Source organism: Pseudomonas sp. Pseusp18 (genome assembly GCF_059506005.1).
Map to the genome: position 1 here is coordinate 3,089,711 of NZ_CP169240.1, position 56,977 is coordinate 3,146,687.

Below are 56,977 nucleotides of genomic sequence, written 5' to 3' on the forward strand. Positions count from 1 at the left end.
CAGTTGCGCTTCGCCGAGCACCAGATTCAGCGGATGCAAGTGCCCAGAACCCATGTCGATCAGGCCGCCGGCATAAAGGTCCGAGCCCACCACTTGCTGGCGGATCTGCTCGGGGCCGACCAGTCGGGTTTCATGGGCGTACTCCAACTCGGCGAGGCTTTGCAGCTCAGCCTTGAACGCAGCGAACTGCGCCGGGGTATTGGCCAGTTCGCAGAAGCCCCAGCGCAGGTCGCAATCGATGCCATGTTCACGGATGCGATTGCCCACCAGCTCCACGGACTCGATGCCCGCACGCTCCAGATAACGCACGCCTTCCTCGCCGACATAACGGGCGAACCCACTGACGTCATGGCCAATGCCACGGATCAACTGCCCGCCATTACGACCGCTGGCGCCCCAGCCGATTCGCCGGCCCTCCAGCAGAATCACCGAGAGCCCGCGCTGCGCCAGTTCGATCGCGGTGTTGACGCCGGTGAACCCGCCACCGATCACGCAGACATCGGCTTCAAGGTCCGAATCCAGCGTAGGGTAGGGTGCCATGCCATTGGCCGATGCCGCGTAATAGGAGCGGGCATGTTGCTTGTCATGCTGATTCATTGGTTGGACTTCACTTTGCTCCAGGAACGGGTCATCAGACGCATGATCGCCTGGGGCGGGGTGGTGGAGATGTAGAGTTTGTCGAGGACATCCTGAGGAGGATAGACCTCAGGATTATTGACCAACTCAGCATCCATGTAGGCCTTGGCCGCCGGGTTCGGATTGGCATAGCCCACCGAGGCGCTGACCTTGGCGATCACTTGCGGGTCCAGCAGGTTATTGATGAAGGCGTGGGCCTCTTTCGGGTTGCTGGCGTCGGCGGGAATTGCCAGCAGGTCGAACCACAGGTTGCTGCCTTCCTTGGGGATCGAGTAGGCGATGTTCACGCCGTTCTTCGCTTCCTTGGCGCGATTGGCCGCCTGGAACACGTCGCCGGAGTAACCGAAGGCCACGCAGATGTCGCCGTTGGCCAGGTCCGAGACGTACTTGGAGGAGTGGAAATAGGTGATATAAGGCCGGATGCTCAAGAGTTTGGCTTCGGCTTTTTTAAAGTCCTCAGGGTTTTCGCTGCGTGGGTCCATGCCCATGTAGTTGAGGACTGCCGGGAATACTTCATCAGCCGAGTCCATCATCGACACGCCACACTGGCTGAGTTTCTTCAGGTTCTCGGGTTCGAAAAACACGGCCCAGGAATCGATGTGATCAATGCCCAGCACTTGCTTGACCTTGTCGACGTTGTAGCCGATGCCGTTGGTGCCCCACAGATACGGCACGGAATGCGCGTTCTGCGGATCGTTTTTCTCCAGCAGCGTCAGTAGTTTCGGGTCGAGGTTTTTGAAGTTGGGCAGCTGCGAGCGATCCAGTTTGAGGAACGCGCCGGCCTTCACCTGGCGCGCGAGAAAGTGGTTGGACGGCACCACCACGTCATACCCGGTGCGGCCGGCGAGCAGTTTGCCTTCCAGGGTTTCGTTGGAATCGAATACGTCGTAGATCACCTTGATCCCGGTTTTTGCCTGGAAGTCGGCGAGGGTGGTCTCGCCGATGTAATCGGTCCAGTTGTAGACGCTGACGCTCGGCTGAGCCTGTGCCCCGGCGCTGAACAATACCGCCAGCGCGACCGGAACCACGGATTTCAATAGACGCATATCGACACCTCTTTGAATTATTCGTCTTTGTGGGATCGGGCTTATGTGGCGAGGGGGCTTGCCCCCGTTCGACTGCGAAGCAGTCGTAAAACCAGTCATCACTTTCTAAATTCAAGATCGTGGTGACCGTTGTTAGGGGTGCTTCGCACCCCAACGGGGGCAAGCCCCCTCGCCACACAAGCCCGCTCCCACAGAGGATTGTGATCTCATGTGGGCGTGTGTTTTTTAGACGCTGAGCAGCAGAAACTCGCGCTCCCAGGAGCTGATCACGCGCTTGAAGTTCTCGTGTTCGGCGCGCTTGACCGCGACATACCCCCGGACGAATTTGCTGCCCAGGTAGCGCTTGATGGTTTCGCACTCTTCCATGCGTGTGAGTGCATCCTCGATGGTGATCGGCAGACGCAGGTTGCGTCGTTCGTAAGCACGACCCTGCACCGCGGCGCTCGGCTCGACCTTTTCGACCATGCCCAGGTAGCCGCACAACAGGCTCGCGGCGATCGCCAGGTAAGGGTTGGCGTCGGCACCCGGCAAACGGTTTTCCACGCGCATGGCGTCGGGGCTCGAGGTCGGCACGCGCAGGCCGACGGTGCGGTTTTCTTCGCCCCATTCGACGTTGACCGGCGCCGAGGTGTCGGGCAGGAAGCGGCGGAACGAATTGACGTTGGGCGCGAACATCGGCAGCACTTTGGGAATGTACTTTTGCAGGCCGCCGATGTGGTGCCGGAAGAGCTCGCTCATCCGCCCATCGGCATCGGCGAAGATCGGCTGGCCGCTGGCGATGTCGACCACGCTTTGATGGATGTGCATGGCGCTGCCAGGTTCGTCACCAATGGGTTTGGCCATGAAAGTCGCAGTCACGTTGTGCTTGAGTGCCGCCTCGCGCAGGGTGCGTTTGAACACGGTGATCTGGTCCGCCAGGTCCAGCGCATCGCCATGACGGAAGTTGATTTCCATCTGCGCCGGGCCGTCTTCGTGGATCAGCGTGTCGAGGTCCAGGCCCTGCAGTTCGCACCAGTCGTAGACGTCTTCAAACAGTGGATCGAACTCGTTGGCGGCGTCGATGGAAAACGACTGACGACCGCTTTCCGCGCGGCCAGAACGGCCCAATGGTGCCTTGAGTGGCAAGTCCGGGTCTTCACAGCGCTGGGTCAGGTAGAACTCCATTTCCGGCGCGACAATCGGCTGCCAGCCTTTGTCGGTGTAAAGCTGCAGCACTTTCTTCAGCACGTTGCGCGGCGACAGTTCGATGGGGTTGCCGAACTTGTCGAAGGTATCGTGGATCACGATGGCGGTGGGTTCGATGGCCCACGGCACCACGTAAACCGCGTCGGCGACAGGTTTGCAGACCATGTCGATGTCGGCCGGGTCGAGCAGGTCGTAGTAGATGTCGTCGTCGACAAAGTCCCCGGTTACCGTTTGCAACAGCACACTTTCCGGCAGGCGCATGCCTCGCTCATGCAGGAACTTGTTGGTGGGTGCAATCTTGCCGCGAGCAATGCCGGTCAAGTCGCTGACCACACACTCGACCTCGGTAATCTTGTGATCTTTCAGCCACGTGAACAGCTGATCGAAAGGGACATTCATAAAGACCTCATTGTTGGTTTGAATTACGCCGGGGAAGGCGCCTTCATCCACCGGACACTTCCCCTGTGGCGCATTGACGACTATCTTGGGTGAGCCGTGGCGTTCCATCTATCCACTTTAAGCAGCACCAAAACGCACCAAACGAGTGCGTAAGGTCACCCCATGACAGCGTGCAATCCGTTACAGGTTCAAGCCTTCAACACCGCCGACGTGGCCGAGCAGATCCGCGCCACACCGGGTTGGGTGCAGCACTATCAGCAGATGTCACCGGGGCATTTCGCCGGGCGGGTGCGCTATCTGGACTTGCAAGGCGTGGAGATTTACGAAGAGCAGATGAACACCCGGGTCGAGCAGAATTTCAGCGCCCCCGAAGGCTCACTGGCGTTCTGTTTCGATCGCAACGACAACTCGCTGTACATGTTGAACGGCGAGAGCCGCAACATCTGGATCACCCCGGAGAACTACCAGGAAATCGCCGTGGTGTTCGGGCCGCAATTCGTTCAACGGCATGGCCTGGACGTGGCGCGGCTCGAAGGCTTGTTCATGTCGCCGCTCAATTGCGGGCAGAACGCGCTGTTCAGCCGCTGGTTGAGCGGCACCTTGACGCGACTGGAGCAGACGCTGGATCCGCCGAGCAAAGAGGCATTGACCCAGCAGTTGTTGGAGGACTGTTTGTTCATCCTCGATAACGCCTGTGTGTGCCTGGATCGAGCAGGCTTGCAGCGCCGGGCCGAAGAGCGAACGATCATGAAGCGCGTCGCCGAATGGGCCGCCGATACCCCGGAAGAAACCCTCAATTTGCTGGAACTGTCCCAGGTGGCCGGGGTTTCGTTGCGTCAGTTGCAGCACGCGTTCAAGGCGTACACCGGGATGACGCCCTCGCATTGGTTGCGCTTGCGCCGGCTCAACAGTGCGCGCCGTGAGTTGCTCAGCCGAACGGCCAGCGACACGACAGTCGCGCAAGTGGCGATGCACTGGTCGTTCTGGCATTTGGGGCGGTTTTCCAGCAGTTATCGAGCGCTGTTCCAGGAACTTCCCAGCCAGACGCTCGCCCGCCAACACAGTGGACCTTGTCGGAGGTCATCATGAGTCGGTTATCGTCTTTCAGTCTGTGTGTCGTAATGTCGATGGCCTGTACGCAGGTCCAGGCCGAAACGGTTGTGCCGTTGAAAGGGCAGAGTTCGCAACAAACCCAGCTGGACATCAACGATTGCCGCAACGTCGCGGCGAGTCAGAGTTCCTCAACACCACCACCCTCGGGCGGGCGCTTGCGCGGTGCTGCGGTGGGTGCTGCTGCCGGGGCGGTGGGCGCTGAGGTCCGGGGGCGTCAGCATGACGAGTTTTACGAGGGGGTCGACGACGATGTGAAACAGGAATATCGCCAGAACCGGGCCGGGCAAACCGCAGCGGCGGGCGCAGTGGTTGGTGGCGCGCGCCAGCGTCAGGAGCGCCGGGCGCAGCAAAAAACCAGCGCGGCGACCAGTTCAACCGCCTATACCAGCTGCCTGCAAGGGCGCGGTTATCAGGTAACGCCCTGAGCATCAGGCGTTCGCTGCCGCTGTTCGATCAGGTGAACCATCAGGTCGGCATAGAGCGTGAGGGCGATAAACAGCGCCATGCGCACGGCGAAGGCGGTATAGACGTCTTTGCCGGCAAGACTGTCCTGCACCGACTGGCCCAGCAGGATGATCAACGTGACCAGGCTGTTGAGCCAGAACCCCGGGGTTTGCCGAGTCGGACTCAGGGCATAGAGCTTGCGCGCCAACAGCAAGCCAAACAGCAGCATCCACAGAAAGAACATCCACAAGTGCACGAACAGACTGAGCGCGCACCAGAACACAATGGCCAACAGCCCGCCCATCAAAGTCGAGCCGAGCAGTTCGCGACTGGCGTTGCGCGTCGTTACCGTTGAACTCTGCTGGCCCAGACTGACCGCTTTCAAAATGATCGGCAGATAACTGGCCGGGTCGATCAGCGCCAACAGGAACGCCGGCATCACGATCAGGGTGGCACGCAGCGCTATCCTGGGCACTTCTTGCGCCGGCATAGCACTGGCGGCAGGTGGCGAGGGTGCATTGGCCGGGTCGGGAAACAGCCAGTGACTGATCGCGACGACGATGACGGCGAGGAGCAAGGCCTTGACCAGGGCACCGATGACCATCATCGCCAGATCGAACTCGGCAACGCCGGCCGAGGAAATCATCGTCAGGCCAATGATCAGAAAGGTCACGACCAAGGTGTTGCCGCCGCGCAGCCCGAAACCAAAGGCCAGGAACAGACTGACACCGATCAGCAGCACACCGCTGAGGGGGTAATAACGCAGGACCGGGATCAGTAACAGCCCGATGCCGGTGGTCAGCATCGCAACCACTGCCAGCATCACTCCGGCCTTGAATGGCAGGGGTTTGTTAAGCGTGGCTAACAGCAACACAGAAAGCACCGGCGCAATAAACGGAATCGGCAGTGCCAGGCCGAAGCTGATGGCCAGGCACAGCGCCGTGCCGACGGCCAGACGCGGCGCCCGTTGGTATCTGGGCGGGCGATCAATAGGCATAAGACAGCCAGCTCATCAGCCAGAAAAACAGGCGTCCCAAGGGATTCAGCGGATTGTTCTGCGCAGGAAAGGCCATGACTTCGGCCTGGCCACCGGCACGAATGGCGCGACTGTCACGCAGCACCTGCATCGCCTCGTCAGAAAATTCGATGATCACCGGGAAGCGTTGGGCCGGACGCAACCAGTCGCGACTGTTCTGCACGCTAGGCAAGGTGCCCGGCGCCGGCGTCTGCCCCACGCTGACGCCGTAGCCGACGCTGCGCACCCGCCCCTCGAAGACCTCGCCCGGCAGCGCGTCCAGCACGATCGCCACCGGAGTTCCAGGCTTGACCCGCCCAAGGTTGTTCTCGGTCATGTCCGCACTGATCCACACATCGTGAATGGCAATCAAGGTCATGACCGGCGTGCCGACCGCGGCGAATTGCCCGACGTCGGTGCGCAGGTCAGTAATCAAACCCGCCGAGCGCGCGCGGACTTGAGTGTTGGCCATGTCGAGTTCGGCTTTTGACAACGCCGTGGCAGCGCTGCGCAACAGCGCGTTGTCTTCCTCGCTGCCACCTTCCTGTTCCCGTGCTCGCTGGACTTCGGCACGGGCCGCGGCGACCTGGCTGACGGCCTGCTCACGGCTGGCCCGCGAGGCTTCCAGCAGGCGCACGGAAATGGTTCCGCGGTCTTGGCGGTACAGGCTTTCAAGGCGTTCGTTATCCTGCCGGGCCTTGAGTTCATTGGCCTGGGCCGCCCGCAACGAGGCTTGCGCGGAGGCAATGCCGGCGGTGCTGGCGCCGATCTGCCGGCGGGTAGACTCAAGATCCGCGCGTGCGCGGTCGGCGGCTATTTGATAGGGCTGCTGATCGACCTCGAACAGCACATCGCCGGCCTTGACGTCTTGGTTGTTGCGCACATTCACGCGGATCACGCGGCCGGCCACTTCAGCCGCCACCGGAATCACAAAGGCACCGACCCGAGCCTGTTGCGTATACGGCGTGAAACGGTCAGCCAACAGATACCAGGCCAGGCTCAGGACGATCAGCAGCAGCACCCATTTGATGCCTTTTTTTGCCGGATCGGCAGCCGGATCGGCAGCCGGTTCGGGCGCCTTGGAAGAGGGCGCTTCAGCGGCGGGCGGTGAGGGTTCACTCATCGGCTTTGACCTTGTCTGACGTGGAAGAGAGGGCTGGCGAAGGGGCCGGTTCATTCAGCAGGTTGCCCCAGTCGGTGCGGTGTTCCATTTGTTGGCGAGTGCCTGGGTCGACGGTTGGCAGGGCGCTGTACCAGCCACCGCCGAGGGCTTTGTACAGGGCGATCAGGTTGCTCACGGCATTGCTGCGGCTGACCAGGTAATTGTCCTGTTGTTCGAGCAATGCGCGTTGGGCATCCAGCACCCGCTGGAAGTCCGAGTAGCCTTCGCGGTATTGGCTGTTGGCCAGGCTCAGCGAGCGCTTGGCGGCGACCTGCGCTTCACTCAGGATGCGCTCGCGTTCCAGTGATTTGCTCAGGCCGCTGGCGGCATCATCGGCTTCGCGCGCAGCCTCGCGGACTTTGTCGCGATAAACCTCGATCAGCTGCTGCAACCGCGCATCCTGCACCCGCACGTTGTTGCTGATCTGACCGTGATCAAACAGGTTCCAGCGCAAACTGGGGCCGCCGATCAGGTCCAGGCTGTTGGAGGTGCCCTTCAGCGTGTCGGTCGACCAGACGATGCTGCCGAGCAAGGTCAGCGATGGATAGAAGTCGGTTTCTGCCACGCCGATCAGCGCCGATTGGGCGGCGACGTTGAGTTCGGCGGCGCGTACGTCCGGTCGACGCAACAGCAAGCTGGCGGGTACGTCTTGCAGCACGGCACGGTCTACCAGCGGAATCAATCCCTGGTTTTCGAGCAATCGGGGCAGGGCGTTGGGTGGCTGTCCGATCAGTACGGCCAATGCGTTGCGGGTGCGCAGCACTTGCCCCTCAAGCTCCGGAATGCTGCTCAAGGTGCCGAGGTACTGGGTCTTGGCTTGTTGCAAATCGAGCTCGGCGCTCTGGCCGCTGTTGAACAGTTTCTCGGTGATCTCGAAATTGCGTTTTTGCTGTTCGGCGTTTTCCCGGGCGACGCGTAAACGCGCTTCGGTGGTGCGCAATGAGAAGTAAGTGTCGGCCACTTGAGCACGCAGCAGTACCAGTACGTCTTCATAATTGGCTTGAGCCGCAAAGTAACTGGCATCTGACGACTCGATGGCCCGACTGAAACGTCCCCAGAAGTCCAGTTCCCAACCGACATCAAAGCCCACGCTGTGTTGCCAGAAATGGCTGTCTTGCGGGTTACTGCCGCCGTATTGCCGACGGTTGATGTACAAGCTCTCGGCGCTGGCCTGTTGCAGTTGCGGATAGCGTCCGCTTTGGGCAATCCCCAACCGGGCACGGGCTTCCATGACGCGAAGGCCGGCAATTTTCAGGTTGGAATTGTGCGCATCCGCTTCGGCGATCAGCCCGTCGAGGACCGGGTCGGCGAACACTTGCCACCACTGGCGCACATCGGGATAGGCGCGTCTTTGGCTGGCCTGTTCAAGCGCAGGGCTGCTCCAGAGTTTTGTCCAGGCCTCGCCCGGGGCCTGGAAATCCGGTCCCAGACGCACGCAGCCGCCAAGGCCCAGGGCGCCCAGCAGAAGTAGCCGAGCCGAACGCGTCAGCATGGCTGCACTACAAGCAGGTCACGGGAAAACCTCATCCTGGAGTCCCCAAGTATTGAATGCCCTGGCTATTGGGCTTGAGCCGGTTTGCTTAGGTTAGTACAGCCCGGACAAACACAAGGTCATGTTGGACGATCATGGGGTCGGGCAACTGCTACGCTTCTGAAAGTTATTCATTCGGGCCAAAAAGACGGGTACGAAGACCATGAGCAGCCCCCAGGACGAGATTGCCCCCAGTTCCACCGGTTGGCGCTTCAAAGCAGGCATTGCGATACTCAGTTTGACAGTGATCTCCTGGCTGACGGTGCCACTCGCCGCCGCCGCGGATGTGCCCGGCCCAAAAATCGCGGCACTGACAGGCATCCTGTTTATCAGCAACAAGATTCTGTTGATCCTCGCCATTGCGGTCATGGGCAAGTCCGGTTTTCAGCAACTCAAGCGCAACGTGTTTGGTTATGTCTCCACGCTTGCACCGGCCGCCGACCTGGAAGTAGGCCCGGCTCGCCATAGAATTGGCATGGTGATGTTTTGCCTGCCACTGATTTCATCGTTTCTCGAACCTTACGTAGATACGCTTTGGCCGGGGCTGAGACCGAACCTCTGGCAGGTCCAGGTGTTGGGCGATGCCCTGTTGGTCGGCAGCTTTTTCGTTTTGGGCGGGAATTTTTGGGACAAGGTCCGTGCCTTGTTTATCCGCACGGCGCGTGTCGTGAATACCAGTACAGTGTGAATCGTCGTCAGGAGCGTCTGCAGGATGAAGAAAGAGGGACTCGATACAAACAAACCTGATGCTCAAGCCATCGTCGCTGCGCTCAACCTCGAACCGCACACGGAAGGTGGTTTCTACCGCAGAACCTTTCAGGCGGATCACCGCGCCATGGTTGAGACCGAAGGAGGTCAGCGTTACTTGCTGACCTCCATCTATTACCTGTTGACCGAGGATGCGCCGATTGGCCATTTCCATCTGAATCAGTCCGACATTGTGCATTACTACCATCTGGGCGACCCGATTCAGTACAGCCTGATTTTTCCGGACGGTTCATTGAAAACCGTGGTGATGGGCAACGACGTGATTGCGGGTCAGTGTTTGCAGCTGCATGTGCCGGGCGGCGTCTGGAAGGCCTCGCAACTGATGGAGGGCGCGGCGGGTTACGGCTTGATCAGTGAAGCCGTTGCGCCGGGGTTTGATTACGCGGACATGGAACTGGGGACTCGGCGCAAGCTCGGCGAGATGTTTCCCGAGCATTCGGAGTTATTTGAAAAGCTGACAGCGGATTAACCAGAAATGATTCCGTGATCGATCGCGTATTTTACGAGGGCGGCGGGTTTGTCGATGTTGAGTTTGCGGCGGATGCTCAGGCGATGGGTTTCCACTGTGCGGACGCTGATGTCCAGCTCGCGAGCCATTTCCTTGTTGTTCAACCCCTGAGCCATTTTGTACAGCACCTGGCTCTCGCGTGGTGTCAGTTCGTTGTCGGTACTTTTATCGGCGATAAGCCGTTGGGCGATTTCTGCACTGTAGAACGTCCCGCCACTGACAATGGCTTCGATGGCCGCAATGATTTCCCGTGAAGGCGCGTTCTTCAGTACATAGCCGCTGGCCCCCGAGCGAACCGATTCACTGACGTATTCGTAGTTGTCGTACATGCTCAGCACCAGCACCTTGAGCGACGGGTACTGGCTGCGCAACAGCCGGGTCAGCTCGAGCCCGTTGATATCCTTCAGGCTGATGTCGACCAGCAACAGATCCGGCTGACAGCGCCCGACCATCTCAATGGCATCGGCGCCATTCTCGGCTTCGCCCACCACTTCCAGCGACGCCATGACCGCCAGCAGCGATTTGATTCCATCGCGGACCAGGGAGTGATCGTCGACCAGGGCGACGCGGATCGGGTAGGGCAGGTTCATCGCAGGCATTCACTCTAATTGTTATGGGGGGAGTCAGCGTTCTGTACCGGGTGGCTTCATCGGCAGCACTACGTCCAGCTCACTTTTCCCCGGCATCGAGATCAGTTCGAATCGACCGCCAAAATGCTCGACCCGCTCGCGGATATTACGCAGGCCAATGCCGGCCTGGCGACGTTCGACCTGGGCGACGTTGAAACCGATGCCGTCATCGATCACCGTCAACCGTACGGACTTTTCGCAGCCGTGCAGGGTAATGATGACGTGTTTTGCCTGGGCGTGGCGTTCGATGTTGGTCAGGCCTTCTTGCACAATGCGAAACAGCGAGGCGGCGGCGCCATCGGCCAGATGGCAGTCGAATTCGTTATCGTTGAAGGTTACAACAAGACCGCTGCGTTGCTCGAACTCGGCGGCGAGTTGACCGATTGCCGCCGGCAGGCCGAGGGTGTCGAGCAATGATGAGCGCAGGTCGTGGGAGAGGCTGCGAACCTCACCGATCGCTTCCCCCAGGCGCTCGGTGGCGTCTCTTAAAATGCTCAAGCCTTTGTCTTGGCCATTCTCCAGCACATGGCTGGCCAGTTCGAACTGAAACTTGATAGAGACCAGCAACTGGCTGATACCGTCGTGCAGCTCTCGGGAAACCCGCGAACGCTCTTCCTCCTGAAGGCTGACGATACGTTGGGTCAGGCGCTGCAGCTTCTTGTCGGCCAGGCGATGTTCGCTGACGTTCAGCGTCATGCCGCTGGCGAACACAAACAGCACCGCTACAAGCGCCACCGCGGCAATCGCCAGCATGGTTGTGCGGATCCCCTGAGCCACCTCGGCACGCGCTTGTTGGGTGGCGCGTTCAACGTCTTCAAGGTAGATGCCGGTGCCGAGCATCCAGCCCCAACGATCGAGCATCACTACGTAGGCGAGCTTGTCGGTCACTTGGCCGGAAGAGGGTTTGTTCCAGGCGTAACGTTGAAAACCTTCGCCGGATGCCGCGCTTTTGAGCAACGCCTGGATTACCGGCAGGCCGTGAGGGTCTTTCATGTCCCACAGGTATTGGCCCACCAGCTCCGACTGGCGTGCGTGCATCAGGCTGCGGCCTTCGCGGTCGTAGACGAAGAAGTAGCCATTGATGCCAAAACTGAGCTTGCGCAGTTCTTCCAGCACTTGTTGCTGTGCGTGTTCGTCACCACGGCCGTTGTCGTACAGCGGCGCGATCAGGCTTTGCGCCATTTCGACGTAGTTTTTCAGCTCTGCGCGCTTGCTGGCCAGAATGCTGTCTTCGATCAGTTGCGCCTGTTGATCACCCAGTTGGCGGTTCAGGGAAATCACCAGCGCGCAGATGACCGCGATCGCCAGCACCAGCGGCAGAATCCCGAGCGCGACGATTTTGTGTTTGAGCTGCATCTCTACTCCTGGCCAGACCGAGGGAGGGCGAAGGCCCGGCATCATATGCCAAAGATACGCGCCTGCGGTCGTGATGAAATGCAAAACCTAAGGGAGTGAGCTGTGGCGAGGGGGCTTGCCCCCGTTGGGCTGCGAAGCGGCCCCAAAATCTCTGATACACCAGAGATTTTGTGAGTGCTACGCACCCAAACGGGGGCAAGCCCCCTCGCCACAGCTCACAGGTGTTGCATCAGCGCCATCTACGTAGAACTACGTAGACGCCACGTACGTAGTAACGCGGATTTATTTGTCGACAGCATGGGGGGATATTGGGCCCGCTCCGCAAAGCGGACACAATTATAATAATTACCGCCGCAGTCACTGACTGTCGGCAGGAGACACGCTATGCCCCGTCTGGCTAAACACCTCGCCTGGTTTGCCGTGGCTGTCTTGGGAGCGTTTGCGCTAAGTGTCGTGGCCCTGCGCCGCGGCGAAGCGATCAACGCCCTCTGGATCGTAGTCGCAGCCGTCGCTATTTATCTCGTCGCATACCGCTATTACAGCCTGTTCATCGCCACCAAGGTGATGCAACTCGACCCCAATCGAGCCACTCCCGCCGTACTCAACAACGATGGTCTGGACTATGTGCCGACCAATAAACACGTACTCTTCGGTCACCACTTCGCGGCCATTGCCGGCGCGGGGCCGCTGGTCGGTCCGGTGTTGGCGGCGCAGATGGGCTACCTGCCCGGCACGTTGTGGCTGATTGCCGGTGTGGTGCTGGCCGGTGCGGTTCAGGACTTCATGGTCCTGTTCATGTCCACCCGCCGCAACGGCCGCTCCCTGGGCGACATGGTCCGTGAAGAAATGGGCCGCATCCCCGGGACCATCGCGCTGTTTGGCTGCTTCCTGATCATGATCATCATCCTCGCGGTGCTGGCGCTGATCGTGGTCAAGGCCCTGGCCGAAAGCCCGTGGGGCATCTTTACCGTGATGGCGACCATCCCGATCGCGATGTTCATGGGCGTCTACATGCGCTACATCCGTCCGGGCCGTATCGGTGAAATCTCGGTGATCGGCGTGGCGTTGCTGCTGGGTTCGATCTGGCTGGGCGGGCAGATTGCTGCTGACCCGGTCTGGGCCAAAGCCTTTACCTTCACTGGACTGCAGATTACCTGGATGCTGATCGGCTACGGTTTTGTCGCGGCCGTATTGCCGGTATGGCTGATCCTGGCGCCGCGTGATTACCTGTCCACGTTCCTCAAGATCGGCACCATCGTTGCGCTGGCGATCGGCATTCTGATCACCATGCCCGAGCTGAAAATGCCGGCATTGACCCAGTTCATCGACGGCACCGGGCCGGTGTGGAAGGGTGGGCTGTTCCCGTTCCTGTTCATCACCATCGCCTGTGGCGCGGTGTCCGGTTTCCACGCACTGATTGCTTCCGGCACCACGCCGAAGCTGCTTGCCAGCGAGGGCCATGCCCGTTACATCGGTTACGGCGGCATGCTGATGGAATCCTTCGTGGCGATCATGGCAATGGTGGCTGCTTCGGTGATCGAGCCGGGCGTCTATTTCGCCATGAACAGCCCGGCAGCTCTGGTCGGCGCCGATGCTGTTTCGGTTGCGCAGACAGTCAGCAGCTGGGGTTTCGCGATTACCCCGGAAGCCCTGCAAGCGGTGGCCAAGGACATCGGTGAAACCACCATCCTGGCCCGTGCCGGCGGTGCGCCAACCCTGGCGGTCGGTATCGCGCAGATCCTGCACCACGTGCTGCCGGGTGAAAACACCATGGCGTTCTGGTACCACTTCGCGATTCTGTTTGAAGCGCTGTTCATCCTGACTGCGGTCGATGCCGGTACCCGTGCCGGACGTTTCATGCTGCAGGACTTGCTCGGCTCCTTCGTGCCGGCGCTGAAACGCACCGAATCCTGGACCGCCAACCTGATCGCCACGGCCGGTTGCGTGGCGATGTGGGGTTACCTGTTGTACCAAGGCGTGATCGACCCATTGGGCGGCATCAACACCTTGTGGCCGCTGTTCGGTATCTCCAACCAGATGCTGGCTGGTATCGCGCTGATGCTGGCAACCGTTGTGCTGATCAAAATGAAACGCCAACGCTATGTGTGGGTGACCATGCTGCCAGCCGTTTGGCTGCTGATCTGCACCACCACCGCCGGCTTCATCAAGCTGTTCGACGCCAACCCGGCAATCGGTTTCCTCGCGCTGGCCAAGAAATACAGCGATGCCTTGGCCAACGGTCAAGTACTCGCGCCGGCCAAGAGCATCGAGCAGATGCAGCACGTGATCTACAACGCCTACACCAACGCAACGCTGACGGTGTTGTTCCTGCTCGTGGTGTTCAGCATCCTGTTCTTTGCGCTTAAAGTCGGCATTGCCGCCTGGGGCACCAAAGAACGTACGGATAAAGAAGCGCCATTCCATGCGCTGCCAGATGCTTGATCGAGGAGGGCAGCATGTTCAATGACCTGAGTCGCCTGGGCAAATACCTCGGTCAGGCCGCGCGCCTGATGGTCGGCATGCCCGACTACGACAACTACGTCGAGCATATGCAAACCGAACACCCGGACAAGCCGGTGATGAGCTATGAGATGTTCTTCCGCGAACGTCAGGAGGCTCGTTACGGCGGTAAGGCAGGGCCGAAGTGCTGTTGACCCGCTGATGTAATGTTGAAGTGGTTTTCGTGGGAGCGAGCCTGCTCGCGATAGCGGTCTGACAGTCAACTGCAACGTTGAATGTTATGCCGTCATCGCGAGCAGGCTCGCTTCCACATGGATTGTGCTTTAACTGACTGGCATCAGTTCGTCGATCACCCCCATGAAGGCCTCGACCAGCAGGCTGCGCCCTTGGGCTCGCGTCAGTATCAGCAGTTGCGCGCGAGCTTCGGAGTCAGCCAGCGGGCGGTAGGTCACCCCCTTTTTTACCAACGTCTGGGTGCACTGGGGAACCAGCGCAACGCCTTGCCCGGCGGCCACCAGCGCGATGATCGAGGTAATTTGCCGTCCGGATGGACCTGGGCGCAGGGGCAACCCGTTGCGTCGGTACAGTTGTTGAATGGATTCGTTGAGCCCCGAGCCGTAATCGACCGGAAATAAAATCAAGGGGTACGCGCTGAGCTGGGCGAGGTTGACCTCGGCCTGGCCGGCCAACGGGTTGTCACTGGAAAGGGCTGCCACTAAGGGTTCTTCACCCAGGGATAGTACCCGGACCTCGGCTTGCCCGTTTTGAGGCAGCAACCGGCTCATACCAATATCGATACGACCATCGGCGACCTGTGACCATAGACTGCTGGACGCACCTTCCACCAGAGTCAGTTGAACCTCTGGAAAGCGTTGGGCAAAAGCTTGAATGGCCTGGCTGAATAGGTCTGACAGGGCAATCGAGCTGGCGTAACCCAACACGAGTTGCCCGGTCGAGCCAGCGGCCAGCTTGCCGGCGATGATTTCGGTCAGGTCGGCTTGCTCCAGCATGGCGCGCGCATAAGGCAGAAAATGCCGGCCTTGGGCCGTGAGCGACACCGTGCGGCTGGTGCGGTCAAACAGACGAAAACCCAGCTCGGCTTCCAGAGCGGAAATCTGCCGGGTCAACGGCGGCTGGGCGAGGTGCAGACGCAGTGCCGCGCGACCAAAGTGCAGCTCTTCGGCGACCGTCAAAAAGTAACGTAACTTGCGTAGATCCAGCATCCTGTTCCTTGGGTATTGATCGGTCCGAATTCGGTATTGGTCTTCGGCAGCCCGCGTATTCTATAAAGGCCTCCTGTCATAAAACGAGAGGCCTCATGAATTCGCGTCTGCAGAGTGCTCGCATCGCCTTGTTTCTGTGTGGTTGCGCGGCCTTCCTCAACCTGTATTCAACCCAGAGTATCCTTCAGGAATTTGCCCTGAGTTTTCAGGTGAGCGCCCGGCAGGCGGGATGGAGCATCACGGTGACCACCCTGGCGGTCGCCATCACCGCGCCCTTTGTCAGCCGTCTTACCCGTCGCTTTGAACAACGCTCGGTGATTGTCGGCGCGGCATTGCTATTGGCGGTGCCGGCACTGCTGACAGCCCATGCCGACAGCTTTAGCGAGCTGTTGGTCTGGCGCTTTGTCGAAGGCATGTTGATTCCGGTGGTGTTCGCCACCAGCGTAGCCTACATCGGCGACCGCTGGAGCGGTGGCACTGTCACGGTGGTCACCAGCCTCTACGTGGCCGGTACCGTACTGGGTGGGTTTGCCGGGCGCTTCGTGACCGGGCTCATGACCGAATATGTGGGCTGGCGTGAGGCCTTTGAACTGCTGGCAGCAATGAGCGTGTTCGTCGGCGTGGCCATCCACTTTCTGCTGCCGGCCAATCCGGTGTTGGCTACCAAAAATTCGCCACTGCGTCTGCAAGCCCTTCGCGATCTGTGCCGCAAACCCTTGCTGGCGGCGTATGGCGTGGGCTTTTGTGTGTTGTTTTCGCAAGTCGCGACCTTCACTTACGCCGGACTGTACCTCAGCCAGACGCCTTTCAATCTCGGCGCTGCGGCCCTCGGGACGATCTATGCGGTGTTCCTGCTGGCACTGGTGGTGATCCCCATCGTCGGACGCTTGAGCAAATCGCGACCGCAATCCGAGTTGCTGGTGGCCGCGGTGTTACTGGGCGTCTGTGGCTCGCTCCTGACGCTGCTGCCCTCGCTGTGGCTGATCGTGCTGGGCCTGGCCCTGAGTTCAACCGGCGTGTTTCTGGCCCAGGCCTGCGCCAACGCCTTTATTACAGCCACGGCCCGACATAACAAAGCCGGGGCGGTGGGGCTGTACCTGACGGGTTATTACCTGGGAGGCAGTTTCGGCGCCGTCGGCCCCGCGATGATCTGGAATCGCTGGGGTTGGCAGGGGTGTGTGGCGCTGATCATCGGCGTCCAGTTGTTGTCGCTGCTGATCGCCTTGACCGGCTGGAAACCCCTTGAACCCGATACGCCGGTCGCGCACGACCGTAACGGTTCCGAACGAACCGGTGAACCTGCCTGAATCATCATCCAATAAAGGAATATAAGAGGTGACCATGAGTAACGTACTGACCCGCCAGAGCCAGTTGTTGAAGATCGTCGAACCGGTGTTGAACGACATGCCTGCCAGTGTCTTGAAGCATGCGCTGTTCGAAGCGTTCTGGAATGAAGAGGGTGCGCTTGTGGACATCGAAAATGCCTTTGAGACACTGACTTCGCGCCGCCATCCGCCAGCAGCCTTGCGTAAGTTTTTCGCCAGTTGGTCCAAGACCAACAACTCGGCCGCCAGTGTCTCTGGCCTGGCCAACCGCATCACCTTGCTGGCCCGTTCCGAGCAGGGTTCCGAGGCTGCCGAGAAGCTCTATCGGGCCTGCGGCAGTCTGCAACGGATTACCGACGAGGATCTGGGCGCACTGGGCAATACCTTGCACTCGGACCTGTTCTACAACATGGCCACGCCTTTGTGCGGTGATGATCAGTGGCTGCTGAAGGAAAACTGCCTACCTTCGGCCCAGGCCTTCAAAGACTGGACTGACGCTCGCCGTCTGCGCGATCGCGATTTGCTGCAGGGACTGCTGACCACGTTGATCCATGAGGTGTACACCCATGGCGAGGTGGAGTTCATCCATCCGCTGTACAAACAGTGGTTTGTCCGCGACATGGGCGTACCCGCGGAAAAGGCTCGTGCGACAGTCGCCTGGGTCACCGTGCATACCGGTGGCACCGAGAGCAATCATTTCGCCCATGCCGTGGCGGCTGTCGACCAATTTGTCGATGCGATGCAGATCGCGGTCGATCAGGAAACTACCCGGGAAATTTTCGCCGAATACCTGCACCGCAAATCCAGCGTGATGAAGGATTGCGCGCAACTGTTGCAGTAATGGTGGAACGATGAACGATATGAAAGACGGAGTCTCTTCCTCGGCTGATGCTTGCGTGCGGCGCCGCTCTCTGTTGGCTGGCTGCGGCGCACACGCCGTGCATGACGGCCTGACCGACGTCATCTATGTGCTGTTGCCGATATGGCAGGCGCAGTTTGCCTTGAGCTACGCCCAAATTGGCCTGATGCGTGGCGCTTACTCCGGGATGATGGCCGGTTTCCAGCTGTTGGCAAGCCGGGCCGCCAGGCGATGGGGGCGAGAGCGCTTGCTGGTGGGCGGGACCGCGCTCGCGGGGTTGGCTTACTTGCTGGCAGGGCAGGCTGGCGGCTTGACGGTGTTGTTGTTGGCGCTGGTGTTGGGCGGATTGGGCGCTAGCACCCAACACCCACTGGCGTCTTCGTTGATCACCGATACGCACGAGGAGGGCGCGGGCGTCAAACAAGCATTGTCGCAGTACAACTTCTCCGGAGACATCGGCAAAACGTTGATACCAGGGTTGGTCGGCCTGTTACTGACGGTCATCAGCTGGCGCGCGAGCGTCACGCTGATAGGCCTGCTCGGTCTGGCCGCCGCCTGTCTGCTGTGGTGGCTGATTCCGGCGCGCGCGGTAACTTCATCCGGTCAGGGCAAGGCCTCCAGGGCAATCATGGGAAATGGCTCCGCCAGCGGGCTGCGGGCGCTCATCGTGACCGGCACACTGGACAGTGCAGTACGGATGGGGTTTCTCACCTTCTTGCCGTTCCTGCTGAAAGAGAAGGGGGCCGGGACGGCAGGCATAGGTCTGGCGTTGACAATGTTGTTTGTGGGCGGTGCATTCGGCAAGTTGCTGTGCGGCTATCTGGGCGCGCGCATCGGCATGATGAAAACCGTATGGCTGACCGAGTTCACCACCGCGGTGTTGATCATCATGTCGGTGTACCTGCCGCTGTTCGGCCTGATGGCGGTGTTGCCGCTGCTGGGGCTGGCGTTGAACGGAACATCGTCGGTGCTGTATGGCGCCGTGCCGGACCTGGCTGGCCCAGGCAAACGAGAGCACGCCTTCGCCGTGTTCTACACCGGCACCATCGGTGGCGGGGCGCTGGCACCGGTATTGTTTGGCAGCCTGGGCGACATCACAGGTATTCCTGCTGCTGTGATCATGTTGGCCGCCACTCTGTTGTTGACACTGCCCTTGTCCTGGTATGTGCAACGAGGCCTGGACGCTGATGCCCACCTTTATCAGAACGCGAGTTGATCGACCGTTTGCAGGTTCGATCAAGAAGACCTGAGTTGCCGTTCTTTAATCGTTTTCGCAGGTAAAAAAATGAATAACAGCGAGACCTCTGCAATCCGGTTTTCGTTATCCCATCGCGCTCTTGATCTCAGCGCGCCAGGAACATCGAGCATGCGCAGTAAAGCGAATGCCCTGAAAGAAAGTGGTATCAAAGTGATTAACTTTGCAGCCGGCGAGTTATCGCTCGACGCCTGCCAGGAGATGAAGGCGGGTGCCATCGCAGCAATAGAAGGGGCGCGAAATCGTTATACGCCGCCCATAGGGCTGCCTCGGCTGCGTGAAAAGCTCGCAGAACATGTCAGTCAACGTTGCGGGGTTGAGTTTGCCGCCAATGAAGTGGCGGTGACAGCCGGGGCCAAGCAAGCGCTCTTCAACGCTTCAATGGTGCTGCTCAATCCTGGTGATGAGGTGATTATTCCTGTGCCTTACTGGGAAACTTTTCCGACGCAAGTTCTTCTTGCCGGCGCCATTCCCGTGTTTGTCGATACCCAGCCCGATGACTACCGATTGACCTGCAAGGCGGTCGAAAGAGCGCTCACCAGCCGCACAAAAATGATCGTGATCAACACGCCAAACAATCCGACCGGAACGGTCTATCAAAGAGAGCAGTTATTGGGGATCGCCCAACTCGCGTTTGATCATCAGCTTTGGGTGGTTTTCGACGAGTGCTATCGCAAGCTGGTACGTCATCCCCATGTGCATCACAACATTCTGTCGCTATTTCCATTGCTGAAAAGACAGACGATTCTGGTTGATTCGTTCTCCAAGAGCCAGGCCGTAACAGGCTGGAGAGTAGGTTATGCCTGCGCACCGACAGAGGTGATCGGCGCCATGCATAACCTGCAGGGGCACACGACTTCAAACCCCAGCAGTCTCGCCCAGTATGCGGCGCTGAACACATTGATCGCCGATTCTGCGCACTTTGGTGACGAGGTGAACAGGTTTCTCGACGAACAACTGCTGGTGGCATGTACCTGCCTCGGTCATGTGGACGGCATCCGGTGCGCGCCACCGGAAGGGGCGTTTTATCTGTTTATCGATGTCTCCCGAAAGTTGGGTTGCCGTTACCTCGGAACGACAATTCGCGACGTCGATCATCTCGCCGATTTGCTATTGACCGAGGCACACATCGCGGTGGTTCCCGGCTCTGGCTGCGGCGATCCCTATAGCATTCGAATTTCGTACGCCGTTGAGCGTGAAGAGTTGATCGAAGGTTTGACGCGCTTTGGGCAATTCATGTCGCAAGTCGTCACGGATTGACCCTGACGTACCGATCAAGCGTGTTAATGGTCATCGTTATTCATCTTGTCGTAGAGAAGCCCCATCAATAACAAGGAGAGCAACACCATGGAGAAGTCGAGCCAGAAGTTTATCGACTACGTCAATCAGGCACTGGTCGATGTCGAGGACGGAAATCTTGTTGAGGCGCTGCTGAGTGGTTTTCACAACAACCCTGACAAGTTGAATGCCTATTGCGAGACCTATGAGGACATGACATCCAGCAACTGGACAGTGTCTTCACTGTGTACGTTCTTTTGTGGCTGGAGGAGCCCGGACGGGGCAGCCCATGCGGTATCGAGCATTATCGTGCGGATACTTCAGGAATCCGAATCGTTGAACGACGACGCCAGGTTGAAGATGCTGGAGGCGGCGCGGCATTGCGGGGAGATCATCATCGAAGATGTAGGGCTTGGCGAAATGCATGGGCACCCACACCATTCGAAGTTGTATTACCGCATGGCATCCGCCATTTGTGGCTCTGACGACTGGCGCCTGCAGGACAAGTTTCTGGATCCTGTCACCAAAGAGTTTTCCACCTGGGTCGGGCAAAAAAGACCGCTGGCGCCGGACCTCACCGAAGCGCTGGAAATGATGGCCATGACCGAATTGTTCAACACCGGCGAATACAACTTGATGACTCCGATGTGGAAGCAGTGGCTTCGGGAGGTTCGCGGCTATCCATCGGGTGAAGCCAATCGGGTCGCTGCCTTTCTCAGCGTTCATTGCGGAAGTGTAGAAGCCCGGCATTTCAGGCATGCGGCAGAGGCTTTGAGACTCTATGCCAGCGCTACCCATCAAGAGATCAACTATCGGCGTATCGAAAGTCTGTCCCGGGAGTATGTGGCCAAGGCCTGCGAACACCTTGGAAAGATGGCGTCTGTGTTGAAAAGCGAAGTGCCTGCCTGGGATTAATGTGATTTGACCGCTTATCAGTGATTTGTAGTGACAGTTACCGTCCGGGAGCCGCTCATTCAATTATAAAAATGGAGCGTAAATTCGCATGATCGACACTGACATCCGCCCAACCAGCCTGGCAACTCTGCTCGAGAGTAAGCGTTGCCTTCGCGTACTTGAAGCTCATAGTCCGATTTCAGCCTTGCTGGCACAACGAGCCAGACTCGAACTGGCGTCCGGGCAACATGTTTCATACGACGCCATTTGGTCGAGTTCGTTGACGGACTCGACACAGCGAGGTTTACCTGACATCGAAATTCTCTCTCCCAGTAACCGTCTACACGGTATTCGCGAGATTTTTGATGTCTGCTCGTTGCCGTTGATATTCGACGGTGATACCGGCGGCAAACCGGAGCACTTTGCGATTCACATCAAAATGCTCGAGCGTGCCGGCGTCTCGGCGGTGGTCATCGAAGACAAATGCGGACTGAAGAAGAACTCGTTGTTTGGTAATGCCGTCAGCCAGGAGCAAGACTCTATCGAAGAGTTCTGCGAGAAGATCCGCGTGGGTTGCGCCAGTCGAAGCCATCGGGACCTGATGATCATTGCGCGATGTGAAAGCCTGATTCTGGATCGGGGCATGGAGGACGCCATCGAGCGTTGTTTGGCGTATGTGGAGGCGGGCGCTGATGGAATCATGATTCACAGCCGGAAAAAGGACGGTCTGGAAATCCTCGAGTTTGCCCGGCTGTTTCGCTTGTACTGCGCAAAGGTGCCGCTGATTTGCGTGCCGACCAGTTACGCTCACCTGCGATTTGACGAGCTGGAGAAAGCGGGATTCAACGCGGTGATTTATGCCAATCACATGTTGCGCAGTGCGTACCTGGCGATGAGAGAGGTTGCCAATGGAATACTGGCCAATGGTCGAACGCTGGAGATGGAGCCTCGTTGTCTCGGGATCAATGAAATACTCGATCTGGTGCCTGGCACCCGATAGTTCAGGGGCTTCACCGAGGCAACGGCTCGCTTCGGTTGATTACCGGTCTCTCCAGGACACTCGATATTATCGGACGCTCTGAAACCACGCTGCTGCATGCAACGGCTGTAGGCGGAAGAAGCGGCGGCCGTATTCTACTCCGCACTTCGGCGGTCCTCGCGGCGTTCCTGACGTTGCCGTGATCCGCCGACGACCGCTCCTGCCACCGCAGCATCCTTGGCTTTGTTCTGCCGATATGCCCACCTGATTGTGGACTCGTGGCTCGGGGTCAGGCCGTCCTCTCCAGCATTAAATTTTTGCATCACTACTTGGCACTTTCGCTGCCGGTGTCACCGCTTGGTGCATTTTCATGAGAATTAATAGTGCATCGGCATTAATCGACGCGCCGCGCTGGACGCCTTGTATTACACGGAGAATAAAAACAGTGAGTAGGAATTTCCCGCTTGTAGGGCATAAAACTCAAATCAGTTGCCAAATGCACCATTTTCGTCCGATCCAGAGTTGTGCAAGTTACAAGTGGAAAAACCGTTTCAGTAGTCTTATCGATTTTCGTCTCAAAAATGAAACGATGTGTCGCAATTCCGGCTTGTCTAAGGGTTTTTCCGGTTTTTATCGATCGTAACAATACTTGGGCACAGCCCTTGCAAAAGTACTTTCAAACCACCGCTAGTGTGGTTTTTCATCGAAAAAAATAATGGGGGAACGTTATAAATGGGGCGCCAGAAATCAAACCGCAAAGGCCAAGTCTCTGGCGTCGGGACGCGTCAAGAGATTGCCGAATTCACGAGGAATTTGTTTCCAAATGAGACAGGAAGTTAACGACGCACACTGAGGTGCTCTACAGAAACAGTACTCACTAAAACAACGTAAGGCCTGATTTTATTGAAATAGCGAAGTTATAAGAAAATGCCGTCTGTATCGCGGCAAGGAGTAGGGTATGTCCCGAGCTTTTTTTAACGAAATGTATGATGCGAGTGGTGGCTGCCGCCCACATTACCAGGAGTTCGCGCGTTGGTTGGCGGACACACCTCTGGAGTTGCTGGATCAACGTCGTCGCGAAGCCGACCTGTTGTTCCACCGAGCCGGCATCACCTTCACCTTATACGGGGACGAGCAGGGCACCGAGCGGTTGATTCCGTTCGACATCATTCCGCGCAGCATCAAGGCCAGCGAATGGCAAATGGTCGAGCGGGGCTGCATTCAGCGGGTCCAGGCATTGAACATGTTCCTGGACGACATCTACCACGGGCAACGTATTCTCAAGGAGGGCATCATCCCGGCCGAACAGGTGTTGGCCAACGAGGGTTATCAGGTCGCCATGCAGGGCCTGAATCTGCACCGGGGCATCTATGCCCACATCGCCGGGGTCGATCTGGTCCGCGACGGCGATGGCAGCTACTACGTACTGGAAGACAATCTGCGCACTCCCAGCGGCGTCAGCTACATGCTTGAAGACCGCAAGATGATGATGCGTTTGTTCCCCGAGCTCTTCGCCGCCCAGCGTGTGGCGCCCATCGATCACTACCCGAACCTGCTGCTGGACACCTTGAGGAGCTCCAGTCCGCTGGACAATCCCACGACCGTGGTGCTGACCCCGGGCCGCTTCAACAGCGCTTACTTCGAGCATGCGTTCCTGGCCCGTGAAATGGGCGTGGAACTGGTTGAAGGCGCAGATCTGTTTGTCCGCGACGATCACGTTTATATGCGCACCACCGCTGGCCCCAGACAGGTGGACGTCATTTACCGCCGTCTCGACGATGCGTATCTCGATCCACTGTCGTTCAACCCGGACTCCATGCTTGGCGTGCCCGGCCTTATCGCCGCTTACCGCTCAGGCAACGTGGTGCTGGCGAACGCCGTCGGCACCGGTGTGGCGGACGACAAGTCGATCTATCCCTACGTCGGCGACATGATCCGCTTCTACCTCGCCGAGGAACCGATCCTCAAGAACGTGCCTACCTGGCAATGCCGCAAACCGGAAGAACTGTCCCATGTGTTGGCGAATCTGCCTGAGCTGGTGGTCAAGGAAACCCAGGGCTCCGGTGGCTACGGCATGCTGGTCGGCCCGGCGGCCACGGCGGCGGAAATCGAAGACTTCCGCGCGCGCCTCAAGGCACGCCCCGAAGCTTATATCGCCCAACCAACCCTGTGCCTGTCAACGTGCCCGACCTTTGTCGAAAACGGCATCGCCCCACGCCACATTGACCTGCGCCCGTTTGTGCTGTCGGGCAGAGAAACCCGTCTGGTGCCCGGTGGCCTGACCCGCGTGGCATTGCGCGAAGGCTCGCTGGTGGTGAACTCGTCTCAGGGCGGCGGCACCAAAGACACTTGGGTAGTGGAGGACTAAGACATGCTTTCAAGAACCGCTTCGGACCTCTACTGGATGTCCCGTTACCTGGAGCGCGCCGAAAACCTGGCGCGCATGCTCGAAGTCAGTTACTCGTTGTCGTTGATGCCTCAGGCGGGGCGCACCGATGGTCGCGCCGAGCTGGCGATGTCGCTGCTGGCCGCCGGCACGCTGGACGATTACAACGAGCGTTATGGCGAACTCAACACTGAGCGCATGTTGCACTTCTTCGCGCTGGATGAAACCAACCCCGGGAGTATCTATTGCTGTTTGCAAGCCGCGCGGGCCAATGCTCATGCCGTGCGCGGACGCATCACCGCCGACATGTGGGAGAACATCAACGCCACCTGGCTGGAGATGCGCAACATCGCCAGCAATGGTCTGGCGCGTTATGGCATCAGCCATTTCTGCGAGTGGGTCAAGGAGCGCTCGCACCTGTTCCGCGGTGCGACCTCGGGCACCATCATGCGCAACGATGCCTATTGCTTCATTCGTCTGGGGACTTTCCTTGAGCGGGCGGACAACACGCTGCGCCTGCTGGATGCACGCTACGAAATGTTTGGCGAGGAGTCGGAGGAGGTGAGTGACAACTCTGCGCGCGGCTACTACCAGTGGAGTGCCTTGCTGCGGGCCTTGTCGTCCTTCGAGGCGTTCAACGAGATCTACCGCAATGCACCGGGCGCCGAGCAGGTCTCCGAGATGCTGTTGTTGCGCGGCGACGTCCCGCGTTCGCTGCACGCCTGCATCGAGGAACTGGACCATATCCTCGCCAGCCTGCCGGGCAGTAACGGGCGGGCAGCCCAGCGGTTGGCCGCCGAGTTGAATGCTCGGCTGCGCTACACCGGTATCGACGAGATTCTCGGCTTCGGTCTGCACCTTTGGCTGACTGACTTCATCTCCCAGGTTCGCCATCTCGGCCAGACCGTTCACGAGTCCTATCTGGAGGCCGTATGAAACTGTCCATACGTCACGACACCACCTACAGCTACGCCGATGAAGTCTGCACCAGCATTCAGTTCCTGCGTCTGACGCCGCAGAACAGTGAACGCCAGCGCATCCTGGAATGGCACCTGGAACTGCCGCGCCTGGTGCGCAGCCAGTTTGATCCGTACGGCAACATCCTGCATGTGTTGACGATGGACGAACCCCATGGGGCCTTGGTACTGACAGCTTATGGTCAGGTGGATATCGACTCGGACCGTGAACTGGAGCGCGACAGCCAATCGCCTTTGCCGTTTTTGCGCACCAGTAAGCTGACGATAGCGGACGATGCCCTGAATGCCTTCGCCATGCAGCACTGCGGCATACGGCGTGATCGAACGGCGTTGACCGACCTGATGCACGGCCTGGCCGACCATATGGTCTACAACCCGGGCGCAACCACCGTGGACACCACGGCCGCCGAGGCGTTTGCGGTCGGAGGCGGGGTCTGTCAGGACCATACTCACGCCTTCCTGGCCTGCGCCCGTAGCCTGGGGATTCCTGCGCGTTATGTCTCCGGTTATCTGTGCACTGAAGATGAAAACCACTTGGCCAGTCATGCCTGGGCCGAAGCCTGGCTCGACGGTGGTTGGTACAGCTTCGATGTCACCAACCGACTGACCCGGCCCGAACGCCATCTGAAACTGGCGGTAGGCCTGGACTACCTCGACGCCTGCCCGGTACGTGGCATGCGTCGTGGTGGCGGGGCCGAGTCGATGCTGGCGCGGGTACAAGTAACGTCGCTGTTTCAGGTTCAGCACCAATAAGCCTGAAACGTTCACCGTAATTGGCCATGCCGTCGGGGAGACGGTATGGCCTTTCATCCAGAATTCACGAGTAAGCGCAAATGACTTATTGCGTCGCTATGCACCTGGCCGACGGGATGGTGTTCATCTCCGATTCACGGACCAATGCCGGTATCGACCAGATTTCAACGTTTCGTAAGTTGTTTATTTTCAGCACGCCGGGCGAGCGCCTCATTGTGTTGCAAACGGCGGGCAATCTGGCCACCTCGCAATCGGTGGTGAACTTGCTCAAGCAGCGTTGCAGTGGACCTGGCCCGCATCTGTTGAATGTCCGCACACTCTATGACGCCACCGTGCTGGTGGCCGAAACCGTTCGCGAAGTCGTCGCCCGGGACCGTACCAAGTTGGCAGGCAAGACCGACTTGAGTTGCTCTTTTCTGGTGGGCGGGCAGATCGCGGAGGGGCCGATGGATGTGTACAGCATTTACCCGCAAGGCAACTTCATTCAGGCGACGGAGGACACGCCATTCCTGCAATTGGGTGAAAGCAAGTACGGCCGACCGATACTCGATCGCAACCTCACGTACCGCACATCACTCGAAGAGGGCCTGCGCTGCGGGCTGATCTCGTTCGACTCGACCATGCGCAGCAACCTGTCGGTGGGTATGCCGCTGGACCTGCTGGTGTTCAGAAAAGACAGTTTTGGCGGTGCAAAAAGTTATCGCATCACGGCCGACGACCCGTATTTCATGCGTATCCGAATGCAGTGGGCGGCCGGACTGCAGGACATGCTTGCCGCACTGCCGGAGCCGCCGGACGCTTACATGTCGGGGGGCTGCCAATAAAGCGCTGACTCTGCGTCAGCGCTGAAGTAAAGCGGCCGGGCCAGCGTTTGGGACAAAGGCAAAGGCTTCGATACGTTCGGTCCTATCGGCCCATGGTTGGTCACTCAAGATGAATTCGGTGATCCGCACACGCTGGACCTGTGGCTGGAAGTCGACGGACACCGCTATCAGAAAGGTAATACACGGACTCTGATCTTTCTGCGTCCGGGTCAGACCATGCGTCTGGGTATCGAGGGGCTGGGTGAACAGCATCAGTTCACGGTGCAAGCAGACTGATCCGGCGGAAGTAATTTATTGAAGCGGGGACGGAGCCATCGTTTCAATGATTTACTTCCGAGCGTTCAAAACGCTGTGTGCAAAGCCGTGTGAAACGGGGCCAATCCTGAAACATAATGTTGGCGATAGTAGGAATGTTCGGATGGTTGTGCGATTCATTACTCTTTGAATTTATTGTTTTTTTAGAAAAATATTACATATCCATGTTGCGATAAGTCGAAATCCGGTTTTGTTGCATGAAATTACTTGTTCATACGCAACACTTTTGGGCTAACTGACGCGAGAATTGGATAAGTAATTGAGGCTAATGTTGCTGTTCCCGAAGCCTATCGTCCGATCTGCCGCTTTCGACCCAATTTGAGTGCATGCACACTGGATACGTTCACGACCGATCCTTCACTCGGCTCTGAAGCAGCAACGGCTGCCTGCTAAACCCCGACTGCCTGCACCATTCCAGCGTGGACACACCAAACCAGCGATGGAACGCACGCGAGAATGTGCTGACATCGGCATAACCCAGCAGATGCGCCACTTGCGTCAGACTGATCGTCGGGACCTGCAGGTAATTGCGCACCAATTGCTGGCGTGTCTCATCCAGCAACTGCTGAAATGACGTGCCTTCTTGAGCCAAATGGCGTTGCAAGGTCCGCGGGTTGACTGCCATGCAGTCGGCCACTCTATCGATCGTCGCACGACCGCTAGGCAACAGATTGCGCAGCAATTGTCTGACGTAGCCGGGCATCTCGTCTGCCGACAAGCGTTCCATGCCCGACAGATGTTGAGCGATGAGTTGATGCAGGGTTTCGCTGGCGCAATCCAGCGGCTGCGTCAGCACGCAAGCGTCGAATAGCAGACCGGTGTGCGCTGCGGAGAAGGTCGGCGTGATACCCAGCGCCTGCCGATAGACCCGCTCATCTGCAAGGGGGGGATGACGGAGCATTACCGCCTCGGGTTGCCATTGATCCCCGGCCAAGGTTCGCATCAGTTGTAGACCGACACCACACGCCAGTTCTTCTGCTTGAGGCAATCCGCCAATCGCCGCCTCATCGGTCCGGTAGCCAAGCAAAGCAACGCCCTCGAAAACCTCCAGATCGATATGCGCCGCGCCGTTGTACAGCGCGAAATTGGCGCGCAGCTCGAGCAAGGCATCGCCGATGGTTCGGGCGTTGTGAATCAGGAAAAAAATATCACCGAAGACGTCGACCCCTTGATAGAGCCCAAATTCCAGGCCGAACAACGGGGTATTCGAACGCTGTTGGCACAGCTCCAGCAAGCCGCAATAGTGCTGGAAGGACAGGATATCTTCCGGGCGCTGCAGAGAAGCCACAGGCACAGAAGCCCGACGCAGCATCTGGCTCGGGTCCAGGCCTTGACGCCGGGCGAATTGATCGAATCCCGCCAGGCTGAGTGCACGAATGAACGGATTGGAAGGCATGTCATTTACCGATGAGTGTGCTGCATGCGCTGCTTCCACTTTTGCGGGCTGATGCCGTACCAGCGAGTGAAGGCGCGGGAAAATGTGCTCAGATCGGCATAACCCAGCAAGCTTGCCAGTTGCGTAAGGTTGATCGACGAATCGCAGAGGTAGCGCGCGGCCATCGCCTGGCGCGTGTCGTCCAGCAGTTCCTGAAATCGCGTGCCTTGCGCCCGAAGATAGCGTTGCAAGGTGCGCGGGCTGATCATCATGTACACCGCCATGTCGCGAAGCGTGACCGGGCCATTGGCAAGTTCATTACGCAGCCGTTTTTGCACGTAAGACGGCAACTCTTGCAGCGTCACGCGCGCAAGCTCGTCAATGTGTTGCTGGGCCAATTGCTGACACCTGGCGTCCGTCGCTCCCAAAGGTATCGCCAGCAATGCCTCATCAAACACCCAGGCATTGACGGGGCTGTCAAAGCGCGGGGGTACACCCAGCAGCGCGCGATAGGCAATGCGGTTTGTCGGAGCACAATGGCGCAACATCAGGCCTCTCGGCTTCCAGGCGTGCCCCAACAGTTCGCGGAGCAAGCAGGCGGCAATTCCCATCGCCAACTCCACCGTCTGTCGTACCGAGACCAACGTTCCATCAGTGACTTCGTACAAAAGCAGGGCACCGCCGGCCTGGCGTTCAAGACGCACTAGCGCGCCGTCGCTATGTATATGGAAATAACGTGTCAGTAGATTCAGCGCCTCGCCCACGTTGCCTGTACTGCGCATGGTGTACAGCAGGGTGCCGAGACTTTGCGTGCCCTGGCGCAAGCCAAACTGTAAGCCGAACAGAGGATTGTTCGAACGCACTGCACACAACTCGATCAAGGCATTGAACTGGGCGCCGGAAAGTTGCGCATCCAGCGGGTCTACGGCCAGATGAACCTCAGCCAGCGCCGAATCCGGATCGATGCCCTGACTGACAGAGAACTCCTTGAACCCCAGCAGAGCAGTGCCACGGACAGTGGACATTATCTCGCCCCCCCGAATGAAGCACAGCCTTTGGCCTGAGGAGTACTGGCACGATTTGCAAAATCTCTGGCGCGATTTGCAAAGCTTTCACCCTTGTTCCGAGACCAGACTCGAACCACCAATAACAAAAGACCTGCGTTCGGCCCAAGGCCGGACGATGGAGGTATTCGATGCGTCGGTTCCTGTTCGTTTTCCTGGTGCTCGCGCTGATTTCGGGTGCGCTTTATTTTCAGCCTCGGCCCGCTAACCACACTGTTGTTCATCATACCAATCACCCACCGGTTGCCAGTATCAGCGATGCCTTCACGCATTTCTGAGGATTAAAGCGTTCTTTCCTGCACAGATGAGTGCTCGCGGAACTCGCCGCCAGACAGCGCTCCATGCAGGAACATCTGCTCGAGCGTTCGTGCCGAATCAGCATTGGCGGCACGCCCGCGCTGTTCGGCATCCACCAGGCCATAGACCAACGTGATGAACAGCTCGGTAAAAATCGCTGCGGTGATGTCGATGCGAAACAACCCTTTTTGCTGGCCTCTCAGGAAGAACCCATCCAGCGCCTCCAGGTAAAACTGCCAGCGTGTGTCACCCCGTTCAAAGTCAAGGAAGTCAGGGCGGTATTGCGCCATCAGAAAGGCCAGCAGTTCGCGATGGGCGAGATGCTTCCGGATCAATCGGCGTAGCGCGTCCAGCGGTTCCAGGTGCTGTAAACCGGCGCTGCGGATAATCAGATTGAGCGTGCCCTCGGCGTATTCTTCCAGTCGCTGCCCCAGGTTTTCCCGTGTTCCGCAGTAGCGGTGCAGGGTCGCCTTGCTCACGCCTGCCAATTGCGCCAACTCTTTCATCGTTGCCCGCGGTCGGTTGACGACCGCCACGGTCAGCGTCTTGAGCAGGTGTTCATCATGGGAAATCGGGTTCATCACCAAGCCTCAAGCGATGTTCATATAAGGTTCACATATTTCTCATATGAGACATATTTGACTCATTAGGGTTTAGAAAGTAGCATTCGCACCAAATTCAATCAAGCCTTGGGTGAGTTATGGGCAATTTGCGTGCAGTAAGGATGGCGGGCTCGCTGGCAGTAGCCATTGCGCTGGCAGGATGTGGGCCGGCGAATGAACAAGCGGGTGTGGCCGAAGTGGCGCGCCCGGTAGAAGTGCTGGCGGTGAAGACTGAGCCTTTGGCGCTGACTTCGGAGCTGCCGGGCAGGGTGGAACCCATGCGGGTCGCTGAAGTGCGCGCACGGGTGCCCGGCATCGTGATGCAAAAACGTTTTGAAGAGGGCGCTGACGTCAAAGCCGGGGACCTGCTGTTCCAGATCGACCCGGCGCCGCTCAAAGCGGCTTTATCGCGCGCCGAAGGTGAACTGGCCCGCACCCAGTCCGTTGCGCTTGAGGCACAGGCACGGGTCAAGCGCTATGAACCGCTAGTGAAGATCGAGGCGGTCAGCCAACAGGATTTCGACAGTGCCATGGCTGACCTGCGCAGTGCTCAGGCGGCAACCCGTTCGGCCCAGGCCGATCTGCAAAGCGCCCGGCTGAACCTCGGTTATGCCTCGGTGACGGCGCCGATTTCTGGCCGCGTCGGCCGTGCACTGGTAACCGAAGGTGCCCTGGTCGGTCAGGGGGACGCGACGTTGATGGCGCGGATTCAACAGCTTGATCCGGTGTATGTCGATTTCACCCAGTCGGCGGCCGACGCACTGCGTCTGCGCGAATCGCTCAAGGGCGGAAAGCTCTCCGCCGACGACAACAAGGCGCTGTCAATTCGTGTCGAGGGCACACCCTACGAGCGCCAGGGTGCACTGATGTTTACCGATGTCGCGGTGGATCGTGGCACCGGCCAGGTATCGTTGCGCGGCAAGTTTGCCAATACCGACGGTGTCCTGTTGCCGGGCATGTTTGTGCGCGTGCGCACGCCACAAGGCACTGACAACCAGGCCATTCTCGTGCCGCAACGCTCGGTGCAACGCGGCAGCGATGGCGGCGCCCAGGTGATGGTGGTAGGCGCAGACGACCGGGTCGAGTCACGCAATGTGGTCACCGGTGCCATGCAGGGTTCGCGCTGGCAGATCAGTGAGGGATTGAAGGCGGGCGATCAGGTGATTGTCGGCGGACTTGCCGGCCTGCAACCGGGCGCCAAGGTCGCACCGGGCCAGTCTCACGCCCAGGCTCAGCTGCCTGAGTCGAAACAGTAAGGGCGCAGTCGCCGCGAGGATATTCCGATGTCTCAGTTTTTCATCAAGCGCCCGAACTTTGCCTGGGTGGTGGCGTTGTTCATCTCTCTGGCTGGTCTGCTGGTCATCCCGATGCTGCCGGTGGCGCAGTACCCCAATGTCGCGCCGCCGCAAATCAGGGTTACGGCTACCTATCCTGGTGCCTCGGCGAAAGTGTTGGTGGACTCGGTCACCAGCGTGATCGAAGAGTCGCTCAATGGCGCCAAGGACCTGCTCTATTTTGAGTCGACCAACAACTCCAACGGCATTGCCGAGATTGTGGTCACTTTCCAGCCAGGCACTGATCCGCAGTTGGCCCAGGTGGATGTACAAAACCGCCTGAAAAAGGCCGAAGCACGTATGCCGCAGGCGGTGCTCACCCAAGGTCTGGAGGTAGAACAGACCAGTGCCGGTTTCCTGCTGATCTATGCGCTCAACTACAAGGAAGGCACCCAGCACAGCGATACGACCGCTCTGGGTGACTATGCCGCACGCAACATCAACAACGAACTGCGCCGGGTGCCGGGCGTCGGCAAGCTGCAATTCTTCTCCTCTGAAGCAGCCATGCGCGTCTGGATCGACCCGCAGAAACTGGTGGGTTACGGGCTGTCCATCGATGACGTGAGCACAGCCATCCGCGGGCAGAACGTGCAGGTGCCGGCCGGCAGCTTCGGCAGTACTCCGACCAACAGCCAGCAGGAACTGACAGCCACGCTGGCGGTGAAAGGTACTCTGGATAATCCGGAAGAATTCGCACGCATCGTTCTGCGCGCCAACGAGGACGGCTCGACGGTCAAACTGGCGGATGTCGCCCGCGTGGAAGTCGGCCAAGAGAGTTACAACTTCAACTCGCGTCTGAATGGCAGACCGGCGGTGGCGGCGGCGATCCAGTTGTCCCCCGGCGCCAACGCGATCAAGACCGCGACGGCCGTCAAGGAACGCCTGGCCGAACTGTCCGCCTATTTCCCGGACGACGTGGAATATTCCGTCCCCTACGACACTTCGCGTTTCGTCGATGTCGCTATCGAGAAGGTGATCCATACCTTGATCGAGGCGATGGTGCTGGTATTCCTGGTGATGTTCCTGTTCCTGCAGAACATCCGCTACACGTTGATCCCGTCGATTGTGGTGCCGGTGTGTCTGCTGGGCACGCTGCTGATGATGTATCTGCTGGGCTTCTCGGTGAACATGATGACCATGTTCGGCATGGTGCTCGCGATCGGCATTCTCGTGGACGACGCCATCGTAGTGGTGGAGAACGTTGAACGGATCATGGCCGAGGAGGGGCTGTCACCGGTCGACGCCACGGTCAAAGCGATGGGACAAGTATCGGGAGCGATCATCGGCATCACCCTGGTGCTGTCGGCGGTGTTCATGCCACTGGCGTTCATGTCCGGCTCGGTGGGTGTGATCTATCAGCAGTTCTCGGTGTCGCTGGCAGTGTCGATTCTGTTCTCGGGCTTCCTGGCGCTGACGTTCACTCCGGCGCTGTGTGCCACGCTGCTCAAGCCGATTCCTCAGGGACACCATGAAAAGCGCGGTTTCTTCGGCGCCTTCAACCGTGGCTTTGCCCGGCTCACCGAGCGTTACTCGATCCTGAACAACGGGCTGGTGTCGCGTGCCGGCCGGATGATGTTGGTGTACGTGGGCATCATTGCGATGCTCGGTTACTTCTATCTGCGCTTGCCGGAGTCGTTTGTGCCCGTGGAGGACCAGGGCTACATGATCGTCGACGTCCAGTTGCCACCGGGCGCGACCCGTACCCGTACCGAAGCCACCGGTGAACAATTGGAGCGGTATCTTGCCTCCCGTGACGCGGTCCAGTCGACGTTCCTGGTGTCGGGCTTCAGTTTCTCCGGGATGGGCGATAACGCGGCGCTGGCATTCCCGGTGTTCAAGGACTGGTCGCTGCGTGGCGAAGATCAATCGGCCATGGCGGAAGTCATGGCGCTGAACGAGCAATTTGCCGTGACCAACGACGGTGCAGTGATGGCGGTGCCTCCGCCACCGATTGATGGCCTGGGCAACTCCGGCGGTTTTGCGCTGCGCCTGCAGGATCGCGCTGGCCTGGGCCGCGAAGCATTGATCGCAGCCCGCGATCAGTTGTTAGGGCAGGCCAATGGCAACCCGAAAATCCTCTACGCAATGATGGAAGGCCTGGCCGAGTCGCCGCAATTGCGGGTGGTGATCGACCGTGACAAGGCCCGCACCCTGGGTGTGAGTTTCGAGTCGATCAGCCGTGCATTGTCAGCCGCGTTCGGTTCGGAGGTGATCAACGACTTCACCAACGCTGGCCGTCAGCAGCGTGTGGTGGTGCAGGCCGAGCAGGGCGACCGGATGACCCCGGAAAGCGTGCTCAAACTGTACGTGCACAACAGCGCGGGCAATCTGGTGCCGCTCAGCGCCTTCGTCACCACCCACTGGGAGGAAGGTGCGGTGCAACTGGTGCGCTACAACGGTTATCCGTCGATCCGGATCGTCGGTGATGCCGGGCCGGGATATAGCACCGGTGAAGCCATGGCGGAAATGGAGCGAATCGCCGCGCAATTGCCGGCGGGTTTCAGCTACGAGTGGACCGGGCTGTCGTATCAGGAAAAGGTCTCCAGCGGTCAGGCGACGCAACTGTTCGCGCTCGCGATCCTGGTGGTGTTCCTGTTGCTGGTCGCACTCTATGAAAGTTGGGCAATTCCCCTGACCGTGATGCTGATCGTGCCGATCGGTGCCATCGGTGCGGTACTCGCGGTGATGGTCGCCGGCATGCCTAACGACGTGTACTTCAAGGTTGGCCTGATCACCATCATCGGTCTGGCAGCGAAGAACGCAATCCTCATCGTCGAGTTCGCCAAAGAACTTTGGGAGAAAGGTTACAGCCTGCGCGACGCTGCCATCGAGGCCGCACGCCTGCGCTTCCGGCCGATTGTCATGACCTCCATGGCTTTCATCCTCGGCGTTGTGCCGCTGGCGTTGGCGACCGGGGCCGGGGCGGCGAGTCAGCGTGCAATCGGTACCGGTGTGATCGGCGGCATGCTCAGCGCGACATTGCTGGGTGTGCTGTTCGTACCGATCTGTTTTGTCTGGGTGCTATCGATGCTGCGTAGTAAACCGGCCCCCATTGAACAACCCGCTTTGACTCAGGAGTGACTCATGCGTATTTCAGCTTTTTCTACGCTGGTGATCGCCATGCTGCTGGGTGGTTGCTCGTTGGCGCCCACTTATGAGCGGCCCGTTGCGCCGGTTGCGGATAACTGGGCGGGTGAGTCGATGAAGCAGGGCAGTCCGATCAACCAACTGGTGTGGCAGACGTTTATCGTCGATCCCGACCTGCGCCGCCTGGTGGTGATCGCTCTCGAGAACAACCGCTCACTGCGCCAGACGCTTCTGGATATCGAGCAGGCCCGGGCGCAATACCGCATCCAGCGTGCCGACCGGGTACCGGGGTTGAATGCCAACGCAGCGGGCAATCGCCAGCGCTTGCCGGCGGATTTGGCCAACGACGGCCGGGCGGGCGTTGCCAGCAACTATCAGGTCGGCCTGTCGCTGCCTGAGTACGAGTTGGATCTGTTCGGTCGGGTGAAGAGCCTCAGTGACTCCGCGTTGCAAGAGTACCTGGCCACCGAAGAAGCCGCACGCGCGGCGCAGATCGCACTGATCGCCGAGGTCAGCCAGGCTTATCTGGTTCACGATGGCGCCCAACGTCGTCTGGATCTGACGCAACAAACCCTGATCAGCCGCGAGTACTCGTTTGTCCTGATCAGCCAGCGCCGCTCGAACGGTACGGCGACCGCGCTGGATTACCAGGAAGCACTGGGATTGGTGGAGCAATCGCGCGCAGAGCAGGAAAGCAATCTGCGGCAGAAGCAACAGGCCTTTAACGCGCTGGTTCTGTTGCTCGGCACCAAAGATGCGGCGAAGTCGATTCCCGAACGGTTGCAGAAGGAGCCGATGCTGGTTCAAGACATCGCGCCTGACACCACCTCGACGCTGATCGAACGCCGACCGGACATTCTCGCCGCCGAGCATCGTCTGCAGGCGCGCAATGCTGACATTGGTGCGGCGCGCGCGGCGTTCTTCCCGCGTATCAGTCTGACGGGCAGCTTCGGCACCTCCAGCGCGCAAATGTCCGGTTTGTTCGACGGTGGATCACGTTCCTGGAGCTTTGTCCCCAACCTGTCGTTGCCGTTGTTCGATGCCGGACGCAATCGAGCGGGGTTGAGTCTGGCCGAAGCCCGCAAGGACTCTGCGGTGGCGGCGTATGAGGGCACGATTCAGACGGCGTTCCGCGAGGTCGCCGATGCACTGGCCGCTACCGACACCTTGCGCCGGGAGGAAGCCGCCCGACGCGCGCTGGCCAATACCAGCAGCGAGACGCTGAAACTGGCCAAGGCCCGTTATGAAGGCGGCATCGATAGTCACCTGCGTTACCTCGACGCCCAGCGCGCCAGCTTCGTCAACGAGACGGCATTCATTGAGGTCAGCACTCAGCGTCAGATTGCCTTGGTCGATCTGTTCCGCTCGCTGGGCGGGGGATGGTCATCGCAAGCAATGGCCAGATAAGACGCTGGCAAGCGCTCCTTGGGTTGGCGCATCCAACCTGTTTTTTTAGCCCCGTGGACCGTCAGGTCGCGGGGCTCTTTTTTTGGAGGAGTGAGGAGTAGGGATTATTGGGGACGTACTACGCAGGCAGCGCCATGCAGGAACATCTGCTCCAGCACATTGGCTGAGTTGGCACTTGCCGCGCGCCCACGGCGTTCCGCATCGACCATGCCGAAGATCATGGTCAGGAACAGTTCAGTGAAGACCGCAGCGGTGACATCGATGCGGAAGGCGCCCAATTGCTGGCCGCGCAGAAAGAATGCATCAAGGGCATCTGCATAAGACTGCCAACGATCACCTTCGCCATTTACCGCGAAGGTGTCGGGGCGATACTGAAAGAGCAGGAAGACCAGCATTTCACGATGCGCCAAGTGCTCATTGATCAGACTTCGCAGCGCTTCCACCGGCTCGCCGTGCAACAGGTCGGTCGTGGTGGTGATCTGGTTGAGCACCGTCTCTCCATGGCTTTCCATCATCTGCACCAGGTTGTCACGGGTGCCGCAAAAGCGGTGCAGGGTGGCCTTGCTCACGCCAGCGGCTTCAGCCAGTTCCTTGAGCGTCGCACGAGGGCGATCAACGATGGCCAGAGCCAACGCCTTGATGAGTCTTTCGTCTTGGGGAGTCAGGGACATCAGTAGGTCTCGGATCGAATTTCAATGCTGGAATTGTGCAGGAAAAGCTCATTACTGCAACGAAAACCACAGAACAGGAGGAGATTACTTCATTTGAGACATTATTTGCTCAGTTGTGGCTCTCAAGGTTGCCCACATCAATAATGTTTTTGAGTGTCATGATCTGCAAAAAACATGGCGTGATCTGCCAAGCTTTTGCATCTGCCAGTACCCAGAATCGAAACCCTCAATAACAAAAGACACTGCATTTGGCTCCCGCCAGATGACGGAGGTTTCCGATGCGCCCGATTCTTTTTTCCTGCCTGGCCGTGACCCTGATCTCACTCGCCATTTACTCCATTCATAGCTTCTACTCGCGGGGTTCCTATGGCGCTTTTGGCTCCGCGGTATCCAGGCACGTGGCGGTCTCCCAGCCGAATTATCCCGTCGCCAGCATGGGCGAAGTCTTCAGAAGTTTTTGATAAACCGCCGTTTCCGAGCTGAAGAACGCCGATTTCAATACCCTGGAAATGCCAGTAAGGGCTCCCCAATGTGCGACCTCATCCACTACCGTGTCGAAGACGGTCTGGCCCTGATAGGCCTGAACCGTGCACCGGTCAACGCACTCGATCAGTCATTGCGCGCAGCTCTCATCAATGCCTGCGAGCGCGCTGCTGCCGACATTACCGTGGGGGCCATTATTCTCTATGGCGCACAGGGGCTGTTCAGTGCCGGTGCCGATATCAAGGAGTTTGGCACCGAGGCCTGCTTTGCCGAACCCAGCTTGCCCGGCACCCTGACACGCCTGAGCGAAATCCATAAACCGTTGGTTGCCGCGCTCGGCACACTGGCGCTGGGAGGAGGGCTGGAGCTGGCCCTGGCCTGTGGATACCGGATTGGCGAGCCGGGCGCGCGGATGGGACTGTCGGAAATCAATCTGGGCCTGTTACCCGGCGCTGGCGGAACTCAACGCCTGCCCAGGCTGATCGGCGCCGAATCGGCACTGAACCTGATTCTGTCCGGTGAACAGATCGATGCTGAGCGCGCTCGCATGCTAGGCATCCTCGACCGCATCGCCACCAGTGCCGAGCAATTGCTGGATGAAGCGCGTGCTTATGCCCATGAGCTGATCGACTGCGGCGCCCCGGCGCGGCCGGCAGAGGCCTGGCCAAACCCCGCCGAAGACCTGCCGGATGATTTCCTCGCGCGTTACCGCGTTGAGCATGAACCCCGCTGGAAAAGCCGTCTGGCGCCACGTCTGGTGCTCTCTGCGTTGGAAGCAGCCTGCCTGTTGCCGATGGAAGAAGGGCTCGTGCGGGAACTGACGTTGTTCAAGCAGGCTGAGGCGTCACGCCAGTCCAGGGCGCTGCGCCATGTGTTCTTCGCTGAACGTGAAGCCCGGCGTATTCCGCAGATCGAGGCAGCCGTTGCACTGCGCAAGATCAACAAGATTGCGGTAATCGGTGCCGGCACCCTCGGTTGTGGTATCGCCATGAACTTCGCCGATGTCGGCATTCCCGTGGCGTTAATGGACCTAGATGGTCGTACGCTGAATCGTGGCCTCGAGCGAGTTCGCGAAAACTATCAACTTAGCGTCAAGCGCGGAAAGCTGAGCGCCGTACAAGTGCAACAGCGGATGGAGTTGTTGTTTGGCACGCTCGACTATGCAGACCTGTCTGATGCCGACCTGGTCATCGAGGCGGTGTGCGAGAAGATGGAAATCAAACAGCAGGTGTTTCTCTCTCTGGAGAAGTTCTGCAAGCCGGGTGTCATTCTCGCGACCAACACCTCATCGCTCGATATCGACGCGCTCGCGGCGACCGTTTCCCGCCCGCAAGATGTGATTGGTCTGCATTTTTTCACTCCTGCCAACGTCATGCGTCTGGTGGAAATTGTGCGTTGCCAAGCCACGGCGCCGGACGTGGTGGCCACCGCCATGGACATCGCCGGGCGTATCGGCAAGCTTCCGGTCATCTCGGGGAACGGCGCAGGTTCTATTGGCAATCGCATGCTCGAACCTTATGCCCGCGAAGCCCATCGCCTGGTGTTGGAGGGGGCGACACCGGCACAGGTCGATGCTGTGCTGACCGGTCTGGATTTGAACATGGGTGTATTCAGCATGCTGGATCTGGCCGGTATCGATGTGAGTTTCTTGATGCGCGAGGCTAATCGCGCGGCCATTGCCCATGACCAAAGCTATTGCTGCCTCGCTGAAGAACTGTATGCCTTGGGGCGATACGGTCAGAAGAGTGGGCGTGGCTTTTATCTCTACGAAGGACGTAGCCGTACGGAAGACAAAGAGATCGTCACGCTGGCCGAACAGCTTGCCAGGGAACTCAACGTTACCCGGCGTTGCATTGAAGACCTGGAGATCCATGATCGTTGCTTGTTCACGATGATCAACGAGGGGATCCGCTTGCTGGACGAAGGCATTGCCTTGCGCGCCAGCGACATTGATCTGGTGTGGATCAACGGCTACGGATTTCCCGCCCATCTCGGCGGCCCGATGCATTACGCAGAACAGTTGGGCCTGGACACGGTGCTCAATCGCATCCTCCACTATCGCCACGTGCTGGGCGAATACGGCGAGATGTGGTTCCGGCCGGCGGCGCTGCTGGAGCGTCTGGTCGCCGCCGGCAAGTGTCGCATCGAAAAAATCTGAAAAATCCTCTTTCTCCGGGGGAGCGCCAGGATAAGGGCGACCACGCATCACCCATACCCTGGCCCGAACCCGGAGGAAGGGGGCCTGTCTGCCTGTAAAACGCGCTAGCGCAAGACGTACCGTCATTCTTTTCGAGGTGTATTGATGACTCACGATTTCGCCCAGAACTTTTCCCTTGCCGACCGAACCGTGTTGATCACCGGTGCCTCCAGCGGCATCGGTGCGCACCTGGCACGGGTCGCCGCTCGTGCCGGCGCCCGGGTGGTTCTGACTGCGCGGCGCCTCGAAAGGCTTGAACAAGTGGCCAGGGACATTGAGTGGGAGAGCGGCCAGGCGCTGTCGGTCGCGCTCGACGTCACTGACCGGGCCAGCGTCGAGGCGGCCTTCGATGTTGCCCAGACGCATTTCGGCGTGGTCGATGTGGTCCTCAATAACGCCGGCATTGGCAACGGCCAGCGCCCGCTGGAGATCAGCGAAGAGCAGTGGCGCGCCATGCTTTCGACCAATCTGGACGGTGTCTGGCGGGTGGCTCAGGTCGCCGCGCAACGGCTGGCCAAGGCCGGGCGTAGCGGGAGCATCGTCAACGTTGCCTCGATCCTTGGATTGCGCGTCGGAACCGGTTACAGCCATTACTGCGCCGCAAAAGCCGGCGTGGTGCAATTGACCAAGTCACTGGCGCTGGAACTTGCGCGGTACAACATCCGGGTCAACGCCATCGCACCGGGCTACTTCAAGACCGAAATGAACGAAGACTTTTTCGACGGCGACAAGGGCAACAGCTACATTCGTGAGCTGGTGCCCATGCGCCGATTGGGCGAGCTGCACGAACTGGCAGGCCCCTTTCTACTGCTGGCGAGCGACGCCGGTACATTCATGACTGGCAGTGTGCTGGCCGTGGATGGCGGCCATCTGGTCAGCAGCATTTGATGATCCGCTCAGTGACTGGCCACCAAAAGGGCCAGCGCAGTGCAAGCCGTCTCGGTTTCGGTCCTCAGGCGTTGCAGATCGCCATGGGCGGACCACGCAATGGTCAACCCATCGACCAGATGAATCAGCAGTCGGCTCACAGCCTTCAAAAAAGCCTCTTCCAGCTCAGCCCCCATGGCTCGCTCCAGCGCCCGCTCCGTCGCCTCGATGGCCACTGAGTAGATCTTGCTCGCCATTTCGGGGTCATTGCGCATCGCCCAGAAGAACAACTCTATCTGCGCCTTGGCCGCGTCCGGATGGTCGATGAACCACGTGATCAATTGCCGTAAAACTTCCGCCGCGGTTTCAGCGGCTGTCGTCCCGGCAGGCACATGCTCCAGGGCTTGATGGGGCAGATTGAACAGCGATTCGTAGACTGCATAAAAGAGGTCGTTCTTGGTGTGGAACACGTAGTGCAACGATGCCAAGGGACAACCGGCCGCCGCCGCAATGCGCCGGGTAGTCGCATTGGCGACGCCGTGTTCGGCAATCACCTTGACCGTCGCTTCAACGAAATCCTGCCTGCGTAATTCAGCGCCCATTCTGGCCATAGATCAGCAATCTCCAATATTTCCTGGCGCCCCCGTGACGGCGGTGGGCGGTGTCGACGCTAGCGGATGCTACAGCAACGAATCGCCAAACGTCATGGATGCCTGTGCGTTCCGAAACCGTTGCACCATTATTGGTAACGAGTGTTTCGTTAATTCCCGGTTTGGTGCGTGCCAACGAAACACCTAGCTACGTTTTGCGAAAACATCGTTGGCCAAATCTTCCCGAGGTTCTCCCAATCGATTGATAAAAAACAACTATTTCCAACGCTGTGGATCTTGGCACCGGCCTTGCTTTGATCAAACGACTTGGTCATTTGATCAAGTCAGATGATTAGGTTAGCGCAGGCAACGTGTTACCGCCTTAAAAACGGACACATTGCTGATCAAGGCCCACGAGGATCCTCCAATGAACACAGTAATTGAGTGCCCCAATAATGAAGTCTTCACACGGGGCGGGATCAGACATCTGATTGCGGCCATCGCCGCATCGGCTTTCATCTGTACGGGGCAAGCGGCAGAAAAGGATCCTGCGTTGCTCGGTACCCAATTGACCCCACTGGGAGGCGAGGTCGCGGCGAGCGCCGATGGTGTCATTCCGGCCTGGACGCCACCAGGCCCACAGGGTGCCAGCTGGAGTCATGGCCAAGTGCGCGGGCAGCAATGGAAGTTCAAGGACGACAAACCGCTGTTCAGAATCGATTCGGGCAACGTCGCGAAATACGCCAGCAAGCTTTCGCCTGGCCAGGTGGAAATGTTCAAAAAGATTCCGGGTTACCGGATGGATGTGTACCCGACGCGTCGCAGTTGTGGCGTACCCGATTTCGTTGCAGAAAACACCAAAAAGAACGTCGGTTTCGCCAAACTCGACGGCGATGGCCTGGCGCTGCAGGAAGCCTACGTGCCCGGTATTCCGTTTCCGTTTCCGACCTCGGGTGCCGAGGTCATGTGGAACATGAAAATGCGCTACCGCGGCGTCGGCTTCGATATGTCGAAAACCGTTTCCGGGATTTCGCCACGCAAGGGCAGTGAAGACTGGCTGCGAACCTCCACCGACTGGTTCATGTACACGCCATGGGGAGTGAAGGGCAGTGCGCTGTTTTCCTCATTCGATCGCCTCGAAGTCGCGACCTACTTCAGCTACTCCGACCCCGCAGCCCTTGCCGGGCAGGCCGGGGTGGTGACTACCAAGGCTGGCGAGCAAGCCACCACGTTCTACTACTTCCCGGGCCAGCGCCGCGTACGTCGCATGCCGGCGTATTCCTACGATGCGCCGCAAATCGGTCTCGATAACCAGTACACCATCGATGAGTCCAATGTGTTCTTCGGCCCGATGGATCGCTTCGACTGGAAGCTGGTCGGCAAGCAGGAAATGCTCGTGCCCTACAACTCGTTCGGTGCCTACGACAACTCGGCGAAGATCGAGGATGTGGCCAAGCGCGACTTCATCGCCCCCGAATCGCGCCGCTATGAAATGCACCGTGTCTGGGTGGTCGAGGCCACTGTACGCCAGGGCATGCGCCATCAGGCGCCGAAGCGCCTGTTCTACATCGACGAAGACAGCTGGAACGCGCTGATGGCGGTGGATTACGACAAGCAAGGGCAAATCTGGAAAGTCCGCGAGGGTTACACGATCCCGGTCTACGAGACTGGCACCTGCGATATGGAAGCCCAGGCGCAATACAACCTCGTTGATGGTCGCTACCTGTACGACATGACATCAATTGGTACCGGCAAGAACGACCATCGCTGGCTGACCGATAGCGCCAACAACCCTCGTCTGAAACGCGACTTCTACACCTCAGACAATCTGCGCGCCACCAGCGAACGCTAACAGCAGTTTCCGGGAACAGACATGAAAAAAATAATCAGTAAAACCTCAGGTCTTGTCATCGCGTGTGCAACCCCATTTGCCATGGCGTTCACCTTTGAAACCGAAAACATTCACGGCTCATTTGATTCCACCCTCGCTGTGGGCATGGGGCTGCGCACCGAGTCTCGCGGCTGCAACCTCATCACCAGTGGGGCCAGCGGGCACAACCCTCCCAGCGGTTGTCTGTCGCCCAGCGCCAATATCGGTGATCAGGGCGACCTGAACTACGACAGGGGTGACTTGTTCACCAACTACATCAAGGGCACCCATGAATTGGTGCTGAAGTTTCCCGAAGACTACACGTTCATGGCGCGCGGTAGCTGGATCCGTGATTTTGCGGCGACCGACACCAGCGGCGCGTTGTCGGCCAACCGGCCAGAAGGCGTCGGCAACGACGGCCTCACCAGCGATGCTCGGGATGATCTGGAGTTCAAGGCTCGCCTGCTCGATCTGTGGGTGAGCAAGAGCTTCGATGTCGGTGACCAGCGTGTCCGCGCTCGTCTGGGCAATCAGGTAATCAACTGGGGCGAGAGCTTGTTCGCTGCCGGCGGCATCAACAATACCAACGCTTACGATGTCATGGCGTTGTCGCGACCCGGCACCCAGCTCAAGGAAGCCCTGCTGCCGGCGCCGATGTTGAGCCTCGCGTCCGGGCTCGGTTCCGGCGTAAACATCGAGGCGTATTGGCAATTCAACTGGAACAAAAGCGAGTTACCACCCGTGGGCAGTTACTGGTCCACCACCCACGCGCTGGGCGAGGGCAGGGGCGCCTACGGTTACGACGAAAAAGACGCACGCAACGGCGGCCAATGGGGTGTTTCGCTGCGCTGGCAGCCAGACAACACCGATCTCAACCTTGGCCTGTATGTGATGCGTTATCACGACAAGCTGCCGTCACTGACGATGCAGGTGCTGGACCCTGAAACCTTCGCCCTGGCGCAAACATGGGAGTACCCGGAAGACCGCATGATGTACGGCATCAGCGCCAATATGCCGATCGGCGACTGGGCGGTGGGCACAGAACTGTCATACCGTCCCAAAGACGCGGTACCGCTCAACCCGGTAATCGACGCCTGTGCCAGCAACGGTGGCAAATGCTGGAAAGACGAAAAGAAACTGCAATGGCACCTGACCGGCATCTACAGCATGACGCCGTCCAACTCGCCGACATTGCTCGACTTCACCGGTGCCAGCACCGGCACGCTGTTGAGCGAACTGGTGGTCGTGAAATACCCGGGCCTGCATAACGACTACGCCGGCGAACCGATTGCCGCCGGCCTCAATACCTGGCAACTGGATCCGGCCATCCCGCCGAGCGCCAAGGGCAACAAAACCTCTTCCGGGATCAGCCTCGATTTCAGCCTGACGTATGACAACACGCTGATTCCTGGCTGGCAGGTCACGCCGGGGGTGTTCTATTCGCGATCAATCAAGGGACGCACACCCAATCTGTCGGCGACGTTCACCGAAGATGCCAGCAGCATGAACCTGTACCTCAACTTCGTGCGCAATCCGGCGAGCTGGCAGATCTCTGCCAACTACGCGAAGTTCATGGGCGGCAAGACCCCTTACGATCAACTGCTGCGTGATCGTGATTACGTCGGTCTTGTGGTTTCCCGAACCCTGTGAGGCGCGCCGTGAATAGTTCGCTGAAAATGACAGAAACCAAAGTGCGCGGCGTGTTGCCGCGCATCGAGCAGTGGTTGTTTACCCATCGCCTGTTGACGCTGTTGAGCCTGGCCGTGTTCACCGTGGGCATGGCCTGGTTTGCGGTGCAGTTGCGCATGGAAGCCGGGTTTGAGAAACAGCTGCCCATCGGCCATGAGTACATCGAAACCTTCGAGACGTATCGCAATGATCTGCTCGGTGCAAACCGGCTCACGGTAGTGGTCAAGGCTCGGAGTGGAACGATCTGGAGCAGAGCAGGGCTCAAACGTCTTTATGATGTAACCCAGGCCCTGATTTTCCTGCCCAACGTCTCGCGCAGCAGCGTGCGTTCATTATGGACGCCCAACGCGTTCGTCAACGAAATCACCGAGGAGGGCTTTCGTGCCGATCCATTGGTGCCGGGCACGGTGACGCCTGAGAGTCTCGATGAGGCGAGCATTGCAATGATCGCCGACTCGACGGCGCAGGGCGGCTTTATCGGAACACTGGTGGCTCGCGATCAGGGCAGCGCGATGATCACCGTGGATCTCAACGAATTCGATGCTGACGGCCAACGCCTCGACTATGTGGCGTACAACCGGGTCCTGGAGCAAAAAATTCGCAGTCAGTTTGAAGACAAAGACTTCGAGCTCCAGATCATCGGTTTCGCCAAGCAGATCGGTGACATTGCCGAAGGTGCCTCGGCGGTTCTGGAGTTCTGCCTGCTGGCGCTACTGCTGACGGCTGCTGCGGTGTACTGGTATTGCCATTCGCTGCGTTTCACGTTGCTGGCGGTGGGCTGTTCGCTGGTGTCGTTGATCTGGCAGTTTGGCGCCCTGCGTTTGCTCGGCTACGGACTTGATCCACTGGCGGTCTTGGTGCCTTTTCTGGTGTTTGCCATTGGCGTGTCCCATGGCGTTCAGCAGATCAATTTCATCATCCGTGAAATCGCCTGCGGCAAGTCGGTGGAGGGTGCGGCACGGGCCAGTTTCAGCGGGTTGCTGATCCCAGGCACGCTGGCTTTGGTGACCGCATTCGTGTCGTTCGTGACGTTGTTGCTGATCCCGATTCCCATGGTTCGGGAGCTGGCCATCACCGCTTCGCTCGGGGTGGCGTTCAAGATCATCACCAATCTGGTGATGCTGCCGGTGGTGGCGTCGATGCTGCGAGTCGACTCGGGCTACGCCGCGGCCGAAGAAATTTCCCGCCAGCGTCGTGCCCGTTGGTTGCACGGTTTTGCCCGATTGACCGAATGGCACAACGTGCGCTGGGTGCTGGGCATGGCCGTGCTGATCTTTGTCACGGCGGCCTGGCAGAGCCATGATCGGGTTGTCGGCTCCTTGCAAGCCGGTGCACCGGAGTTGCGCGAGGACGCACGCTTTAATCGCGATGCGGTCTCCATCGCCAGCAACTATGACATCGGCCTGGATTGGCTCAGCGTGGTCTTCGAGGCCAAAGTCGACGCAGGGACGAACGCCTGCGAAGACGTCGCCCTCGGCCAGTACCAGGATCGCTTTGTCTGGGCGATGCAGGGCGTGCCAGGGGTGGTGTCGGTCACCTCGTTCTCCAACAGTCTGCGACAGTTCAACGAGGGCTATAACGAGGGCAACCCGAAAATGAACGCGGTACCCATCGACCCGACCAACTACTCATCGATGGCCGCCGAGGTGGCTCGCGTGCCAGGAATGATGCGTCCCGATTGCAGCATGACGGCGGTGCATCTGTTTCTCGCCGATCACAAGGCGACGACCATTCACCGAGTGATCGCCGCCGCCAAGGCATTTCGTACTCAGTTCACTCAGGATGGGGTGAGCGTACGCCTGGCTTCCGGCAATGCCGGGGTGATCGCTGCGATCAACGAAGAGGTGGAACGCAGCGAGCTGCCGATGATGCTTTACGTCTATGCCGCGATCGCTCTGCTGGTGTTTATCGTCTACCGCGACTGGCGCGCCGTGCTGGTGTGCTGCCTGCCGCTGACACTCGGCACCTTCATCGGCTACTGGTTCATGAAGGAGCTGCAAATCGGCCTGACCATCGCCACCTTGCCGGTAATGGTACTGGCCGTCGGCATCGGCGTGGATTACGCCTTCTACATCTACAACCGTCTGCAACTGCACCAGGCTCTAGGGCAGCCGATCACCAAGGCCGTCGAGCACGCCTTGCTGGAGGTGGGTGTGGCAACGATTTTTACCGCCATCACGCTGGCAGTGGGCGTGGCCACCTGGGCGTTTTCCGATCTCAAGTTCCAGGCCGACATGGGCAAGCTGTTGGCCTTCATGTTCCTGGTCAACATGGTCATGGCCATGACCGTACTGCCTGCATTCGCCGTGTGGCTGGAACGGACATTCCCACGGCGGCGCCCGGTGCGCCTGATCGGCTCACTGGTGCATTGAGGAGACCCCGATGCGAAACCTGATTCCTTTGATTGTTCTTATGTTGCCGGCATTGCTACAGGCTTCTCCCTTGCCGGCCGTACCCGCGACGCAAACCGCCAACGCCAGTGCCGCCACGCTGTTGAGCGCTTCCTGGGCCGGGGAGCGAACCGTTGCCGTCGGCGATCACGGCATGGTGTTGTTGTCGGATGACCACGGGCAGCGCTTTCGTCAGGCGACTTCCGTACCGTTGTCCACTCCGTTGACCGGTGTTTCCTTTGCCGATGCCAAACAGGGTTGGGCCGTCGGCCACTGGGGAGCAATTCTCGCCACTAGCGATGGCGGTGATGTCTGGCAGGTTCAACGATTATCCAGTGCAGAAGACCGGCCATTGTTTGCCGTGCACTTCTTCAACCCGACGCAAGGCGTCGCAGTGGGACTGTGGTCGCTGGTGCTGACAACCGATGACGGCGGCAAGACCTGGATCGAACAGAAAATCGACGCGCCACCCGGATCGAGTCGTGCCGACCTGAATCTGATGGGACTGTTTGCCGATGAAAAAGGGCACTTGTATGCCACCGCAGAGCGCGGCCAATTGTTGCGCTCCGACGATCGGGGCAAGCACTGGCGCTACCTGGATACCGGCTACAGCGGCACGTTGTGGACGGGGGCAGTCCTGAGTGACAGCTCACTGCTGGTGGGCGGACAACGTGGCACGCTGCTGCATGGTTCCGCAGACGGCTCGAGCTGGCAGCGCGTGCCGCTGCAAAGCAAAAGTTCAGTCACAGCCATCGATGTCTCAGAGCGAAAAGTCATCGCGGTGGGACTCGACGGTTTGATTGTGCGCAGTGACGACGGTGGACAGAGTTTTCACGAGCAACCCAGCGGCGACGGTGTTTCGCTCACGGCGTCGCTGCTGAACAGTGACGGCTCACCGATTCTGTTTTCACGACGAGGCGTCGTCCCTCAGCACTGATGCCGCTGCGATGTCGGGAGGCTAGCGCGATACCCGTTTCCCGACATTTGGCTTGGTCATTTTCTAAAACTTCCTGCTGATTTTCGGCCGGTTCCCCCGTGCCTGAAAGCGTTTTTTCACGCGCAAAATAATAAGCATAACAGTTGTTGCGTTAAATAATTTTGCTTGTTAGAGTCGATCTCAAATAACAAGACGCAGAACGTTGCAAAGCGCAACGGCCTGCCATTCTCGATGGAGGTACTCTGATGATCTCGCTCAAATCGACGCTTACCCTGCCAGCTGCCGGGCTCTCCGGCTTCGAAACACCGCTGACAGAAGAGGAGGCTGCGATTCAGGCCTCCGTCCACCGCTTCGCCAAAGAGGTGTTGCGCCCCTTGGGGCGTGAGCTGGACCGCATGACACCGGAAGAGGTGATTGCCCCAGGCTCGCCTTACTATTCGATGTTCAGCGAGTTCGCCAAGTTGGGTCTTGATCCGGCGCTGTTGGCACAGTTGCCACCGGATATGGCGATACGGATCGAATCACTGATCGGCGAAGAACTCGGTTGGGGCGATGCCGGCCTGGCAGTTTCCCTTGGCTGTGCTGACTTCCCGCTGCAAATGGCCGTCGCCGCCGGCAATACCGAATTGGCCGAGCTCTGCCAGGGCCGGATCGGTTGCTGGATGGCCACCCAACCCGATCGTGGTAGCGACAACCAGATCTTCGATATGGCGCGTGACTGGCCGGCAGGAAAGCCTGGAAATATCGGCAACCTGACCGCCAAAGTGGTCGGCGATGAAATCATCCTCAACGGTCAAAGCTCGGCGTGGGTATCCAACGGAGCCGTCGCGCAGGTCGCGCTGGGTATGATCTGCGCCGATTACGGTGACGGTTTCTACGATGCCAACGGTCGGCCGCATGGTATTGCGGTGATCATTCCGCTTGATCTCAAAGGCGTGTCTAAAGGCAAGCCGCTGGACAAGATCGGTCAGCGTTCCCTGCCACAAGGCGAAATCTACTTCGACAGCGTGCGAGTGCCCCGGCGCTTTGCAATCGCCGAGCGCGAAAACTACTACGGCGCCGTCAGCTCTTCCTGGTCGTTTGCCGGCACGCACATGAGCCAGGTGTTCACCGGCGTCGCGCGCGCCGCATTCGAGATGGCGTTGCAGTACTGCCATGAACGCCGCCAGGGCGGTCATCAGTTGATCGACCACCAGATGACCCGCCTGCGTCTGGGCGAAATGCTGCGCCGTGTCGAGGCCGCCCGCGCTGTCGCCCGACGTTCGCTGAGCTTCGCGCGTCTGTCGCCGCAAACCCATCCCTACGCCACAGCTGCTGCCAAGGTCACGGTGACCGAAGAGGCGATGGCCGTTGTGCAAGAAGCCTTCCGCCTGTTCGGTGGCAACGGCACCACCCGCGAATACCCGATCGAGAAGCTATTGCGCGACACCCAGTCCTCATTGATCGAGGACGGCGAAAACCGTGTCCTGACCATGCGTCTGGGGCTGCTGGCCCAGCAGCTTTATGCCGAAGGCTGGGCGAACAACTGACCCTGAAGATTCACCCGACATCACTCATCCAATAACAACAATGAGGTACATCCCGATGGCCAAATATCCTGTGGTTGTCTACGGCGCCAGTGGTTACACCGGCATGCTGATCATGGACTGGTTGATCGACCAGCACATCCCGTTCACCGCCGTGGCGCGCAACGCCGGCCGTGCCCAGGAAATGATGGCGCAACGCGTTGTCGGCCTGGAGTCGGCGACCTACGAAATCATTGAGTGCCCCCACGAGGTCGAAGCGTTGACTTCGGTGTTCAAAGGCGCGCGCGTGGTTTGTAACACGGTCGGCCCATTCATCAATTTTGGCCTGACCGCCGTTGAAGCGGCATTGAAGGCCGGCTGTCATTATCTGGATCCTGCCGGTGAGCAAGCGCACATTCGTGCCTTGCGCGACCAGTTTGGCGAGCTATACCGCCAGGCTGGGCTGCTGCTGTCCCCATCGCTCGCGTACATGTACACCTACGCCGAGATCGCCGCCGAGCTGGCCCTGGAAACTCCGGGCGTCGATTCGCTGGAAACCGCAACCCTGACCCGTGGGCCACGTACCGGTGCCGCCGGTGTGACCGTTGGTTCAACGGCCACCATTTTCGAAGGCATGCGCTACCCCGGCGCCTATCTGTGGGAGAAGGCACTGGTGCCATATGCGCCGAATACGAGCTTCAACGTGGTCTGTCCCGATCTGCTGGAGTCGGTGTTCTGCCTGCCATGGGGCGGCACTTCGTTGCCGGTGTTCTATGAGGAGGATAGCCGGGTGCGCAGTTGCATGTCCTGCGTTGGTTTCTACGACAACCCGGTGATGAAAATGGTCCACGGCCTGGGTGAGAAGTGGGAAGCCGAGTACAAACACCTGCCGAAAGAGCAGCAGGACGCGGTGATCAATAGCCTCGTGCAGTCGACCACGCCGAGCATGCCACCGCGCGAGCGCAGCACCTTGCAACGCACCGTCGACTTCGCGATCGGCCGCGGTCAGTTGACAGCGGTGCGTGCCACCGTGCACGGCATCACGCCCTACATCGCCACCGGCGCCTTGCATGCGGCAGCCGTGGTCAAGCTGTTGAACAACGATAGCGCCAAGGTCGGTTTCTCCTCGGCCTCGAAAGCCTTCGGTCATCGCTACCTGCTGGGCTTCCTCGAACAGCGTGGCCTGGCTCGCGCAACCGTTACCCAACTGTGAAGTGACCGACATGGCGATTATTGATTTCTTCGACCGTGGCTGGCGGATCAATCCGCACGGCGCGGCGTATATCCAGGATGACCGGGTTTTCACCTTTACCGACGTCCGCAACTTGTCATGCCGTATCGCCAATGCACTGTTGGCCGAGGGTTTGCCCAAGAGCACCAAGGGTGCGATCTGGTCGGCCAACGATGCCGTGGCCTGGACGTGCACACTGGGTCTCTGGCGCGCCAACATGTGCTGGATTCCGGTTGGAGCTCGCAACAGTGCCGAAGAGAACCGTCATGTGCTCGATGCGTTCGACTGCGAGGTGCTGTTTTTCCAGAAGGAGTTCGCATCCATCATCGACGCGTTGCGCCCGAGCCTGCCGAAAATCCGTTTATGGATTTGCATCGACGAACATCTGCCCGAAGCACCTTCGCTTAAAGTCTGGATCGAAGGTCAGCCGAACACGCCACCCAAGGTCGAGTATCAACTCGACGATGTAGTGGCGATTTCGCCAACCGGTGGCACCACAGGCTTGCCGAAGGGTGTGATGAACACCCATCGCAGCATCCAGACGTTCTGTGCGCACTTCATGATCAACTTCCCTTATGGGGATGAGCATCCACCGGTCAACCTGGCGGCGGCACCGATGACCCATACTGCCGGCACACTGTCCCTGCCGTGCACCTCGCGGGGCGGCACCGTGGTAGTTATCACCAAGCCGGACCCGGCGCTGATGCTGGCGATGATTCCGAAGTACAAGGTCACCGAGACTTTTCTGCCACCGACGGTGATCTATCGCCTGCTGGATGTTCCAAATCTGGCGCAGAAGGTCGATTTCAGCTCGTTGAAATACTTTCTTTACGGCGCGGCGCCAATGTCGGTGGAGAAGCTCAAGCAAGCGATCGAAACCTTTGGCCCGGTGATGGCCGGCGGATACGGCCAGACCGAAGCGCCCGCATCGATTTCCAACCTGCCGCCCGCCGAGCATCTGCAAGGTGGACGACTGGCATCGGACGAGCGTCTGTCATCGGTCGGCCGCCCCAATCCGCTGATTCGCGTCGAGATCCTCAGCGACGCCGGGGAGATTCTCGCCCAGGGCGAGTCCGGCGAGATCTGCGTACGCGGTGACCTGGTCATGAAGGGTTATTACAAGGACCCGGAAAAAACCGCCGAAACCATCATCGACGGTTGGCTGCACACCGGTGATATCGGCCATCTCGACCCCCATGGCTACCTGCACATCACCGACCGCAAGAAGGACATGATCATCTCCGGTGGTTTCAACGTTTATCCGAGCGAGGTCGAGCAGGTGCTTTGGGCCCATCCGGCAGTGCAGGACTGCGCGGTGATCGGTGTTCCGGACGATCAGTGGGGCGAGAGCGTCAAGGCCGTCGTCGAGCTGAGTGTTGGACAAAGCGTCACCGCCGAAGAACTGATCAGTCTCTGCAAAGACCGACTCGGATCGGTCAAGTCTCCGAAAACTGTGGATTTCATTGATGCATTGCCACGCAGTCCTGTTGGCAAGGTGTTGAAGAAGGATCTGCGTGCCCAGTACTGGCAAAGCGTTGATCGGCAGATCTGACGTCGAGGAGTTAAGTGATGGAACCCATTTACATAGCCGGCATCGCCATGACCCAATTCGGACGTCATCTGGAGCGTAGCCTTCAGGATATGGCTCTGGAGGCGTTGCAGGGGGCTCTGGCAGACGCCCGCGCCCAACGCTCCGACATCGAGGCAGTGTTTTACGCCGGCATCACCAACGGCCATCTACAAGGCCAGCTCTCCATCCCGGGGCAGGTGATGTGCAGCAAGATCGGCATCGAAGGTGTGCCGGTCTACAACGTCGAAAACGCCTGTGCCTCGGGCAGTACTGCGGTTCATCTGGCGGTGCAGAGCTTGCGCTCGGGGGCTACCGATGTGGTGTTAGCGTTGGGCGCCGAGAAAATGAACGTGCCGGACAAGTCGCGGGCACTGGCACTGTTCGAAACCGGCTGGGATGTTTCCACCGCCGAGGAGAACTACGCCACGCTGGTAAAAATGGGGGAGGGCATCGTTGTTCCGCCAGGCTCGGAGTCTGATCGCCCGTACAGCAAGTTCATGGCCATTTATGCCGCCATGTGCCGTTGGCACATGAAGACCTACGGCACCACACAGCGGCAGATCGCGGCGGTGTGTGCCAAGAACCATCAACACTCGGTGCACAACCCTTATTCGCAATTTCGCAAGACCTTCACCATCGAAGAGGTACTGGCGGCGCCACCGATCACCTATCCGATCACGTTACCGATGTGCGCGCCGTTGTCCGACGGCGCGGCCGCCGCGATCATTTGCACCGAGGCGGGCCTGAAACGCATCGGGGCCGATCCGAAACGTTGTGTGCGAATCGCCGCCAGCGTGATCCGCAGTTTCACCTTGCGTGGACTGGATGAGCCGCACAAGCACGTCAGCCTGTTGGCTGCGCGCCAGGCCTACGAGATCGCCGGACTCGGCCCGCAGGACATGCATGTGGCCGAAGTTCACGACGCTTCGGCAATGGGGGAAATCATCCAGTCGGAAAATCTCGGACTGGCGCCGCTGGGGGAGGGTGGAATTTGCGCCGAACGGGGCGATTTCACCCTGGGTGGCCGCATACCGATCAATACCTCCGGCGGCCTGGAGTCCAAAGGTCATCCGCTCGGCGCAACGGGGATCGGCCAATTGTACGAGTTGACCACTCAATTGCGCGGGGAAGCCGGGGCGCGCCAGGTACACGGCGCGCGGCATGCCATCCAGGAAAACGGCGGCGGTCTTCAAGGTGTTGAGGAAGCAGCGGTCGCTATTCACATCCTGAGTCGATAGGAGCGCATCACATGTCCATGACCTATCAAGCGCAAGAGCTGGAAAGCCACTTTGCCGGCGGGCATTTCCGCCGGTTGGGTGGCTGGGTCGAGAGTCCGGTTGATCTGCAGCCGGAGCTCGAAGGCGATGTCAGCGCGGATGTCATCGTGATCGGTGCCGGTTTTGCCGGGCTGTCTACCGCCCTGGAGCTTACGGCGCTGGGTGCGAAGGTAATCATCCTTGAACAGGAATTTGCCGGTTTCGGTGCCAGTGGTCGCAATGCCGGTTATCTGGGCGGAAGCATCGGCATTGAGTTCGAGCTGTTCTTGAAACGTGTCGGTCACGAAAAGGCGAAAAACATCGTCAGGTTCTACGACGAAGGTGTCGCCTACGTCGAAGGCCGATTGCGCGAACTGGGTATCGACTGCGACTACAACGCCTCGGGAATCATCAGGGCGGGCATCCATCCTTCCCAGGAGAAAAAGCTACGCAAGAGTATGGCAGTGGGTGACGAACTTGGCTCCCGTACCGAGTTTCTGGATCAGGCTCAAATGCGCGCACGGGGGATTCCACCGGCATTTCTGTTTGGCTGCCTGCAACGCCATGGCGGTACGCTGGACCCCGGCAAATACGTGATGGGACTGCGGCGGGCGGCGCTCCAGGCAGGCGTGAAACTGTATGAGAATACGAAGTTGGTGTCGTATTCCGATGGGCCGACGATCACCTGCCAAACCACGCACGGTCGTGCGACAGCCCCGAATTTGGTGTTGGCCACCAATGCCTATACGCCGCAAATCGGGCTTCTGCGCGACAAGATTGTTCCATTTCGGGTGTCGGCAGTCGAAACCGAGCCATTGTCTGCGCAGCAGTTGGCGTCATTGGGATGGGCAGGACGGGAAGGGTTGATGACACCGCACTGGACCATGGAAAGCCATCGTCTGACGGCGCGTAATACGTTGCTGCTGACCACCAAACGGCTCGGCTATGTCTACGGTTCCAAAACCCCGAACATTCCCGACGATGTTGCCTACCGCGAGCTGGAAAACACGCTGGGGGCACGTTTCCCGACTTTGCGCGGTATTGGTATTCAATCGTGCTGGAGCGGCTACGTCAGCATGGCCTACGACGCGTTGCCGGTGGTGGGCGAAACCGGAACCCACCACAACATTATCTACACCGCAGGCTGCTCCGGACACGGCATCGCCACCCAGTCGCTGATCGGGCATCTGCTGGCGGAAAGAATCGGCGGCATCGAGCATCCGTTGCTCGCTGCGCTGCGCCACAAAACCCCGAAAACATTGCCAGAGCCGCTGCAATGGTGCGCCGTGAATCTGGCGCTAGGGGTGGCAAACAGCCTCGACGAATACACCAACCGCAAGGTTGCACGCACTCATCGTTAATCGTTGAGGGCGCGCAGAACAACGCGTTAAAGGAAGACAACACGCTGATTTTCAGTGGTGGCACAGGCCTTGAAGTCATTGGCCGGGCAGGCGCTCGCCTGCAGAAAGACAAAATGGATTTTGTTTCTGCCACCGCTTTTTTTACTGCCGCACGGACGCTCTGTCATGAGCGTTCAATCCAACAATAACGTTATGTGAGGCATCGATTATGAACACTGACGCCCCTCCAGATTTAAAACGAAGACAATTGCTCAAACTGGCCGGTGCTACAGCGGCGGTGGGATCGATTGGTTTGAACATCGGCCTGGCCAATGCCGCCGATACGCTTTTGCAAGACAGCTCGGACAATGTTATCGACGTGGTGATCATTGGTGCAGGCCTTGCCGGTCTGACGGCAGCCCGCGATCTGCATCTGGCGGGTTGCCAGTCGCTGTTGGTGCTCGAAGCGCGCGATCGTGTAGGCGGGCGCACCCTTAATCACGATCTGGGTTCAGGCTACATCTCCGAGGTCGGAGGCCAGTGGATAGGCCCGGGGCAAACGGCTGTAGCGGATCTCGCCCGAGAGCTTGAGGTGGGCACCTTTCCGAGTTTCTACGACGGTGAAACCATCATCCTCGGCGGTGACGGACGTGTCGCCGTTGATTTGAAAGGCACGTTCGGCACCGATGAAGCCGTTTCGGCAAAGCTCAGTGAACTGTCGCGGGACGTGCCGTGCGGTACACCGTGGAAGTCACCCAGGGCCGCCGAATTGGACAAGCTCTCGGCAGGTGAATGGCTGGCTCAACAGAACATAAAGCCTGAGGATCGGGCTGGGTGGAACGCCAGTTTCCTCCTGACCTGCGGTGTTACGCCGGCAAAGATGGGCTTTCTGCATTTTCTGTCGATGATCAACTCGGCCGGTTGCGAATATATGCGGCTCGACTCAATCAAGGACAGCGCGCAGGGCACACGGATCGTCGGTGGTTCGCAGATTCTCAGCAGCAAGATGGCGCAACTGTTGGGCGACAAAGTTCGCTTGTCCTGTCCAGTGCGAAAGATTACCGACTGGAATCGCGACATCGTCAGACTCCAAACGGATCAAGGCGAGATACGTGCCCGGCGGGTGATCATGGCGATTCATCCCGCACTCTGCCAACGCTTGCAGTTCGATCCACCGCTGCCCGAAGCCCGTGCAGCCTTGCAACGTGCCTGGCCGGCACACTCTCCGGCCCGCAAGACCGCGATGGTCTACCCGCGGCCTTTCTGGCGTGACAAAGGCTTGAACGGCCACATCATTCAGGTGGGGGGGCCGGTCATCTGGGCTTACGACAACTCACCGCCCAACGGTGAAATCGGAGTCATCAATGCATTCGTCATGAATGCGGCAGCACCTGCTGATCCTGAAGCCGCTAAACGTGTGCAGACCGAGATCTATGCGCGTGCCTTGGGGGACGAAGCGCTTAACCCCGTCTCCTACCACGATCATGACTGGGCGCATTTCGACCCATGGACGATCACTTGCGTGTCGCCGATTCCTCCAGGCTTCTGGTCAACTCATGGCGAGGCGCTGCGTCCACCCTGCGGCAATCTGTTCTGGTCGGGCACTGAAACTGCTGATATCTGGGCAGGCTACATGGATGGTGCCGTACGCGCCGGACACCACAGCGCCTTACAGGTGCTCAACGCCTTGCGTCGGGCATAGGAGGCGACAATGAAAAAAATCATAGCGTTTGGCGTCATCGCAGTCATTGCCGTGCTGTTGGCGATTTTCGGTCGTGACCTTCTCGATCTCTATCGCCTGCAGAGTTACATCACCACGTCCACTGAGGCGTACCAGACCGAACGTGGGAGCTGGCCGCATCTGACGGATGCCTGCACGGGTTGCCATGGCAGCA

The 56,977-nt window shown here is 59.1% G+C and carries 49 protein-coding genes and 1 pseudogene (2 of these 50 cut by a window edge); 35 read left to right on the forward strand and 15 right to left on the reverse strand.

Going from position 1 to position 56,977, the window contains the following annotated elements:
- The 3 genes from ACEN9A_RS13915 to ACEN9A_RS13925 form a co-directional block, all read right to left on the reverse strand.
- Window positions 1-597: the 5' portion of an NAD(P)/FAD-dependent oxidoreductase gene (locus ACEN9A_RS13915; RefSeq protein WP_258674053.1), read on the reverse strand. 705 nt of this gene lie to the left of the window's left edge; the window shows 597 of its 1,302 coding nt (coding positions 1-597); the start codon lies at window positions 595-597; its stop codon lies off the left edge, out of view.
- Entirely contained in the window at window positions 594-1,682 is a 1,089-nt protein-coding gene (locus ACEN9A_RS13920; protein ID WP_019578877.1) for a polyamine ABC transporter substrate-binding protein, read from the reverse strand. Before ACEN9A_RS13920 ends, ACEN9A_RS13915 begins: the two co-directional genes overlap by 4 nt.
- A 225-nt stretch (window positions 1,683-1,907) precedes the next feature.
- Complete coding sequence (locus tag ACEN9A_RS13925) at window positions 1,908-3,266, reverse strand: glutamine synthetase family protein (RefSeq protein ID WP_258674054.1); 1,359 nt, start codon at window positions 3,264-3,266, stop codon at window positions 1,908-1,910.
- 162 nt (window positions 3,267-3,428) lie between these two features.
- Between ACEN9A_RS13925 and ACEN9A_RS13930 the strand changes: the two genes are divergently transcribed.
- Both ACEN9A_RS13930 and ACEN9A_RS13935 read left to right on the forward strand, forming a co-directional pair.
- Entirely contained in the window at window positions 3,429-4,355 is a 927-nt protein-coding gene (locus ACEN9A_RS13930; RefSeq protein WP_019578879.1) for a helix-turn-helix domain-containing protein, read from the forward strand.
- Window positions 4,352-4,804: a YMGG-like glycine zipper-containing protein gene (locus ACEN9A_RS13935; RefSeq protein ID WP_258674056.1), complete on the forward strand. Its 453-nt coding sequence runs from the start codon at window positions 4,352-4,354 to the stop codon at window positions 4,802-4,804. Before ACEN9A_RS13930 ends, ACEN9A_RS13935 begins: the two co-directional genes overlap by 4 nt.
- Here the strand turns inward: ACEN9A_RS13935 and ACEN9A_RS13940 are convergent.
- Genes ACEN9A_RS13940 through ACEN9A_RS13950 form a run of 3 tightly spaced genes read right to left on the reverse strand, consistent with a single transcriptional unit; the run spans window position 4,789 to window position 8,492 of the window.
- Window positions 4,789-5,820 (reverse strand): DUF2955 domain-containing protein, encoded by a 1,032-nt coding sequence (locus tag ACEN9A_RS13940; protein WP_258674058.1) that lies wholly within the window; start codon window positions 5,818-5,820, stop codon window positions 4,789-4,791. The two genes, ACEN9A_RS13935 and ACEN9A_RS13940, sit on opposite strands and share 16 nt — an antisense overlap.
- Window positions 5,810-6,961, reverse strand: coding sequence for an HlyD family secretion protein (locus ACEN9A_RS13945; protein ID WP_258674060.1), 1,152 nt, complete (start codon window positions 6,959-6,961; stop codon window positions 5,810-5,812). Before ACEN9A_RS13945 ends, ACEN9A_RS13940 begins: the two co-directional genes overlap by 11 nt.
- Window positions 6,954-8,492 carry an efflux transporter outer membrane subunit gene (locus ACEN9A_RS13950; RefSeq protein ID WP_258674062.1) on the reverse strand — a complete coding sequence of 513 codons (1,539 nt, stop codon included), beginning with the start codon at window positions 8,490-8,492 and terminating at the stop codon, window positions 6,954-6,956. The genes ACEN9A_RS13945 and ACEN9A_RS13950 overlap by 8 nt, the downstream gene beginning before the upstream one ends.
- Before the next feature lie 202 nt (window positions 8,493-8,694).
- On the opposite strand from ACEN9A_RS13950, the gene ACEN9A_RS13955 reads away from it, so the two are divergent.
- Together ACEN9A_RS13955 and ACEN9A_RS13960 are read left to right on the forward strand one after the other, a co-directional pair.
- The gene (locus tag ACEN9A_RS13955; protein ID WP_019649704.1) at window positions 8,695-9,219 is read left to right on the forward strand and encodes a transporter suffix domain-containing protein; all 525 of its coding nucleotides are present in this window, start codon (window positions 8,695-8,697) and stop codon (window positions 9,217-9,219) included.
- Window positions 9,220-9,243: 24 nt separating this feature from the next.
- Window positions 9,244-9,768: a cupin domain-containing protein gene (locus ACEN9A_RS13960; RefSeq protein ID WP_258674063.1), complete on the forward strand. Its 525-nt coding sequence runs from the start codon at window positions 9,244-9,246 to the stop codon at window positions 9,766-9,768.
- Here the strand turns inward: ACEN9A_RS13960 and ACEN9A_RS13965 are convergent.
- Window positions 9,765-10,397 (reverse strand): response regulator, encoded by a 633-nt coding sequence (locus ACEN9A_RS13965; RefSeq protein ID WP_258674064.1) that lies wholly within the window; start codon window positions 10,395-10,397, stop codon window positions 9,765-9,767. The two genes, ACEN9A_RS13960 and ACEN9A_RS13965, sit on opposite strands and share 4 nt — an antisense overlap.
- Before the next feature lie 33 nt (window positions 10,398-10,430).
- Window positions 10,431-11,792 carry a cache domain-containing protein gene (locus ACEN9A_RS13970; protein ID WP_258674065.1) on the reverse strand — a complete coding sequence of 454 codons (1,362 nt, stop codon included), beginning with the start codon at window positions 11,790-11,792 and terminating at the stop codon, window positions 10,431-10,433.
- 384 nt (window positions 11,793-12,176) lie between these two features.
- On the opposite strand from ACEN9A_RS13970, the gene ACEN9A_RS13975 reads away from it, so the two are divergent.
- Complete coding sequence (locus ACEN9A_RS13975; protein ID WP_230173690.1) at window positions 12,177-14,234, forward strand: carbon starvation CstA family protein; 2,058 nt, start codon at window positions 12,177-12,179, stop codon at window positions 14,232-14,234.
- Between the two features lie 14 nt (window positions 14,235-14,248).
- Window positions 14,249-14,446, forward strand: coding sequence for a YbdD/YjiX family protein (locus tag ACEN9A_RS13980; protein ID WP_007938220.1), 198 nt, complete (start codon window positions 14,249-14,251; stop codon window positions 14,444-14,446).
- A 129-nt stretch (window positions 14,447-14,575) separates the two neighbouring features.
- Here the strand turns inward: ACEN9A_RS13980 and ACEN9A_RS13985 are convergent, their stop codons facing one another.
- Window positions 14,576-15,475, reverse strand: a complete 900-nt coding sequence (locus ACEN9A_RS13985) for a LysR family transcriptional regulator (RefSeq protein ID WP_019578886.1) — start codon at window positions 15,473-15,475, stop codon at window positions 14,576-14,578.
- A 95-nt stretch (window positions 15,476-15,570) separates the two neighbouring features.
- Between ACEN9A_RS13985 and ACEN9A_RS13990 the strand changes: the two genes are divergently transcribed.
- The 11 genes and pseudogenes from ACEN9A_RS13990 to ACEN9A_RS14040 all read left to right on the forward strand — a co-directional run.
- Window positions 15,571-16,782 carry an MFS transporter gene (locus ACEN9A_RS13990; protein ID WP_258674066.1) on the forward strand — a complete coding sequence of 404 codons (1,212 nt, stop codon included), beginning with the start codon at window positions 15,571-15,573 and terminating at the stop codon, window positions 16,780-16,782.
- A gap of 34 nt (window positions 16,783-16,816) precedes the next feature.
- A complete protein-coding gene (locus tag ACEN9A_RS13995) occupies window positions 16,817-17,641 on the forward strand; it encodes a hypothetical protein (protein WP_230173694.1) in 825 nt (274 codons plus the stop codon).
- Window positions 17,642-17,651: 10 nt separating this feature from the next.
- On the forward strand, window positions 17,652-18,875 hold the full coding sequence (locus ACEN9A_RS14000) for an MFS transporter (protein WP_258674067.1): 1,224 nt from the start codon (window positions 17,652-17,654) through the stop codon (window positions 18,873-18,875).
- 69 nt (window positions 18,876-18,944) lie between these two features.
- Window positions 18,945-20,174: a pyridoxal phosphate-dependent aminotransferase gene (locus ACEN9A_RS14005; protein WP_258674068.1), complete on the forward strand. Its 1,230-nt coding sequence runs from the start codon at window positions 18,945-18,947 to the stop codon at window positions 20,172-20,174.
- Between the two features lie 87 nt (window positions 20,175-20,261).
- The gene (locus ACEN9A_RS14010) at window positions 20,262-21,107 is read left to right on the forward strand and encodes a hypothetical protein (protein ID WP_230173707.1); all 846 of its coding nucleotides are present in this window, start codon (window positions 20,262-20,264) and stop codon (window positions 21,105-21,107) included.
- An 88-nt stretch (window positions 21,108-21,195) separates the two neighbouring features.
- Window positions 21,196-22,086: a phosphoenolpyruvate mutase gene (gene aepX, locus ACEN9A_RS14015; RefSeq protein ID WP_258674071.1), complete on the forward strand. Its 891-nt coding sequence runs from the start codon at window positions 21,196-21,198 to the stop codon at window positions 22,084-22,086.
- 937 nt (window positions 22,087-23,023) lie between these two features.
- Window positions 23,024-24,433, forward strand: a complete 1,410-nt coding sequence (locus tag ACEN9A_RS14020) for a circularly permuted type 2 ATP-grasp protein (protein ID WP_007938225.1) — start codon at window positions 23,024-23,026, stop codon at window positions 24,431-24,433.
- A gap of 3 nt (window positions 24,434-24,436) precedes the next feature.
- Window positions 24,437-25,387, forward strand: coding sequence for an alpha-E domain-containing protein (locus ACEN9A_RS14025; protein ID WP_258674074.1), 951 nt, complete (start codon window positions 24,437-24,439; stop codon window positions 25,385-25,387).
- Window positions 25,384-26,181, forward strand: a complete 798-nt coding sequence (locus ACEN9A_RS14030) for a transglutaminase family protein (RefSeq protein ID WP_258674075.1) — start codon at window positions 25,384-25,386, stop codon at window positions 26,179-26,181. Before ACEN9A_RS14025 ends, ACEN9A_RS14030 begins: the two co-directional genes overlap by 4 nt.
- Window positions 26,182-26,261: 80 nt before the next feature.
- Window positions 26,262-27,005, forward strand: a complete 744-nt coding sequence (locus ACEN9A_RS14035; protein ID WP_258674077.1) for a proteasome-type protease — start codon at window positions 26,262-26,264, stop codon at window positions 27,003-27,005.
- 36 nt (window positions 27,006-27,041) lie between these two features.
- A pseudogene (locus tag ACEN9A_RS14040) lies at window positions 27,042-27,281 on the forward strand (fumarylacetoacetate hydrolase family protein); the annotation flags it as partial.
- A 382-nt stretch (window positions 27,282-27,663) separates the two neighbouring features.
- On the opposite strand, the gene ACEN9A_RS14045 reads toward ACEN9A_RS14040, so the two are convergent.
- A complete protein-coding gene (locus tag ACEN9A_RS14045) occupies window positions 27,664-28,716 on the reverse strand; it encodes an AraC family transcriptional regulator (protein ID WP_258674078.1) in 1,053 nt (350 codons plus the stop codon).
- 5 nt (window positions 28,717-28,721) lie between these two features.
- Window positions 28,722-29,723, reverse strand: a complete 1,002-nt coding sequence (locus tag ACEN9A_RS14050; protein ID WP_309475244.1) for an AraC family transcriptional regulator — start codon at window positions 29,721-29,723, stop codon at window positions 28,722-28,724.
- A gap of 167 nt (window positions 29,724-29,890) precedes the next feature.
- On the opposite strand from ACEN9A_RS14050, the gene ACEN9A_RS14055 reads away from it, so the two are divergent.
- Window positions 29,891-30,037 (forward strand): hypothetical protein, encoded by a 147-nt coding sequence (locus ACEN9A_RS14055; protein ID WP_019578898.1) that lies wholly within the window; start codon window positions 29,891-29,893, stop codon window positions 30,035-30,037.
- A 3-nt stretch (window positions 30,038-30,040) separates the two neighbouring features.
- Here ACEN9A_RS14055 and ACEN9A_RS14060 read toward each other — a convergent pair whose 3' ends face one another.
- Complete coding sequence (locus ACEN9A_RS14060; protein ID WP_019578899.1) at window positions 30,041-30,637, reverse strand: TetR/AcrR family transcriptional regulator; 597 nt, start codon at window positions 30,635-30,637, stop codon at window positions 30,041-30,043.
- A gap of 119 nt (window positions 30,638-30,756) precedes the next feature.
- Here ACEN9A_RS14060 and ACEN9A_RS14065 point away from each other — a divergent pair, with 119 nt between their 5' ends.
- From ACEN9A_RS14065 to ACEN9A_RS14075, 3 genes are read left to right on the forward strand one after another with little or no spacing between them, the layout of a single operon-like run.
- Complete coding sequence (locus tag ACEN9A_RS14065) at window positions 30,757-31,914, forward strand: MexC family multidrug efflux RND transporter periplasmic adaptor subunit (protein ID WP_026331644.1); 1,158 nt, start codon at window positions 30,757-30,759, stop codon at window positions 31,912-31,914.
- Window positions 31,915-31,941: 27 nt separating this feature from the next.
- On the forward strand, window positions 31,942-35,073 hold the full coding sequence (locus ACEN9A_RS14070; protein ID WP_019578901.1) for a multidrug efflux RND transporter permease subunit: 3,132 nt from the start codon (window positions 31,942-31,944) through the stop codon (window positions 35,071-35,073).
- A gap of 3 nt (window positions 35,074-35,076) precedes the next feature.
- Window positions 35,077-36,486 carry an efflux transporter outer membrane subunit gene (locus ACEN9A_RS14075; RefSeq protein WP_019649715.1) on the forward strand — a complete coding sequence of 470 codons (1,410 nt, stop codon included), beginning with the start codon at window positions 35,077-35,079 and terminating at the stop codon, window positions 36,484-36,486.
- Window positions 36,487-36,590: 104 nt separating this feature from the next.
- Here ACEN9A_RS14075 and ACEN9A_RS14080 read toward each other — a convergent pair whose 3' ends face one another.
- Complete coding sequence (locus tag ACEN9A_RS14080; protein ID WP_019578903.1) at window positions 36,591-37,157, reverse strand: TetR/AcrR family transcriptional regulator; 567 nt, start codon at window positions 37,155-37,157, stop codon at window positions 36,591-36,593.
- Window positions 37,158-37,435: 278 nt separating this feature from the next.
- Here ACEN9A_RS14080 and ACEN9A_RS14085 point away from each other — a divergent pair, with 278 nt between their 5' ends.
- The 3 genes from ACEN9A_RS14085 (at window position 37,436) to ACEN9A_RS14095 (ending at window position 40,725) form a co-directional block, all read left to right on the forward strand.
- A complete protein-coding gene (locus ACEN9A_RS14085; protein WP_019578904.1) occupies window positions 37,436-37,618 on the forward strand; it encodes a hypothetical protein in 183 nt (60 codons plus the stop codon).
- A gap of 68 nt (window positions 37,619-37,686) precedes the next feature.
- Window positions 37,687-39,798 (forward strand): enoyl-CoA hydratase/isomerase family protein, encoded by a 2,112-nt coding sequence (locus ACEN9A_RS14090; RefSeq protein WP_019649716.1) that lies wholly within the window; start codon window positions 37,687-37,689, stop codon window positions 39,796-39,798.
- Window positions 39,799-39,942: 144 nt separating this feature from the next.
- The gene (locus tag ACEN9A_RS14095) at window positions 39,943-40,725 is read left to right on the forward strand and encodes an SDR family NAD(P)-dependent oxidoreductase (RefSeq protein ID WP_019578905.1); all 783 of its coding nucleotides are present in this window, start codon (window positions 39,943-39,945) and stop codon (window positions 40,723-40,725) included.
- Between the two features lie 8 nt (window positions 40,726-40,733).
- Here ACEN9A_RS14095 and ACEN9A_RS14100 read toward each other — a convergent pair whose 3' ends face one another.
- Window positions 40,734-41,315 (reverse strand): TetR/AcrR family transcriptional regulator, encoded by a 582-nt coding sequence (locus ACEN9A_RS14100; RefSeq protein ID WP_026331646.1) that lies wholly within the window; start codon window positions 41,313-41,315, stop codon window positions 40,734-40,736.
- Between the two features lie 406 nt (window positions 41,316-41,721).
- On the opposite strand from ACEN9A_RS14100, the gene ACEN9A_RS14105 reads away from it, so the two are divergent.
- The 9 genes from ACEN9A_RS14105 (at window position 41,722) to ACEN9A_RS14145 (ending at window position 55,103) form a co-directional block, all read left to right on the forward strand.
- Entirely contained in the window at window positions 41,722-43,146 is a 1,425-nt protein-coding gene (locus tag ACEN9A_RS14105) for a DUF1329 domain-containing protein (protein ID WP_019578907.1), read from the forward strand.
- Between the two features lie 21 nt (window positions 43,147-43,167).
- The gene (locus ACEN9A_RS14110) at window positions 43,168-44,814 is read left to right on the forward strand and encodes a DUF1302 domain-containing protein (RefSeq protein WP_019578908.1); all 1,647 of its coding nucleotides are present in this window, start codon (window positions 43,168-43,170) and stop codon (window positions 44,812-44,814) included.
- Window positions 44,815-44,840: 26 nt separating this feature from the next.
- Window positions 44,841-47,225, forward strand: coding sequence for an efflux RND transporter permease subunit (locus ACEN9A_RS14115; RefSeq protein WP_019649719.1), 2,385 nt, complete (start codon window positions 44,841-44,843; stop codon window positions 47,223-47,225).
- Between the two features lie 10 nt (window positions 47,226-47,235).
- Window positions 47,236-48,180 carry a WD40/YVTN/BNR-like repeat-containing protein gene (locus ACEN9A_RS14120; protein WP_258674080.1) on the forward strand — a complete coding sequence of 315 codons (945 nt, stop codon included), beginning with the start codon at window positions 47,236-47,238 and terminating at the stop codon, window positions 48,178-48,180.
- 245 nt (window positions 48,181-48,425) lie between these two features.
- Entirely contained in the window at window positions 48,426-49,709 is a 1,284-nt protein-coding gene (locus tag ACEN9A_RS14125) for an acyl-CoA dehydrogenase family protein (protein WP_019578911.1), read from the forward strand.
- A 55-nt stretch (window positions 49,710-49,764) separates the two neighbouring features.
- Entirely contained in the window at window positions 49,765-50,898 is a 1,134-nt protein-coding gene (locus tag ACEN9A_RS14130; protein WP_019578912.1) for a saccharopine dehydrogenase family protein, read from the forward strand.
- A 10-nt stretch (window positions 50,899-50,908) separates the two neighbouring features.
- Window positions 50,909-52,468, forward strand: coding sequence for an AMP-binding protein (locus tag ACEN9A_RS14135; RefSeq protein WP_026345876.1), 1,560 nt, complete (start codon window positions 50,909-50,911; stop codon window positions 52,466-52,468).
- Window positions 52,469-52,485: 17 nt separating this feature from the next.
- Window positions 52,486-53,724, forward strand: coding sequence for a thiolase family protein (locus ACEN9A_RS14140; protein WP_019649722.1), 1,239 nt, complete (start codon window positions 52,486-52,488; stop codon window positions 53,722-53,724).
- An 11-nt stretch (window positions 53,725-53,735) separates the two neighbouring features.
- Complete coding sequence (locus ACEN9A_RS14145; protein ID WP_019649723.1) at window positions 53,736-55,103, forward strand: NAD(P)/FAD-dependent oxidoreductase; 1,368 nt, start codon at window positions 53,736-53,738, stop codon at window positions 55,101-55,103.
- Window positions 55,104-55,129: 26 nt separating this feature from the next.
- On the opposite strand, the gene ACEN9A_RS14150 is transcribed toward ACEN9A_RS14145, so the two are convergent.
- Window positions 55,130-55,270: a hypothetical protein gene (locus ACEN9A_RS14150; protein ID WP_019649724.1), complete on the reverse strand. Its 141-nt coding sequence runs from the start codon at window positions 55,268-55,270 to the stop codon at window positions 55,130-55,132.
- 41 nt (window positions 55,271-55,311) lie between these two features.
- On the opposite strand from ACEN9A_RS14150, the gene ACEN9A_RS14155 reads away from it, so the two are divergent.
- Together ACEN9A_RS14155 and ACEN9A_RS14160 are read left to right on the forward strand one after the other, a co-directional pair.
- Window positions 55,312-56,784, forward strand: a complete 1,473-nt coding sequence (locus ACEN9A_RS14155; RefSeq protein ID WP_026345877.1) for a flavin monoamine oxidase family protein — start codon at window positions 55,312-55,314, stop codon at window positions 56,782-56,784.
- Window positions 56,785-56,793: 9 nt separating this feature from the next.
- A protein-coding gene (locus ACEN9A_RS14160; RefSeq protein ID WP_258674081.1) for a c-type cytochrome crosses the window boundary here: on the forward strand, window positions 56,794-56,977 show its start. It continues 473 nt past the right edge of the window; only the first 184 of its 657 coding nucleotides appear in the window; the start codon lies at window positions 56,794-56,796; its stop codon lies off the right edge, out of view.

What these genes read in the sequence shown, in the direction of transcription:
- ACEN9A_RS14055 (WP_019578898.1), top strand. Translation starts at nt 29,891, where the DNA reads ATGCGTCGGTTCCTGTTCGTTTTCCTGGTGCTCGCGCTGATTTCGGGT.
- ACEN9A_RS13995 (WP_230173694.1), top strand. Translation starts at nt 16,817, where the DNA reads ATGAGTAACGTACTGACCCGCCAGAGCCAGTTGTTGAAGATCGTCGAA.
- ACEN9A_RS14065 (WP_026331644.1), top strand. Translation starts at nt 30,757, where the DNA reads ATGGGCAATTTGCGTGCAGTAAGGATGGCGGGCTCGCTGGCAGTAGCC.
- ACEN9A_RS13960 (WP_258674063.1), top strand. Translation starts at nt 9,244, where the DNA reads ATGAAGAAAGAGGGACTCGATACAAACAAACCTGATGCTCAAGCCATC.
- ACEN9A_RS13965 (WP_258674064.1), bottom strand. Translation starts at nt 10,397, where the DNA reads ATGAACCTGCCCTACCCGATCCGCGTCGCCCTGGTCGACGATCACTCC.
- ACEN9A_RS14100 (WP_026331646.1), bottom strand. Translation starts at nt 41,315, where the DNA reads ATGGCCAGAATGGGCGCTGAATTACGCAGGCAGGATTTCGTTGAAGCG.
- ACEN9A_RS14010 (WP_230173707.1), top strand. Translation starts at nt 20,262, where the DNA reads ATGGAGAAGTCGAGCCAGAAGTTTATCGACTACGTCAATCAGGCACTG.
- ACEN9A_RS14130 (WP_019578912.1), top strand. Translation starts at nt 49,765, where the DNA reads ATGGCCAAATATCCTGTGGTTGTCTACGGCGCCAGTGGTTACACCGGC.
- ACEN9A_RS14020 (WP_007938225.1), top strand. Translation starts at nt 23,024, where the DNA reads ATGTCCCGAGCTTTTTTTAACGAAATGTATGATGCGAGTGGTGGCTGC.
- ACEN9A_RS13930 (WP_019578879.1), top strand. Translation starts at nt 3,429, where the DNA reads ATGACAGCGTGCAATCCGTTACAGGTTCAAGCCTTCAACACCGCCGAC.
- ACEN9A_RS14080 (WP_019578903.1), bottom strand. Translation starts at nt 37,157, where the DNA reads ATGTCCCTGACTCCCCAAGACGAAAGACTCATCAAGGCGTTGGCTCTG.
- ACEN9A_RS13985 (WP_019578886.1), bottom strand. Translation starts at nt 15,475, where the DNA reads ATGCTGGATCTACGCAAGTTACGTTACTTTTTGACGGTCGCCGAAGAG.
- ACEN9A_RS14005 (WP_258674068.1), top strand. Translation starts at nt 18,945, where the DNA reads ATGAATAACAGCGAGACCTCTGCAATCCGGTTTTCGTTATCCCATCGC.
- ACEN9A_RS14115 (WP_019649719.1), top strand. Translation starts at nt 44,841, where the DNA reads ATGACAGAAACCAAAGTGCGCGGCGTGTTGCCGCGCATCGAGCAGTGG.
- ACEN9A_RS13950 (WP_258674062.1), bottom strand. Translation starts at nt 8,492, where the DNA reads ATGCTGACGCGTTCGGCTCGGCTACTTCTGCTGGGCGCCCTGGGCCTT.
- ACEN9A_RS14035 (WP_258674077.1), top strand. Translation starts at nt 26,262, where the DNA reads ATGACTTATTGCGTCGCTATGCACCTGGCCGACGGGATGGTGTTCATC.
- ACEN9A_RS14090 (WP_019649716.1), top strand. Translation starts at nt 37,687, where the DNA reads ATGTGCGACCTCATCCACTACCGTGTCGAAGACGGTCTGGCCCTGATA.
- ACEN9A_RS13945 (WP_258674060.1), bottom strand. Translation starts at nt 6,961, where the DNA reads ATGAGTGAACCCTCACCGCCCGCCGCTGAAGCGCCCTCTTCCAAGGCG.
- ACEN9A_RS14125 (WP_019578911.1), top strand. Translation starts at nt 48,426, where the DNA reads ATGATCTCGCTCAAATCGACGCTTACCCTGCCAGCTGCCGGGCTCTCC.
- ACEN9A_RS13955 (WP_019649704.1), top strand. Translation starts at nt 8,695, where the DNA reads ATGAGCAGCCCCCAGGACGAGATTGCCCCCAGTTCCACCGGTTGGCGC.
- ACEN9A_RS13980 (WP_007938220.1), top strand. Translation starts at nt 14,249, where the DNA reads ATGTTCAATGACCTGAGTCGCCTGGGCAAATACCTCGGTCAGGCCGCG.
- ACEN9A_RS14155 (WP_026345877.1), top strand. Translation starts at nt 55,312, where the DNA reads ATGAACACTGACGCCCCTCCAGATTTAAAACGAAGACAATTGCTCAAA.
- ACEN9A_RS14140 (WP_019649722.1), top strand. Translation starts at nt 52,486, where the DNA reads ATGGAACCCATTTACATAGCCGGCATCGCCATGACCCAATTCGGACGT.
- ACEN9A_RS13925 (WP_258674054.1), bottom strand. Translation starts at nt 3,266, where the DNA reads ATGAATGTCCCTTTCGATCAGCTGTTCACGTGGCTGAAAGATCACAAG.
- ACEN9A_RS13920 (WP_019578877.1), bottom strand. Translation starts at nt 1,682, where the DNA reads ATGCGTCTATTGAAATCCGTGGTTCCGGTCGCGCTGGCGGTATTGTTC.
- ACEN9A_RS13970 (WP_258674065.1), bottom strand. Translation starts at nt 11,792, where the DNA reads ATGCAGCTCAAACACAAAATCGTCGCGCTCGGGATTCTGCCGCTGGTG.
- ACEN9A_RS13935 (WP_258674056.1), top strand. Translation starts at nt 4,352, where the DNA reads ATGAGTCGGTTATCGTCTTTCAGTCTGTGTGTCGTAATGTCGATGGCC.
- ACEN9A_RS14120 (WP_258674080.1), top strand. Translation starts at nt 47,236, where the DNA reads ATGCGAAACCTGATTCCTTTGATTGTTCTTATGTTGCCGGCATTGCTA.
- ACEN9A_RS14095 (WP_019578905.1), top strand. Translation starts at nt 39,943, where the DNA reads ATGACTCACGATTTCGCCCAGAACTTTTCCCTTGCCGACCGAACCGTG.
- ACEN9A_RS14110 (WP_019578908.1), top strand. Translation starts at nt 43,168, where the DNA reads ATGAAAAAAATAATCAGTAAAACCTCAGGTCTTGTCATCGCGTGTGCA.
- ACEN9A_RS13940 (WP_258674058.1), bottom strand. Translation starts at nt 5,820, where the DNA reads ATGCCTATTGATCGCCCGCCCAGATACCAACGGGCGCCGCGTCTGGCC.
- ACEN9A_RS14075 (WP_019649715.1), top strand. Translation starts at nt 35,077, where the DNA reads ATGCGTATTTCAGCTTTTTCTACGCTGGTGATCGCCATGCTGCTGGGT.
- ACEN9A_RS14045 (WP_258674078.1), bottom strand. Translation starts at nt 28,716, where the DNA reads ATGCCTTCCAATCCGTTCATTCGTGCACTCAGCCTGGCGGGATTCGAT.
- aepX (WP_258674071.1), top strand. Translation starts at nt 21,196, where the DNA reads ATGATCGACACTGACATCCGCCCAACCAGCCTGGCAACTCTGCTCGAG.
- ACEN9A_RS14025 (WP_258674074.1), top strand. Translation starts at nt 24,437, where the DNA reads ATGCTTTCAAGAACCGCTTCGGACCTCTACTGGATGTCCCGTTACCTG.
- ACEN9A_RS14000 (WP_258674067.1), top strand. Translation starts at nt 17,652, where the DNA reads ATGAACGATATGAAAGACGGAGTCTCTTCCTCGGCTGATGCTTGCGTG.
- ACEN9A_RS14060 (WP_019578899.1), bottom strand. Translation starts at nt 30,637, where the DNA reads ATGAACCCGATTTCCCATGATGAACACCTGCTCAAGACGCTGACCGTG.
- ACEN9A_RS14150 (WP_019649724.1), bottom strand. Translation starts at nt 55,270, where the DNA reads ATGACAGAGCGTCCGTGCGGCAGTAAAAAAAGCGGTGGCAGAAACAAA.
- ACEN9A_RS13975 (WP_230173690.1), top strand. Translation starts at nt 12,177, where the DNA reads ATGCCCCGTCTGGCTAAACACCTCGCCTGGTTTGCCGTGGCTGTCTTG.
- ACEN9A_RS14085 (WP_019578904.1), top strand. Translation starts at nt 37,436, where the DNA reads ATGCGCCCGATTCTTTTTTCCTGCCTGGCCGTGACCCTGATCTCACTC.
- ACEN9A_RS14105 (WP_019578907.1), top strand. Translation starts at nt 41,722, where the DNA reads ATGAACACAGTAATTGAGTGCCCCAATAATGAAGTCTTCACACGGGGC.
- ACEN9A_RS13990 (WP_258674066.1), top strand. Translation starts at nt 15,571, where the DNA reads ATGAATTCGCGTCTGCAGAGTGCTCGCATCGCCTTGTTTCTGTGTGGT.
- ACEN9A_RS14070 (WP_019578901.1), top strand. Translation starts at nt 31,942, where the DNA reads ATGTCTCAGTTTTTCATCAAGCGCCCGAACTTTGCCTGGGTGGTGGCG.
- ACEN9A_RS14030 (WP_258674075.1), top strand. Translation starts at nt 25,384, where the DNA reads ATGAAACTGTCCATACGTCACGACACCACCTACAGCTACGCCGATGAA.
- ACEN9A_RS14145 (WP_019649723.1), top strand. Translation starts at nt 53,736, where the DNA reads ATGTCCATGACCTATCAAGCGCAAGAGCTGGAAAGCCACTTTGCCGGC.
- ACEN9A_RS14135 (WP_026345876.1), top strand. Translation starts at nt 50,909, where the DNA reads ATGGCGATTATTGATTTCTTCGACCGTGGCTGGCGGATCAATCCGCAC.